This window comes from Epilithonimonas xixisoli (assembly GCF_004365655.1).
In the GTDB taxonomy this organism is placed as follows: Bacteria; Bacteroidota; Bacteroidia; order Flavobacteriales; family Weeksellaceae; genus Epilithonimonas; species Epilithonimonas xixisoli.
On sequence record NZ_SOEO01000001.1, the window covers coordinates 115,343 to 173,013 of the forward strand.

Below are 57,671 nucleotides of genomic sequence, written 5' to 3' on the forward strand. Positions count from 1 at the left end.
GAATTTTTGGCGACAGATGACAACTTGATGAATCCAAATATGGATGAAGAAAGAATCAACAATCCTGCAGTTTTTCCACATTATTGGCGTTACAGAATGCATTTGAAATTGGAAGATTTGAAAGAGCAAAAAGATTTCAATCAGAAAATTGCTGGCTGGATAGAAGCGAGCGGAAGATATTAATCCCACTTTGTCAAAGTTTTAATCTTTGACAAAGTTTATTAGGAGCTAAATCCCGCTTTCCGTTGCAATCTTTTTTGCTTTACCATTTGTCATAAGTATTCATTGGAGTGCAAGCAATAAAGGATTTCCACTGCAATCGGGGCTATGGGTTTTGTCATCCAAACATTTTTTTTCAAATCAAAGATTCGGCGAAAGCCAAAGTTTCAAATCTTTGACAAAGTTTATATACAAACCCCTTCAGAGTTTCAAACTCTGAAGGGGTTTTCTTTTTGCATTAAAAATAATGTCATTGATAATCAATCATTAATCTCAATTTCATCATTGATTTTAAAAATATTAATTCGGCAGACTTTAACTTTTATTCTTATCCAATATCCAAAAGGTAGAAAGTTTCATTAGAGAAAAATGAATTTTCTTAATTAAATAAAATTTAAAGAAATGAAAAAGATATTTTTTACCCTAGCTATAATTTTTGGAGGATTAATTTCTGCTCAAGATTACTACGATACTTATCCAAACGAATACAACGGATATGAATATTATGATAATTCTTACGATTATCCTGAGGATTATTATTACAACTATCCAACGGATTATTATCCAGACCAATATTATCAAGGTTATTACAATGACTACAGAAAAGCGGTTTACAATGTGAATTGGGATTGGTTTTTTATGCAACATCGTTTGAGTCCGTTTCAGATAGAGCAAATTATGATGCTAAACAATAGATTTGCTTCTTACAATGCTTGGAGTTCTTATTACAGATGGAATCCGGACAGATGGTATTATGACAGATTCTATGCTTTGCAAAATATTTTGGGGCCAAGGATTTTCGTAGTCTATCAAAATGTTTATTTCCGAGGCGCGAGTCCATTTGTATTTTACAGAAACCGAAATGTGAATTTCTATGGAAGAAGATATCAGGTGAGACCAGTTTATAGAAATGTGAATATCAATGTTTACAAAGTCAATAAAGGGAATTTCAAGGAAGGTTTCAGAACCATTGGCAGAAACCAAAATATGATAGAGACCAACAGAAATGATGGAATCCGTACGCAACCTATAAGAAGTGGTGCCAATGGAAAAAACATCGACGGAACAAGAAATTCTTCTCAAATTGGTGGAATGAGAACTGAAAATAATTCCGGAATCAGAAATCAAGGCGGAACCAGAAATGGTAATGAAAATATCAGAACGCAATCTGCTCCAATTAGAAATGAAGGAACGAGAAATCAGAATAATGGCATCAGACAAAATCAAAATTCTGAGAGAAAAATTGAAAACAGAAGCAATGGCGGACAAAGAAATGCGTCTCCAAAATCTGACAACGGAAGCAGAAGCTCTGGAATGAGATTCACTTCAAGATAAGTTGATTTGGAATTTAACAAAATTTTATAATTTGTCAAATTAACTTTATTATTTATCAAACATCAAACAAACAGATAGAATTTATTAATATTAAAAATCAATTTAAAATGAAAAAATTAATTTTAAGCGCCGCATTTCTTGGATTAGGAGTTTTCGGATTTGCACAGCAATCAAAATCGATAAGCGGAGATCACACTCAGAAAAAAGCTGAACGTCTTCAAAAAATGAAACAAGAATTGAATCTTACAGATGCTCAAGTTCTACAATTGAAAACATTGCACGAGAAAAAAGCAGTAGAAAGAAAAGCAGATTTCGATGCTAAAAAAGTTGACAGAATGCAGAAGATGAAGGAGAATGAAGCGGAAATGCAAAAAATCCTGACGCCAGATCAATTCAAAAAATATCAGGAAATAAAAGCTAAAAAAATGGCTGATAGAAAAGCCAAATTCCAAGATAGGAAGAAAGTTGATGGAGCGGTAGTTAAGTAATATTTTATTTTGTGGTTAGTTTTAGTGAGAGTCGTTAATTTAACGGCTCTTTTTTGCTATATTTGGGAAAAATTAACAAAAATGGTAAGCGAAAAAATCATAAACCTAGTAAATGAACAAATCACTAAAGAACAATACGCTGCACAGCTTTATCTATCGATGAGTGCGTGGTTTTACGCTCAAGATCTCGAAGGAATTGGAAATTATTTCCGTGTACAGTCTAAAGAAGAATTGATGCACGCAGACAAAATGTTCGATTATGTGAATGATGTAGGCGGAAAAATTATTTTAAATGAAGTTCCAAAACCACCGCACGAATTCGACAATGCGCAGGAGATTTTCGAAAAAGCATTGGATCACGAGAGATTGGTGACAAAAAGTATTTTCAATATTGTGAAAACCGCGAACGAAGAAGGCGATTTTTCTACCACCAGTTTCTTACAATGGTTCATCAATGAGCAAGTGGAGGAGGAATCTAGTGCATCTACTTTGGTTTCGAAAATTAAAATGGTGAAAGATAATCCTTCAGCATTGTACCTTTTCGATCAGGAATTGGCACAAAGGGTTTTTGTACCAGCAGCAGGAAATTAATTCCTCAAAAAAATGAAAAAACTAATAACCGTATTTGTGTTAATGTCCATCCAGACGTTTTCACAGAATTATGCCATCTCAGATTTGCCGGAAGAGCTTAAGAAAGACGCTAATGCCGTCGTTCGTGACAATTCTTCTTCGTACATCATTAAGTCCGAAAATCAAATAGATTCTAAGAAAAAAATTGCAGTTTCTATTCTCAATAAGGCTGGTGATAATGTGTCGTATGTTTACATCCCATATGATAAACACACAAAGATTTCTGATATTAAGATCAAAATTTTCGACGCTTTTGGAAGAGTTATAAAAACTTATTCCAAAAGTGATTTGAATGATATTGCGCAATCAGATGATTCCTTTTTGTATTCCGATGATCGTGCTCTGGCGATGAAAATCATCCAGCCGGTTTTTCCTTACACTATAGAAACTACTTTTACAGAAAGATCGTCGGATACGGTATTTTTACAAGTCTTGCAACCGTACATTGCTGAGAATATTTCGGTGGAAAACTGGGGCGTAGAATTCAAAAATGAATCTGGCATCAAACTCCGAAAGAAAGTGACCGAAACTATTTTCGGAAAAGCAGAAATCTCAGAATCTGATAATCTTGTAAAAGCGTCGTACAAAAATATCCCAGCTTACAAAGATGAAAATCACTCACCAGAATTGAGAACCGTGGTTTCCAAGGTAGAATTTGCATTGGATAGAGCTTGTCTGAAAGGGGTTTGCGGCGACTTTTCGAATTGGAATAGTTTTGCAACTTGGTATCAAGGTTTGCTGGAGCCAGTTTCCAAAATCACGCCCGAGATTCAGGCAGAGGTGGACGCTCTAAATCTTACGGGAACAGTTTCCGAAAAAGTTCAAAAAATTTATCAGTATATGCAGGGCAAAACCCGCTACGTTTTTGTGGCGATTGGAATTGGCGGTTGGCAACCGATGCCTGCGGATGACGTGCGAAAAAAAGGTTATGGTGACTGCAAAGCATTGACCAATTATATGAGAGTTCTACTGAAAGCAGCGGGAATTCCTTCTTATTATTCCGTCATTTACAGTGATAAGACCATCAAGGTTTTTGATAAAGATTTTCCAAAAATGGATGGCAATCACGTGATTCTTTGCGTTCCAACGGAAAACGGAAACATTTGGTTGGAAAATACATCTCAGAATATCGCTTTCAACCATTTGAGCTATGGGACAATGGATCGAAATGTAATTATGGTAAAAGATAATGTGGCAGAGATTACCGATACGCCCAAATCAACTTCCGAAAACAACCGGGAAGTTTTGAGAATCAAAGCCAACATTTCGGCGGATAACACGTTGGATGTTTCGTCTAATTTTTATTTCTCAGGAGGTTTGTATGATATGACTTTGCAGTTGGTTTCATTATCGCCGAAGGAGCAAAAAGACGCACTGAAAAGGCGTTACGACTATCTTCAGTTTTCTGACATCGATTTGAAAAATCTTAAAAATGACAGAGATGCTGCCAAGATTAATTTCGATTTGAATTTTAAAGCAAACAATTATTCCAAATCTTTGGGATCCGATATTTACTTCCGTGCGATTCCTTTCTTGGATTCTGATTTCCACCTGGAAAGCACAGATCGAAAATTACCGATAGAAGTTCCATTTGGTTTTACCGATGATTATGAAATTGAATATTCGATTCCGGAGAATTACAAATTTTCAGAAGCGATGGCTCCTGTGAAAATAGAATCAGAATTCGGGAGTTTTTCTATGGAGTTTATTCCTCAAGATAAAAAATTGTTGGTGAAGAGAAAATTTATGTTGAAGAAGGGAACTTTTTCCGCAGATAAGATTTCAGATTATATTAATTTCAGAAAAAAAACCAATAAAATAGACCACACCAAAATCCTAATAACCAAACTTTAAAAACACAAATAAACAATGAAAACCAAATTTTTACAATTATTATTAAGCTGTTTTGTTGTATCCATTTTTGGACAATACAAATTCTTGGATACACCAAAGCTGGATAAAAAAGATCTGGAAAGTACATCTTATGCAAAGAATCCGTCGGAACCGGCAGAAGTACTTTACAAAACGTATCATTATTGGATAGAGTATAACGGACAGATGCATCTTGAAGTTATAAGCCGGGTGAAAATCTATAAAAAAGATCAGGCAGAGAAATTCCTTAATCAGGAAATCTATACTTACATTGGGAAAAACAACAACTCAGAAAAAGTAACCTCACTAAAAGCCACAACTTACAATCTGGAAAACGACAAGATTGTCTCTACTGTTGTGGACAAAAGTTCCAAATACAAATCCAAAGAATCAAAAAACCATTCGGTGACCAAGTTCGCTTTCGAAAATGTAAAAGATGGATCTGTTTTGGAATATAAGTACGAAATCCTATCGCCATTTTATTGGAATGTAGATCGGGTAGCTGTAGAAGATGTTGTTCCAATTCGCAGGTTCGAATATGTTTTTGATTATCCAAGATTTCTTGGTTATAACATCGATTACAAAGGAGAACTTAGTCCGAAACAAAGAGATGTGGCAGAAAGAAATATGTACGGCGGAGAATATTTCACGTACAGATTCGGGTATGATGATATTGCGCCTTACAGAGACGAAAAATATGTTCACAATCTGGGGAATTACAGAACGTCTATAAGAGCAGAGCTCAACTCTTCTAATGTCACAAAAGCGCCGCAGGCATACGACACTTCAGACAGTGGCGGTTTCAAATCCTATGCGGTGACTTGGAAAGATATCCGAAAACAACTCTATGATTCCCAGTATTTTGGAGATGAGCTGAAAAGAAAATCATTGGTGAAAGATTTACTTCCTCAGGATATTAAAAATATTGCAGATTCAGAAGAAAAAGCAGCAGCTATCCTAAAATTTGTTCAGAAAAATTACACTTGGAACAAAAATTACGGTGAAGGTGTGGAGATAGAAGGCGGCATTAGAAACCTTATAAATACCAAAGTCGGAAACTCAGGAGAGATCAATCTTTTGTTAATTATGTTGATGAAATCTGCAGGATTGGAAGCCGAGCCTTTGGTTTTGGCAACCATCAGAAACGGACTATTGATGGATCATTCGCCATCTATTGCTCAGCTCAATTATGTTGTGGCATTTGTGGATATCAAAGGGAAACCATTCCTGTACGATGCGACTTCAAAATTGACCGTTCCTAATATGATTCGCCCATCAGCACTCAATTATGCAGGTTACATTATGACCGAAAAAGAGGCAAAAAAAGTGAATATCTTTCCTCCGGGAAAGAGTACAACTTATCTTACAATCAATGCCAACCTAAATCCAGATGGGACTTTCGAAGGTAATTTTTCCGACAGAGATACCAAATTATATGCATTGATGAACAGTGAGATGTATGAAGAAGACAAATCTACTTTCCAAAAAGAATCTTACAAAGACAGATATACGTTTCCGTTTACAAACATCAAATCTGAGCAGGTAAATGGCAGTGATTTCCAAACCAGTTTTGATTTTAACGCAGACAGTTTCGTGGACGGAATCGGAGGTAAATTAATTTTCAATCCGCTCTTATTTTTGTACAACAAATCCCACGAGTTCGACCAAACAGAAGCTAGACGCTCACCAATCGAACTTTACACTGGTTATGACAAAATCAAAAAAGTGACAATTACTTTACCGGACGGCTATGCTTTCGAAAATGTTCCAAAATCCAAAAAATTCAGAACCGAGGACAATGCAATCCAATACGTTTACAAAGTCACTCAAGAAGGAAATAAACTGACTGTAGAAACCACCACAACAGTTGAAGACCCAGTTTATCCGAAAGAATATTATCCTGCTTTCAAACAGATCTTTGATAATATTACAAAAATGGAAGGCCAAGTTGTAACGGCTGTTAAGAAATAAAAACAAAAATCCCGAGATGTATTTCTCGGGATTTTTTGTCTATCATCTATCAGTCTATTTTCTCTAAGTCTCAAATATAAATCACATCCGTCTTCAAAACCTTCTCTCCAAACTGTTCCAATTTTTCATGATAAAGCGCAACCTGTTTTTGGTCTTTTTCTTTCTCGCTTCCCGTTTTGAAATCCACGATGATGAAGCCATCTTTTGTTTTGATTAATCTATCCGGACGATACGTTTTCGACGTTCCATCTTCCACAGAAAGCATATCTCTTTCGTTGATGATGTTTAGATTTTCTTCAAAATATGATGCGTAATTTTTATCATTAATGATATTTTCAATACGTTCCAAAATCGATTTTTTCTCATCGTTGGTAATTGTGCCTTCCAAAACATAAGAATTCAGAACTTTCAAAACATCTTTTTTAGTTTTGATTTTTGATAGGATCTCGTGCGTGAAAATTCCCATTCGAACGTGTTCCACTCGGTTTTGATAACTTTTGGATGAGGTCGCAATTTCGATATTTGAAGCTTTCTCTGTTTTCTGGGAAATCGAATTGATGTTTTCAGATTGATATTCTTTTTTTTCTTTTCTTTTTTGTTTGATTAATGACTCTGCTGAGGTTTCATAAACATCAAATGAATCTACTAATTCACCATTTTCCACAGGCTGAAATTGCGATGCAAAATCAAACAATTCCAAATGATTCGCAGATTTATTCGGTTTTTCAAGATAGAAAAACAATTGTTCCACAGGTCGCGTTGTCGCCACATATTGAATACAAAAGCGGTCAATTTTATTTCGGTAAGAATTGATCAAATTAAAACCAGCCAATTCCTCATCATACCTTTCCAACTCCGGCGAAAATTGATTCAGAATTACAGTTTTCAGTTCATCTTCGCTTCCCAAATCAAACCATTCCGAGAATTTGCCGTCATTGTTTTTATTTTCCATTGGAATGAAGACGATGGGAAATTCCAAACCTTTCGCTTTGTGAATCGTCATAATCTGAATCGCATCCACATTTTCACTCGCCTGGATACTGATTTTTGAAGCTTCATCATCCCAGTATTTCAGGAATTCTTTCAGCGTTGCGCCCGTGTTTTGCGTGTAATTGTGAAGCATTTCAAGGAAATTCAAAAGGAAATCCGTTTCCTTATTTTCAACCGAAAATTCGTGAACGTAATATTCAATGAAATTATAAAGATTCAATTGCGGAATGTCTTTCTGAATGAGCGTTACATTATATTTTTCATTAATGAAATCCTCAATGTCTTTCTTGTTATCAAACTTTAAAATCTCTTTGATTTCCGAAGTGAAATCCGTCATTGTAATTCTTCCCGAAACATTCAGAAAGTACATCATTTTGACCAAGAACTGACGGTTTTTTGGAACCAGATTCCATTTGAGAAATTCAATTAAAGCTTTTATGGTAAAGGCTAAATCGAGCGTTAAACCTTTCTCGGAAATAGTTTTGATGTAAGTTTCTTTTCCTTTATAATTGACTTTCAGATTTCCCAACAATTGAGAATAATTAAAAATGTCAGAATTGCCTCTGCAAAGAATCGTGATATCGGAAAAATCAAAACCATTGTCCAAACTTTCCTGAATGTCATTCTGCATCTTCGCCACCGTTTCATCATAGAAAATATTCTTGGTCGAGTTTTCCAAAAGATGGATTTTCACGCGACCTTCCAACTTGGATTTTGACTCCTGCAAAGCATTTTCGCCAAAGATTTTCTGATGTTCATCATTCAAATCGCCTGACATAAAATCGTACAACTTGTTATTAAAATCGACAATGTTTTTCGCACTTCGCCAGTTGAAACCAAGGTTTTCAGCCGTTGCAAATTTCGGTGTGATTTCTTTTTTATTAATGATATTGAGCATCAGTTCACTTTCGCCACCACGGAATCTGTAGATACTTTGTTTCGGGTCGCCAACGATGGTAAAACTCGTGTCGTCAGACGTAATGCTGTTGTCCCGAAGCGGAAGGAAATTCTGCCATTGCATCGTAGAAGTATCCTGAAATTCATCAAAGAAATAATGCTGAAACTGAGTCCCAACTTTCTCATAAATGAACGCGGAAGGCTCATTTCGTAGATTTTCATTAATCAAAATATTGAACTTCGAAAGCAAAATCAAATCATTCTCTTCCTCAATTTCCAAAAGCTTTTTCTGAATATCGGCGTTCACTTTCAACGGCAAAATCGCCTGCAGAACTTTTTCTTTTTTCTGAGAATTAATGTACAAATCAATAATTTCTCGTCGCCAAGAAATCAATTGCGGTAAAATATCCTGAATCTCGGCTTGCTTGTGTTTTCCCCTTGTGGAAGCACCTTTTAGAAACGTTTCAATCTTCGAATCTTCGGAAGTTGTCGGGAACGGAAATTTTTTATCCTTGATTTTATGAAACTCGAGAATGTTGACAAAAAAACCACCGATTCCACTTTTTCCACTCGCAAAATCCTCAATCTCGATGTCTTTGTTTTTGATTAATTCCAAAGCTCGTTTTGCAATTTCAAGCGATTCGGATTTTAGATTTTTAATCGTTTCTCTAAGCTCGTTTTTCTTGTTTTCATAAGCTTCCCATTCAAAATCCTTGTTGTCCTGCAAAGGTTTGTAGTGTACATCGCTCACAAATTTCTTTGCCGAATTGTAAAGCGTCTGGTTGAGGTTTACGCGCTCATTATTATCCAAATTATAATTGACGTAATCCATAAACGCATCGGAAACCGTTTCGTCTTCGCCAATCTCGTCCAGCATCTTGTCAACTGCTTCAATCAAATAAGGTTCCGGCTGAATTTCCAAATTGAAGTTCTGGGCCAATCCCAATTCGTAAGAAAAACTCTTTACCAATCGGGAATTGAACTTGTCAATCGTTCCAATATTCAAAGTCGAGTAGTGGTGCAAAATATAATCGAGAACTTTCTTAGAACGGTGATGCAAATCGTCCAACGTCACCTTGTAACCTTGATTTGACAAAGCTCCCTGAATGTTCTTCAAATCCTGATTTTCAGTGTAATTATCTTTTACAAATTCGCCCAGATAGAAGAGGATTCTTTCCTTCATTTCTTTCGCCGCTTTGTTGGTAAAAGTCAATGCCAGAATGGTTCTTATGGAATCTGACTGATTGGGAAATCGAAGGCAAATCATCAGTAAACTCTGAACCAAACGGTAAGTTTTGCCAGAGCCGGCGGAAGCGTTGATTACGGTGTATGAGTTTTGCATCCTTGTATATAGTTAAGGAAGCAATTTACAAAATAGTTTTAAAAAAGTTTAATCAATCTCAACATCATAGTCCAATCGGAAAGATTTTCTGTGATGAATAGTGGGTCCAAATTTTTTCAAACCTTTCTGATGCGTTTTGGTACAATATCCGAAATTGGTATTCCAACCGTAATGTGGAAATTCGTCGTGAAGTTTTATCATCAGATTATCGCGGTAATTTTTTGCGATGATAGACGCGGCGGCGATTGAAAGAAATTTGCTGTCACCTTTGATAATGCAATGATGGGGAATAAAGTTGTATGGATGAAATTTGTTTCCGTCAACTAAAATTAATTCTGGCGGACTTTTCAGTTGATCCAGGGCCAAATGCATCGCGTGTATACTTGCGTTCAAAATATTATGTTGGTCAATAAATTCCGGAGAAAGCTCTGCGATGGCAAAATCGACTGCATTTTCTCTTATGTATAGGTCGAGGTTTTGTCTGGTTTTAAAATTTAACGTTTTAGAATCATTAACTAAATTTTGCTTAAAATTTTTGTCAACTATGACTGCAGCAGCGACTACGGGACCAGATAAGCAGCCTCTGCCGACTTCATCACATCCTGCTTCTATGAGGGAATTTGAGAAATTGTGTATTAACATAAATTAGACTGCGTATTGAGTATGCAATAATAAACTAAGTAATTATAATATTACAGTACTACTGTAGATTTAACTAAAAATTTAGGCAAAAAAAATGTTAAAAGTGTTGTTAATACAGACTTTAATTAAATTTTGATTTTTTTTTTTAAAATAAAATTAACATATTTGTCGTTTAGAATATTAAAAAATTGTTAAGATGAATGTTAAATTAAAAGTTATTGGCGCAGGAGCTATTTTCTTCCTCACCGCCGGTACATTAACGGCTCAACAAGACACTGCTTCTGTAGCGAATATAGAAGAGGTGGTGATTGTAGGCTTTGGGCAGAAGAAAACAGTTCAAGAATTGACTGGATCTACAAGTACTATGACTGCTAAATCTATTGAGGATGTTCCTGTTGCTTCTGTTGATAAAATGTTACAAGGGAGGGTAACAGGGGTTCAAGTTGGAGCAGCATCTGGTCAGCCAGGTGGTTTTGCCAATGTTCGCGTTAGAGGTGTTTCTTCAATCAACGGAGTAACTAGTCCAATTTATATTGTGGATGGAGTGAGAGTTGCTAGTGGTGATTTGACTACTGCAAATACTACTGCAAACATTTTAGCGAATATGAATCCCGATGATGTAGAAAGTATTACGGTTCTTAAAGATGCCGTATCAACTGCTGTTTATGGTGCGGATGCTGGAGCAGGGGTTATTGTAATTACAACAAAATCTGGAAAAAAAGGAAAGGCAAAATTCAATTTATCATATAATACTGGATTCAATCAGCAAGCTGTAAGTAACCACAAGGCTTTTACGGGGCAGGAGTATAAAGAGTATTTGAGAGATATGCTAAATAATGGTGCAACAAATCCTAATTACACTATTGAGCAAATTGCCGGTGGAGCTGCAGGAGCTACTTATGCCAGTATTTTTAGTTCGCCGTACAGTACGGATTGGCAAGATATTGTAAGAAAAGATGGTTATCAACAAAATGCTGATTTGAGTTTGTCGGGAGGTAATGATAAGTTTACTTATTATGCTTCTGTAAACATGTTTGATCAAAATAGTATTATTAGAAATTCATTCTTTAAAAGATTATCTTATACTACTAAATTAACTTATCAAGCAACTGATAAATTAAAGATAAGTTCAGATTTCCAGATTTCGCACGGAAAAACTAGAACTTTGCCAGAGGGTGGAGGATTTGCAAATCCAATCTTAGCCCAATATTTTAATAGACCAACGGATAGAGCAAAAAACCCAGACGGATCTTGGTATTGGAATCCTGCTACTGCAAGGTTAAGTAACAACCAATTTAATCCGGGTTATTTATTAGAGAAAAACTATGAACAGGCAGGAACTCTGAGAGCTTTTGCAAACTTAAATGCTGAGTATAAGATTCTCGATAATTTAACATATCGATTTGTATTTTCTCCAGAGTACGTTAGTGTAGAAGAAGATAGATATTGGAATCCAATTCACGGAGATGGATTTAACTATGGTGGATTTCAAAGAACTTCTGTTAACAGATATTTCAACTTTAACGTTCAAAATATATTAGATTATAGCAAAAAATTTGGTATGCATAATGTTGGAGCATCTTTAATCCAAGAGGCGTACAAGTCTGACAGAAAGTTCTTATCTGCAACAGGTATTACTGTTGGTAGCCCAGCATTAGAAACGTTGTCTAATTTCGTTGTGCCTTATGGCTATGCGGGTAGAAAATTTATCAATTCTAGAAATGGTTATGCCGTAACAGGACATTATGACTATGACAAATTGATTCTAGTGGATGGTTCATACAGAAGAGATATTTTATCTCAGTTTATGCCAGGTAAAAAAGCTGGTGACTTCTGGTCTGTTGGTGTAGGTGTAGATTTGGCAAGAGTTAATTTCCTAAAACAAATTGATGCTATATCTATGTTGAAATTTAGAGGGTCATATGGAAAGTTAGGTAATCAGATTACGGCAAATCCATACGCTTTATTTGCTTATAATCTAAATTACAATGATACTGCTGCTGCACAATATTATAATGTTGATAATCCAAACTTAACTTGGGAGACCGTTAACCCTTTTAATGTTGGGTTAGATATCGGTCTATGGAATGATCGAATTAAACTATCAGCAGAATATTACAGCAAGAAAACAAATGACCTAATTTATAATGTCCCTCTTTCTCCATCACAAGGAGGTGTTATCTACAATGAAAATGCTGGTACTTACACGTATGGAGCAATGGTAGATAATGTTGGAACATTAGTTAATAGAGGATTTGAATTTTCTGTGAATGCAGATATTTTCAGAGGAGACTTTAACTGGAGTATTGGTGGTAATTTGTCAACTTTGAAAAATGAAATTACTGAGTTGTATGGAGGTACTGTTAATACAGGAACTACAACTTTGAGAGTAGGTGAAGGTGTTCGTACTTTCTATCTTAGAAAATGGGCGGGTGTTGATGCCGCAAACGGTGATCCGCTATGGTATGTAAATGGTGTAGGTGGCGAAACAACTAATGATTACAATAAAGCTCAGCAAGCGACACAAGGATCATTCCTAAGTACACTTTTCGGTGGGGCTAACACAAGTTTATCTTATAAAGGATTCTCATTAGATCTACTATTTACTTACGGTTTTGGCGGAAAAATATATGATGATTGGTCTTCTTACACTTGGAGTGATGGACAATATACAGCAACATACCCAGGGTATGGAGATGTAATGGGAGATTATTGGACACCTACTAATACTAACGTGAACAACCCTAAGCCACTAGCTGGCGGTAATAAAAGATCAAATGCAGCTTCAACAAGATTCTTGTATGATTCTGATTTCATAAGATTAAGTAATGCTAGATTAGGATATACTTTTAACGGTTCTTTCCTTAATGGTAGTGGTCTTAATTCCGTACAAGTATATATTATGGCAAACAACGTTTGGACTCACAGGTTTGATGATAGACTTAAATTTGACCCTGAAGTTAATGTGTCCGGTTATACCAACCTTGCATTGCCAATCTTAAAATCTTACCTTTTTGGTGTTAACCTTAGTTTCTAAAATGATTAAATTGAATAAAATGAATAAAATAATAAAAACAGGAATTCTTGCAGCTGTTATTGGAACCGGATTGGTATCTTGTTCTGATGATTTTGTGGATAGAGAGTTTTATCAGGAAGTACAACAAGGTCCTTTGAAATCTACACAGGAGATGCAATCTTTTGTAAGAGGTGCATATGTATCGATGCGTAATACACAGTATTATGGAGCTGATTTTCTTGCTTATGCAGAAATTAGATCAGATGAGATGTACAGTACTTTGCAAGGAGGATATTATACAAATGTTTACAATTACACGCAGGTTTCCAATGATCCTTATGCAAGAGATACATATAACAGAATTTATGAGGTAGTTGGTAAAGCCAATATTGTTATTAATTCTGACATTAATGCATTACAAGGGACAGCTGCAGATAAGTCAACAGCAACATTTGCACAAGGACAAGCCTATGGTTTAAGAGCAATTGCTTTTTTTGACGCTTTCAGAATCTATGGACAAAAATACATTCCAAATGGAACTTTGGGAATTGTTTTACCGCTGAAATATGATCCTAAGGCTTTGATGCCAAGAGCAACTATAGCTGAAACAGAGGCGCAAATTGATGCAGATTTTACAAAAGCGCTTCAGCTAATGAGCACTGGTACAGCTTACTCAAATACTAAAGCAGATCTTTCCGTAAATGCACTTAAAGGAATGATGTCAAGATATTATTTGTACAAAGGTGATTATGCAAAAGTTAGGTCGCTAACCAATGATTTAATTGGAAAATATAGCGTTATTGATGCGGGCTTGCATCAAGTTTCTTTTAGGTTTTTAATGAACGGAGCGGCACCTAACTCTATTTTTGAATTGGCAGTAGGTATTAATGCATCACTTTCTACTGGATCTTACAGACAAAGACTAAATCCATTAGGATACGGTAATATTGTGGTTTCTACATCTGCTTATAACTCTTATGCAAGCAATGATATAAGAAGGAATTTAATAAGTACATCGGGCACAATAAGATATTTGTCTAGTAATAGTAATGATGGCACGGGTAAATATACTAATGCTGTAGGTGCTGATAATATCAAAATGCTTCGTTACGAAGAAATTTTACTAAACGGTATTGAAGCTGAATTAAATGGTGGAGATCCTGCAAAAGCACTGTCTTATTATAGACTTATTATAGCACAACGACTATCACCAATTCCGAGACTTGATTCAAACGGAAATCCAGTTATAGACAATGATGGAAATCCAGTAATGGATACGGGGCAAGATCAAGCTAATAAGATTACTTCTGTAACCTTGCCTATGCTTAAAGCCGAAAGAATGAAGGAACTTTTAGGAGAAGGTCTTCGTCAGTGGGATTTAAGAAGATGGGGAGATCCGATTGCAAGACCATCTGTAGCACCTACAGATCCAAACTTGAATGCATTCCCAATTCCAAGATCGGAAACTGATATTGCAGGAACTCCTGTATTACCAAATCCAGGATATGATAATTCATTGTAATTAATAATTCATAATAAATATAGAGCCACCAAATTTTTGGTGGCTCTATTTATTATATCAACATATTATATTTATATTTGTAAAAGACAAGTTTATATTTTTATGAGAAAGATAGTTGTAACAATATTTTTGTTTTCACAGACATTTATTTTAGCACAAGTTGGAAATGAGAATGTTTCATTTTCGACAGGTAATTTTTTCACGAGAGCTAACCGCCCTTCAACAAAAGAACATATTATAGATGGGATACCATATCCTAACGGAAAACAATTTGACAAAGTAGCCATCGATGGTTACGGTAAGAATGTGCAAAATCTCCGTTATAATGCGTATGATGATGAAATGGAATTTCAAGAAAAAGAACAGACTTACTATACAAATAAAGAAGAGGGAATTAAAATACTTTTTCCATCATTGAAAAAAACTTATGTTTCTTCAAATTATGTTGTTGAGGGAAAAAGTAAATTTGGTTATTTGGTATTATTAATAGAAAATTCTAAATATTCTTTGTATAAGAGGGAAAAAATAGAGTTGTTAAAAGGAGAGAAAAGTCCCAGTGCTTTTGGTAAAGATGCTAATGACTATTATGCAAAAGAAAAAGATCTCTATTTAATTAAAAAAGATAGTATTTTTATTAAATTTCCTAAAAACTCAAAAGATTTTATAGAGCAATTTGATTTAAACAAATCTGAGTTTGAAAGTTTTGCTAAAAGTAGTAAAGTCAATTTTTCAAAAGAAGAAAGTTTAATAAAACTGGTTGATTATCTTAATCAAGTCAAATAATAAAAAATTATCCGATTCCGGGTCATTTTTTATTTGGACTAATTCTTCTTTGACTAATCAATTAGATAAATTAATAAAAAACTATTTAACGCTTTTATGGTCTTGCATATTTAAAAACTTTTTTGTCTTGGTAATAAGGAATTTTTTATAAATAATAATAAATTATTGTGTAGAACACTTTGTTGTGCTTTTTATATAGACTTTATTTCATAAATCCTTTTTTTCTTAAATAATTGGATAAATAACCTATATGTATTATGCTTTGAATAGTTTTTATCTAAAATTTAACATATTGAAATTAACAATTATTAACAATTTATGTTGGTTATGTTAATAAAGTTTTGCAAATTTGTTTATTGAAAAATTTGATTTGATATGAAAAAATTAACAACAAGCGTGTTAGCGGTAGTTCTATCATCGTCTTTTGCAGTAGTTTCTGCACAAACGGTCCAAGACTCAGCGAAGACACAAGATATCGAGGGCGTTGTAGTAACGGCTTTGGGTATCAAGAGAGAAAAAAGAGCCTTAGGTTATTCCACTACTGAGGTGAAGGGAGATCAAGTCTCTGCTGTTCCTATCGCCAATGTTTCCGACGCATTAGCTGGACAAGTTGCAGGTCTTAACATTCAGCAGTCTGGAACAATGGGAGGTTCTACGAATATGATTATTAGGGGGACTAAGTCACTTCTTGGTAACAATCAAGCGTTGGTAGTAGTAGATGGAACTCCAATTAATAATGAAACCTATAATCAAGCCAGTATTGGATCTGGAGTAGGAGCTTACGATTATTCCAATGGGATGGCGGATATCAATCCTAATGATATCGAGAGTGTAAACGTATTAAAAGGCGCAGCAGCAAGTGCTTTGTATGGCTCAAGAGGTATGAATGGAGTGATTATGATCACAACAAAAAAAGGGAAAAGAAGCCAAAAAATTGGTGTTGAGTTTAACAGTTCAACAACATTAGGCTTTGTAGATAAGACTACTTTGCCTAAGTATCAAAACCAATATGGTGGTGGATATACTGGTGATTCTTTTTATCCTGGTAGCATAGATATTAATGGTGATGGTACTCCAGATAATGTTGTTTATACTTATGATGATGCATCATTTGGTTCCGCATTTGATCCTAATATGATGGTGTACAATTGGGATTCTCAATATCCTCAATTACCGGGTTATTTAAAGCCAACCCGTTTTGTTGCGGGTAGAGATCCTAATATGATATGGAATACAGCTGCGACATATCAAAATGCAGTCGCATTTTCTGGTGGAAATGATAAGGGTAAATTCAGAATGGGATATACTAATTTCCTACAGGATGGAGCACTTGTCAACAGTAATATTACCAAAAACTCGATAGACTTCTCGGCTGATTATAATTTCACAGAAAAATTAAATGTTTTCGGAAATATATCTTATGTTAATACACGAGGTAGAGGTAGAGTTTTAACAGGTTATGATTCTAGAAATCCAATGCAGACATTTAGACAATGGTGGAACACTTCTGTAGATATGGATAGACAAAGAGAGGCATACAATTTAACAGGACAAAATACAACTTGGAATATTAAAGATTATAGAACTCAAGCAATTGGCTATGCGGATAACTATTTCTTTAATCGTAATCAAAATTACCAAACAGATAGACGTAACCGTTACTTCGGAAATTTTGGTGTAAATTATAAATTTACAGATTGGTTAAGTGTTTTAGGAAGATATACTTTTGATACATTTGACGAACTGAGAGAAGAAAGAGTTGCAATCGGATCTTCAAGTGAGCAAGGACGTCTAGCGCATGGAGGTAAAGGTGAATACTATTTTATGAATCATAAAGTTGCGGAGACAAATTATGACTTTATAATTAATATAGACAAGGATTTTGGCGGAGATTTTAACCTTAATGCTAATTTAGGAGCTAATTTGAGAGTCAATAAAAGGTACGGTAATTCTGCTGTAACAAATGGAGGTCTTAAAATTCCAGGTCTTTATTCTATAACAAATACTGCACAACCATTAACTGAAACTAATGTCACAGATTTCGATATTAATAAAAAAGTAGATGGTATTTTTGCTCAAGCAAGTTTAGGATATAAGAATATGTTGTTCGTAGATGGATCGGTAAGAAGAGATAGATCTTCTGCACTTCCAGTAGGAAACAATAGCTATACCTATTATTCTGGATCTACTAGTTTTGTATTTTCAGAATTATTTGCAAACAAGGATATAGTCAACTTTGGTAAGTTGAGATTTAACTATGCAGAGGTTGGTAATGATACAGATCCTTACCAATTGTATAATACTTATACGCTTAATGCGGCTTTTAATGGTTCTTACAATGCTTCTGCTCCACAAGTAACTGCTAATAACAATCTTAAACCAGAAAGAATGTCAGAATTAGAAGCTGGTTTAGAGATGGCATTTTTTAGAAACAGATTAAGTTTTGATGTTTCTGTTTATAAATCTAAAACTAGAGATTTGATAACATCTACAGATATTTCTTCGGGATCTGGATTCACTAGTGCTTGGCTTAATTCTGGAGATATTGAAAATAAAGGTATTGAAGCAAGACTGACTGTTGTTCCAGTTAAAACTCCTAATTTTAAATGGGAGCTAACCGCCAACTGGGCAACTAATAAAAATACTGTAACACGTATCTACGGAGATACAGAATTTTTACCATTTGGGTCAATGTGGAACGTTGCTACGGGTGGAATGTTAGGCGAATCAACAGGAACAATTAGAGGGACAAATTTTGTTTATCTTAATGGACAAAAAGTTGTTGGAGAAGATGGTAAATATCTTGTAAGTGAAAGCTCTACGGATATTATTGGAGATGCTGTTCCAGATTGGAGAGGGGGTATCCAAAATACAATTAGTTACAAAAACTTTAGTTTAAGTTTCTTAATTGATATTAAGAAAGGTGGTGATATCTACTCTCAGGATATGGCGTTTGGATTGGCAACAGGTTTATACCAAGAAACTGCTGGGAACAATGAGTTAGGTAATCCAATTAGAAATTCAATTGCTAATGGTGGGGGTATACTATTACCAGGAGTAAAAGCTGATGGAACACCAAATGATATTCGAGCAGATTTCTCAGATTCAAATAATCCATACGGCTACTACGGAGGTAGTGGTGGAGAACAAGCAGCAGAAGCTACCCATGTGTATGATGGATCTTTTGTAAAACTAAGAAATGTAACTTTATCATATAGGCTTCCAAAAGAAACTTTTGGCAACTCTCGTATTCAAGGGATGACTTTATCTCTTATAGGTCGAAATCTATGGATTATTCATAAAAATACACCATATACAGATCCAGAAGCAGGTATGTCTGCGGGTAATGCAATAGGTTTTCAGAGTGGAGCGCACCCAGCATTTCGTGAAATTGGTGCTAGTATAAAAGTTGAATTTTAAATTAGAAAAAATGAAAAAATTAATTATAGCAATAGCAGCATTTTCTTTATTCGCTTGTTCGGATGATGATTATGCAAATTTAAATACTGATCCAAAAAATCCATCATTTGTTCCGGGTAATTTTCTTTACACCAATGGTGTTAAAAGACTTTTTGATCAAATGGGTAGTACAAGTGTAAACAATAATATATTTAGACTTGTTGCTCAACATTGGACAGAGACTCAATATGTTACTGAAACAAATTATAATATCCGCAACAGGGCTATTCCCGATACCTATTGGACTAGACTTTATACCGATGTTCTTTATGATTTGAAAAAAGCTAAAGAGGCTGTTAATCAAGATCCTTCTTTATTGGCTGGTCAAAAGAAAAATCAAGATGCTGCTATTACAATTGTAGAAGTAGTTGCTTGGCAGCAGTTGGTAGATACATTTGGGAACGTTCCTTATTCTCAAGCACATCTTGGGACTGAGAATACAGCTCCTGCTTATGACGACGCCTTAACAATTTACAAAGATCTTTTGTTAAAAGTAAATACAGCTTATAGTAATTTTGATACTGCTTCTAAGGCTTTTGATAATGATTTTATTTATTCAAATAATATTGCTAAATGGAAAAAGCTGGCCGCTTCTTTACAATTCAGGCTTGCAATGAGATTAGCAGATGCTGATCCTGCATTATCAAAACAACAAGCTGAAAATGCAATTTCTAAAGGGTTGTTTTCTTCTAATGCAGATAATTTTACGTTAAGTTATGAAAATAACAATGTTAATGCAAATCCTCTTTATGCTGATCTTGTACTTAGTGGACGTCAAGATTTTTTACCGTCAGATACATTTGTAGATTATTTAAATGATCTGGAAGATCCTAGAAGAACCGTTTATTTTGATAATAATAAAACGCCCTACATAGGTGGTGTTTATGGAGACTTTAACAACTACTCTGCATTTACGCATATTGGAAAGGTATTTTTCACACCAGATTTGAAAGGAGATCTTCTTGATTTTTCTGAGATTTCATTTTTAATGGCAGATGCAAAGGAAAGAGGATATAATGTTCCTTTGACTGCGGAGCAATATTACAATCAAGGAATTACAGCAAGTATGGAATATTGGGGATTATCTGCTGAAGATATTACTACTTATTTAGCTAGACCTAATGTAAATTATGCAACAGCTTCTGGTAATTGGAAAGAAAAAATTGGTAAACAATTTTGGATTGCGATGTATAATAGAGGAATAGAAGCTTGGACAGCGTGGAGAATGTATGATGCTCCAGGACTTAGACTTCCAGTTGCTACAGGTAACTCTGTTCCTAATAGATTTACATATCCTGTGAGAGAGTCTAGACTTAATGCTTCTAATCTTGAGCAAGCATCTCAAGCTATTGGAGGTGATAACCAGCAAACTAAACTATTTTGGGATAAAAACTAAACTTAGTTTTCATTCTAAATATCAAAACCCGCATCTTGCGGGTTTTTTTATGTCTGAAATTTTCATCAAAAAACACCTGAGAAAATCTTCTCAGGGGTTTGTATTATTATAATTAAGTACTTGAAAAATAAGTAAAAGTTTTTAAGCCAATCGCCAAAAGCTAATTGCTATGAGTGATTTTTACTTACCGAATAATCCACCACCCATTCCTGGCATATTCGGCATTTTGCTCATCATTTGCATCATTTGTTTACCTTGAGGGCCTTGCATCATTTTCATCATTTTCCCCATTTGGTCAAATTGTTTCATTAATGCATTTACGTCTTCTAATTTTCTTCCAGCACCTTTCGCAATTCTTTGTTTTCTTGAAACATTGATGATAGAAGGTCTTCTTCTCTCATCTGGCGTCATAGAATGGATGATAGCTTCAATGTGTTTGAAAGCATCGTCATTGATGTCCACATCTTTGATCGCTTTCCCAACACCTGGGATCATTCCCATTAGGTCCTTCATATTACCCATCTTTTTGATCTGATTGATCTGCTTCAAGAAATCATCAAAACCAAATTCATTCTTAGCAATTTTCTTATGAAGTTTCTTCGCTTCCTCTTCATCAAATTGTTCCTGAGCTCTTTCCACCAAAGACACAACATCTCCCATTCCAAGGATTCTGTCCGCCATCCTTTCCGGATAGAAAAGATCTAGGGCTTCCATTTTTTCTCCAGTTGAGATAAATTTGATTGGCTTCTCTACAACAGAACGAATCGTCAAAGCGGCTCCACCTCGCGTATCACCATCTAACTTAGTAAGAACAACACCGTCAAAGTTTAGCGTATCATTAAACGCTTTCGCCGTATTCACCGCATCCTGACCCGTCATAGAATCTACAACGAACAAAGTCTCATTCGGTTGGATTGTGCTATGAACTGACTTGATCTCGATCATCATCTGCTCATCAATCGCCAAACGTCCAGCCGTATCCACTATCACTGTATCAAAACCATTCGATTTTGCGTAGTTGATTGCGTTGGATGCGATAGAAGTTGGATTTTTATTTTCAAGTTCCGTATAAACTTCAACATTGATTTGTCCACCAAGAACTTTCAGCTGATCGATTGCCGCAGGTCTGTAAACATCACAAGCCACCAAAAGTGGTTTCTTGCTTCGTTTTTGTTTCAGGTAATTTGCCAATTTTCCGGAGAAAGTCGTTTTACCAGAACCTTGAAGTCCAGCAATCAAAATAACACTTGGTTTCCCAGAAAGGTTGATTCCTTCTTGGCTTCCACCCATCAATTCCACCAATTCGTCGTGAACGATTTTCGTCATCAATTGTCCTGGCGTAAGAGAAGTGAGAACATTTTGTCCCAGCGCTTTATCTTGCACGCGTTTCGTTAGGTCCTTTGCAACTTTGTAGTTCACATCGGCATCTACGAGTGCACGTCGGATTTCTTTTACAGTTTCTGCAACGTTGATCTCAGAGATCTTTCCGCGACCGGAAATATTATGAAGCGCCTTATCTAGCTTATCTTGTAAACTGTTGAACATAACTTTGTGTAATATATTAAGGTTGCAAAAATAAGAAAATTTAAGCAAAGGGAACAGAGTCAGTCATCACTTATCAATCAACATTTATCATTTATTTTATTTGACTCCGTCGAACCTGAAGGTTTGGGCAGCTATTTCCGTCTTCCGCTCCCAATCTTTTTTGCAGACGATTTCCTTTTCAATAGAACCCGAGTTCACGCAAAAAAGGATTTCCGCTCAAGCCGGGCTGCAGATTCAATATAAAACGAACTTTGTCTAAATGTATAATGTTTGTTTTTTAAACTCGGTTCGATTTAGGAATTTTAAATTAAAAAGAAAGCCTTGTAAAGGCGACCTGTTAATAGAAATAAATTGACCAATGATAATCTAAGCTCCAGAGGAGCGACCTATAAAGACATTCATTTTTAATTTAAATATAAAAATAGTATTTCTTCAGATTGCTTTAATTATTTTAAGATCAGTATTACACAGATGTATTCATTGAAATATATTTTGATTTCCCAAATGCTTTTAACAGGTCGCTCCTACGGAGCTTTGCGTGTCGTGATCATTGGTTTCTATTAACGGTTCACCGCTCTGCGGTTTTAAATTTACGATAATATTCTTAACAAGATTTAGATCAACTAATCTTCTTTTCAAAACATCGAATCATAATCTTCCATCTTCCAACCTCAGACTTCAAACTTAAAATGTTTACTTTTGCAAAAATCAAATTTTGGAAGACAAACAAAACAATCCTTCGAATGCATTGCGGAAATATGGGAAATATTCTTCCGTGGTTTTCCAGATGTTGTTCATCATTGGGATTTCATTTTGGGGTGGACATCAGTTGGACCTGTATTTCGAAACCGGCTCCAATGTTTTGGTTTTGGTCATTGGACTCAGCGGACTTTGTCTTTCATTATACACAACATTGAAGAGACTCGAAATTTTAAATAAAGAAGAAGAAAATGAAAAACAAAAGTAACATCGTCATCAGTGTCATATTTTTCTTAACATTCATTATTCATTTCGCGATTTGGAAGTTCGTTTTCCATTTGGAAGAAGTCACAATCATCAAGTTTTATCTCTTCCTGAGCGTTATTTTTATGATGATGATTACGTTGCTTTTGATTATCAATAGGACAGTTCCTCAGTTTCTGGGAATGTCTGTCTTGGGACTTATTTTGGTTAAATTCGGCTTGATGTATTTGATTAAAAATAAGCTTCATTTTGATGAGATTCCCAATTTCAAATTCCATTTTATCATTCCATATTTTGTTCTAACTGCGTTGCTAACGTACTATGCGATACAGTTAATTAATTATGACAAAAAACAGTAAAATTATTCTTCCAAAGCAAAAAAATAGTCTATTTTTGCAAAACGAAAAAAAAATCTATCGATGCTAAAGAAAACAGCAATTTTATTTTACAGTTTATTCACGTTTGCAACGGCTTTCGCTCAACACGAAACTGTTGAAAACCAACACGGTAAGCCTGTGACTGAAACGCCTGCACTTTCTGAAAAAGATGAGAGAGCGAAAGTAGTGAAGGAATTTGTAGATCATCATATTCTGGATGCTCACGACGTTGCATTGATGGTGAAAGATGGTCATCACATCGGTTTTCCATTACCAATTATTATCTACGATGAAGGTTTTCATACTTTTATGAGTAATACGAAAGGCGTAGATGGACACGAGTTCATCCACGGTTCTCCAGTAGAAAGTAACGGTAAATTCTACACACTTCACCACGAAAAAATCTACAGAACAGACTCAAAAGGAACTTTGACTTTAGATGAAGCTCATCACCCAACGGAGAAAAGAGTTTTGGATTTATCTATCACAAAAAGTGTTTTGACAATTATCATCGTTGCAATTGTAATGTTGCTTCTTTTCGGAGGAATGGCGAGATCTTACAAGAAATCTTTGGTGCCATCTGGTGCTGCGAAATTCCTTGAGCCATTGATCATTTTCATTAGAGACGATATTGCTATTCCAAACATCGGACATAAGTACAAGAGATTTATGGGTTATTTGTTAACTGTATTTTTCTTCATCTTATTCTTGAACGTTTTAGGTTTGATGCCTTTCGGAATCAACGTAACTGGTAACATTGCGATTACATTCTTCTTGGCAATCTTAACTTATTTGATCACAACATTCTCAGGGTCGAAAGATTACTGGAAACATATCTTCTGGATGCCGGGCGTTCCTGTACCAATGAAGTTTATTATGATGCCAATCGAATTGTTGGGAACTTTGACAAAACCATTTGCATTGATGATTCGTCTTTTTGCGAATATGACAGCAGGTCACATCGTTGTAATGACGTTAATCGGTTCGATTTATATTTTCGAGAACTGGATTGCAGGTGTTGCATTTCCGTTCCTGACATTGGTTATTTATTTATTAGAAGTCTTAGTAGCATTTTTGCAGGCTTATATTTTCACAATGCTTTCCGCTTTGTTTATCGGAATGGCAGTGGAGGAGCACGATCACGATCACGCTCATTAATTAAATTAGAATAAAACAATTTTTAAATTATATACATTATGGAAATTCCTAGAATTATTGGTGCAGGTCTTATTGTACTAGGTGTAGGTATCGGTCTTGGAAAAATTGGTGCTGCTGCTCTTGAAGCGATCGCTAGACAACCAGAGCAATCTGGAAAGATCCAAACTGCTATGCTTATTGCTGCTGCACTTGTAGAAGGTGTTGCTTTCGCTGCGTTGTTCGCATCATAAGCCAAAAAACAAACATTGTTACAGCGGTTGGCTGTAGCAATGTTTTATATTTAAAAATTTTCAAAAAAAATTAATCTAACGATATAATGGAATTACTTCATCAGTTTTCATCAGGATTGTTTATCATCCAGTCCATCATTTTTTTAGCTTTGCTTTTCTTACTAGGAAAGTTTGCCTGGAAACCAATTCTTAAATCAATAGACGAGAGAGAAACATCTATCATCGATGCTCTTAATCAAGCTAAATTGGCTAAACAAGAAATGGCCCAGTTGAAAGAGGATAACGAAAGAATCCTTCGTGAAGCCAGAGCTGAGAGAGATGGTATCTTGAAAGAAGCTAGAGATATGAAAGATAAAATCGTAAATCAAGCTAAAGACAGCGCTAAAGTTGAAGGCGAAAAAATGATCGAAGCAGCTAGACAATCTATCCAAACTGAGAAAAATGCTGCTATGGCAGACATCAAAACTCAGATCGGAACTTTGTCTGTAAGCATCGCTGAAAATATCCTTAAAGAGAAATTGGACAACGATGGCGCGCAAAACGCTTTGGTAGAAAATATTCTTAACAAATCTAACCTTAACTAATCAGGATGTTAACATCTAAAGTAGCTAAAAGATACGCTCAAGGTCTATTGGATTTCACGCAGGAGTCTGGTAACACAGATGCTGTTTTCGGTGAGATGAAGGATATTGTGAAAATAATGTCTTCTTCCAAAGAACTGAATCAGTTTGTGAATACACCAATCATTGATGCAAAAAAGAAAGAAGCGATCGCTTTGGAGATCTTCAAAGATTTCTCTCAGGTTTCTAAGAACATCATCCGTTTGGTCATCAAACAAGGCAGAGAATCTCAGCTTAGAAATATCGCTCAGGAATTCATCAATAAAGTAGAAGATATCAATGGAACTCAACGTATCTCTTTGGTAACAGCTTCTCCTTTATCACAAGAAAATATTCAAAAGATTATTACGGATTCCAAAATGGTAAATGTTTCTAACTATGATTTAGAAACTATTGTAAAACCAGAGATCTTGGGAGGTTATATCCTGAGAGTGGGAGATCAGCAGATCGATGCATCAGTAAGAACAAAACTTGGCAATATCAAAAAAGAATTTCAACTTAATTAAGAAAAAACAACCATATAATGGCAGAAATAAATCCGGCAGAAGTATCAGCGATACTGAAGCAGCAATTAGCAAATTTCGATACTCAATCTAACGTAGAAGAAGTTGGTACTGTTCTTACGATAGGGGATGGTATTGCTCGTGTTTACGGTTTAGAAAACGTACAGTACGGAGAATTGGTAAGATTCCAGGCTGGAGTTGAAGGTATCGTTCTTAACCTTGAAGAAGATAATGTTGGGGTTGCACTTCTTGGTGAATCCAAATTGGTAAAAGAAGGTGATACTGTAAAAAGAACAAACAGAATCTCTTCTATCAAAGTTGGGGAAGGAATGCTTGGTAGAGTTGTAGATACTCTTGGTAATCCTATCGACGGTAAAGGACCTATCCAAGGAGAACTTTACGAAATGCCATTGGAAAGAAAAGCGCCGGGAGTTATCTTCCGTCAGCCGGTAACAGAACCACTTCAAACTGGTATCGTTGCTATCGACTCTATGATTCCTGTAGGAAGAGGACAAAGAGAGTTGATCATTGGTGATAGACAAACTGGTAAAACAGTTGTGGCTATCGATACCATTATCAATCAGAAAGAATTCTATGATGCTGGGCAACCAGTATATTGTATATATGTTGCAATTGGGCAAAAAGCTTCAACTGTAGCGCAGATCGTTAAAACATTAGAGGACAAAGGTGCTTTGGCTTATACAGTAATTGTTGCAGCTAATGCTTCTGACCCAGTTCCAATGCAGGTTTATTCTGCAATGGCTGGTGCATCTATCGGTGAGTATTTCAGAGATACTGGTCGTGCAGCATTGATTGTTTATGATGATCTTTCAAAACAAGCGGTTGCTTACCGTGAGCTTTCTCTACTATTGAGAAGACCACCGGGACGTGAGGCTTATCCAGGAGACGTTTTCTACCTTCACTCAAGATTGTTGGAAAGAGCGGCTAAAATCATCAAAGATGATACGATTGCAGCTCAGATGAATGACTTGCCAGAATCTCTAAGGCCATTGGTAAAAGGTGGCGGATCTTTGACAGCGCTTCCAATTATCGAAACTCAAGCTGGTGACGTTTCTGCATATATCCCGACAAACGTAATTTCGATTACAGACGGTCAGATCTTCTTGGAGACAGACCTTTTCAACTCAGGAGTTCGTCCGGCGATCAACGTTGGGATCTCTGTATCCAGAGTTGGTGGTAATGCACAGATCAAATCAATGAAAAAAGTTTCTGGTACTCTTAAATTAGACCAGGCTCAATATAAAGAATTGGAAGCGTTTGCTAAATTCGGTTCTGACTTGGATGCTGCTACTATGGCGGTAATCTCAAAAGGAGAAAGAAACGTGGAACTTTTGAAGCAACCAGTGAACTCTCCACTTCCGGTAGAAAATCAAGTTGCGATGATCTACGCAGGAACTGAGAATCTATTGAGAAACATCCCTATCAAAAAGGTAAAAGAATTCCAGGTAGAATATGTGGATTTCTTGAAAAACAAACATCCAGAAGTAATGGCAGCTCTTAAGTCCGGGAAAATTGATGATCAATTGACTGGCGTTTTGAAGCAAGTAGCGACAGAACTTTCTGCGAAATACAACTAAAAAAGTTCAATGTTCAAGGATTCAAAATTAAAAGTTTTGAAACCTTGAACTTTTCAAACAATAATCTTTGAGCTAAAGAATGGCAAACTTAAAAGAAATACGAGGCAGGATTACATCTATATCTTCTACGATGCAGATTACAAGCGCTATGAAAATGGTTTCCGCAGCGAAACTGAAGAAAGCGCAAGATGCGATCGTAATGCTAAGACCTTATTCTGAAAAACTTCAGGAGATCATACAAAATGTAAGTGCGGCGTCTGATGCAGAGAACATCTCGGAATTTGCATTGGAAAGAGAAGTGAAAAAAGTACTTTTCATCACCGTGACTTCCAACAGAGGTTTGGCAGGAGCTTTCAACTCATCTGTGATCAAGGAACTTAATATCCAGTTTTCAGCTAATGAAAATGTAGAGATAGAAGTTTTGACAGTAGGTAAAAAGGCTTTTGATGCTGTGAGAAGAAACAAAACAGTTTACGAAAACCACAGTTCACTTTTCGACAATCTTTCTTTCGATCACGTTTCAAATATGACTGGGAAAGTAATGTCAGACTTCAAAGCAGGCAAATTTGATAAAGTCTATGTTGTTTACAACAGATTCATCAACGCAGCAACGCAGGAGGTAGTGACAGAGCAGGTTTTGCCAATTTCATCAGCTACAGAAGAGAAAACTGGCTCAGCAGATGTCAATGTAGATTATATCTTCGAACCGGGTAGAAAAGAGATTCTTGACGTGTTGATTCCAAAATCCATCAAAACTCAGATCTTCAAAGCAATTTTGGATTCCGTAGCATCAGAACACGGTGCAAGGATGACAGCAATGCACAAGGCGACCGACAATGCAGACGCACTTAGAAATGATTTAAAAATCTTCTACAACAAAGCAAGACAGGCAGCCATCACCAACGAAATATTAGAAATTGTTTCCGGAGCAGAAGCGCTCAAGAACAGTTAATAAAGATAAAGTTAAAGTTAGTAGTTAGTTATAAAAAGCATTGAGGGTCAAACTTCAGTGCTTTTTATTATTTACGGCGGTTTGTATTTTAATAATTTGGGCAGCTATTTCCGCCTTCCACTCCCGCTATTTTTCGCCTTTGCTTTTCCAGCCACAAAAAATGAGCTCCGTTCAAGTCGGGCTGCAGCTTCGCAAAGTTTAGACATTCAATATTCATCGACCTTTGTTGAAAGAAACGAAGCTTCGAAATATAGGTAGAAGAATAATTTATCAAGTTTATGTAAAGGTGCGAAGCTCCGAAATATTGTTTTTCTCCAACTTCTAAAATCTCACTTCTAACATCTAAATCGAAGTTAAAAAATTTATCTATCTTTGCAAAGATTGTATATAACAACATCTAAATGGATTCTGATAGTTTAGTCAAACTTCTCATAGCATTATTTCTCGTTCTTCTGAATGGCTTCTTTGTAGCCGCCGAATTTTCAATAGTAAAAGTACGTTACTCCCAAATCCAAATCAAAGCGGCAGAGGGAAATACAGTAGCGAAACAAGCGGAACACATCATCAAGAATCTTGATGCCTACCTCTCTGCAACACAGTTGGGGATTACACTTGCTTCCCTTGCCTTAGGTTGGGTAGGAGAGAGCGCATTGCACCATATCATAGAAGCCACATTCCATTCCCTGAATATTGAATTGGCCCAAGCTACAGTTACCACCATTTCTGTAGTTTGTAGTTTTCTATTGATCACCGTGATGCACATCGTATTCGGAGAATTGGTTCCAAAGTCTATTGCGATTAGGAAGTCAGAAGCAACAACGCTTTTCATTTCCTATCCGTTGCACATTTTTTACAATGTGTTCAGACCATTCATTTGGTTGATGAACTCATTGTCCAACGCATTCTTGAAATTAATAAAAATATTTCCAGCTTCGGAACACGATATCCACTCGACCGAGGAATTACAATTGTTGGTAAAACAATCGGCAGACAGTGGAGAAATTGAAGAAGAAAACTACGAGATCATCAAAAATGCATTCGATTTTACAGATCACAATGCGAAACAAATTATGATCACGAGACAGAATATCTCGTCCATTGATATCAATGATGATCCAGAAGATATCATCAACCAAATTATGGATAGTGGCTATTCCCGTATTCCTGTTTACGAAGGTTCTATTGATAATATTATCGGAATTTTCTACACAAAAGAAATCATTAGAGAATATATCAAAAGCAAAGGCCAAGTGACTCACGAGAGTTTGAGAGGCTTTATGAGAGAGCCATTCTTTGTGGTTGGAAGCAAGAAGATTTCTGATCTTTTGAAGGTTTTCCAATTGAAAAAGCAACATATTGCGATCGTTATCGATGAGTTTGGTGGAACCGAAGGAATCATTACGCTGGAAGATATTCTGGAAGAATTGGTTGGAGAAATCCAAGATGAGGAGGATGAAGAAGAAAAAATCGTAGATAAAGTGGGTGACAATGTTTATTGGGTGAAGGCGACTCAACCTTTGGACGAGATTAATGAGCAATTGCCTAAGAATATTCCGCCATCGGAAGAAGGAGAATATAACACGCTTGCAGGATTTATCTTGAATGAATTGCAAGATATTCCAGAAGAAAATCAAGAATTTGAATATGGTAATTATCATTTCAAAATCTTGAAAATGCAAAACAAAAGTGTAGAGTTGGTCGAACTTATTTACAATAAACCATTTCTAGAAGATATTACCGACGAAATCACTGAATAAAAAAACAACGTTATGAAAATCTACAACAACAGATCTTATGACGAACCAAAACGCCAGTACGAAGAGGAAGTATTGGTGATGGAGCTGGAAGATGAAGTTTATAAAATTGTCCTTCACAACGATGATGTCAACACCTTTGATTTTGTAATCGAATGTTTGATTGAAATCTGCGAACACACCTTGGAACAGGCAGAACAATGCACAATGCTGGTTCATTACAAAGGGAAATGCACCGTAAAAACAGGAGCGCTTGAAAAATTAAAACCAATGCATCAGGCATTGCTTGATAGAGGTCTTAGTTCCGAAATAGTATAAATTAAAACGATTGCTTTGGCGATCGTTTTTTTGTTTTAACTGAACTTCTGCCTCGGTAAATTAATCTCGTGAGCCTGTGGATAGGGCTTTCGGGAAGTCATACTCACATCTTCTCTGATTTGCTTGTGGATATCATATTGCTTTTCTTTGTCATAAGCATAACGTGGGTCAGGAATCATCGGCATCTTTGCCATCTTATGAATTGTAATGGTCGGGAAATGATAATCTACTTCCACCGTTCCCAGCAAAAGATAGCAACCGCCACCCTGAAATTGATATTTTTCCAAACTATCCGGAAAGTGTGCCGTGTCAAAATAATCGCCATTCAGATCAACCCAAGTTCCGAAAAACATTGCTCCCTTTTTGGTTGGAACGTGTTTTCTGGAAATCAAATAAGCCAGCATTTTGACCTGGTTTTTATGAAACTTCAGCAAATCTTTCACAAAAACATTGCCTCGGAATTTGGTTTGTAATAAGTCAAATGGACTGCACGAAACAGGAAATCCAATAATTTCAACTTCATCAAAAGCATCTTCAAACTGTTTTCGTTTCAATTCCGGAAGTTTAAAGTCATTGGCTGGTTCATCGAAAAGGGCAATATTTCTGTTTTCAATTTTATAATTAATTAATAGCAATCTTGCTTCTACCAACAATTCGTTTTTAGGCTTTCCCGTAAATCTGAACGCACCTATGAAGATCAATATTTGAATGGTTTCAATCCCAATCGGAATGCGTTTGATAAAGTTTTCTAATGATTTATAATCACCGTTTTTATCCCGTTCTTCAGAAATAAGTTGAGCCACTTTTGTTTCCAGCGATTGCAGAACCATAAAACCCAGATAGATTTCTTTTCCTTTGAGAATCGTTTGATAGTCGCTGTTATTCACGCAAGGATTCTGAACATCGGCACCAGACATTCTGGCTTCGTGGATGTAAACTTCCGTCCGATAAAAACCACCTTGATTATTGATGACCGAAACCATAAATTCCAGCGGATAATAAACCTTCAAATACAAACTCTGATAACTTTCCACTGCATAAGATGCCGAATGCGCCTTACAAAAAGAATAGCCCGCAAAAGATTGAATTTGCCGGAAAGCTTCCGCAGTCATCTGCTCCGAATGTCCTTGTTCTTTACACTTTGCAAAAAAATTGTCTTTAACTTTATTAAGTTGTTGAATCGACCTTTCCTTTCCACTCATCGCCCGTCTCAAAATGTCGCCATCTGCGTGAGAAAGTCCACCAAAATACTGAGCAATTTTTATCACATCTTCCTGATAGACCATAATGCCGTAAGTTTCCTTCAGATTTTCCTCAAACACCGGATGAAAATATTCGAACTGATTCGGATGATTGTGCCGGAAAATATATTCTCGCATCATTCCACTTTGCGCAACGCCTGGTCGAATGATGGAGGAAGCGGCAACCAAAATTCTATAATTATCACATTTCAATCGTCTCAATAAGCCACGCATTGCAGGACTTTCGATGTAAAAACAGCCAATTGTTTTGCCAATCGCTAAATATTCATTACAAACAGATTCGTCCTTCGAAATCGTAGTGTCCCGAATATCAATCTCAATTCCTCTGTTTTTTTTGATTAATTCTACGGTGTCGTTGATGGTTCCCAAACCTCTTTGCGAGAGAATATCGAGTTTTTCAAGTCTCATATCTTCTGCAACATCCATATCAAATTGAGCAATAGGAAATCCTTTCGGTGGCATTTCTAAAGCAGTAAAATTGGTGATAGGTTCTTCTGAAATTAAAATCCCACAAGCGTGCATACTTCTTTGATTTGGAAATTTTTCCATTAATTTCCCATAATCTTGAACGAGTTTTACAATAGAATTTCTGTCGTGTGTTTCCATAGGTTTCCCAGCCAAATCGTCTAATTCTTCTTTGGGCAAACCAAAAGCTTTTCCCACTTCCCTGAAAATCGATTTATATTTAAATTCTACATTCGTTCCGCAAAAAGCCACATAATCTTTTCCGTATCGTTTAAAAATATATTTCAATATGTCATCTCTGTTTTGCCAGCTCCAATCGATGTCAAAATCAGGTGGTGATTTTCTGTTAAGGTTAAGGAATCTTTCAAAGTAAAGGTCAAGTTCTAAGGGACAAATGTCTGTGATTCCAAGACAATAACTCACAATGGAGTTAGCACCGCTACCTCTTCCAACGTGCATAAATCCCATTTGATTACTGTAGCGAACAATGTCCCAAGTAATCAGGAAATAGGAGCAAAAATTAAGGTCATCAATTACTTTAAGTTCTTTCTCAACCCTTTTCTCCGCTTCTGCGTGATTCAAACCGTACCTTTTTTTTAATCCTAAATGTGCTAATCTACTGAGCATTTTTACATCTGTTATCTTTGATTTTGTGTAGGACTGTTTGTTTCTTACTTTTTTAAAATCAAATTCAAAACTACATTCAGCGAGAATTTTTTTAGTGTTATTAATGATTTGTGGATAATGTTCAAATGATTTTATTAAATCGATTTCCGCTTTGAAATATTCCGATTTTCTGCAAATGTCATCTTCAGAAAGTTTTGAAATCAAAGTATTGCCGTCAATCGCTCTTAGGATTCGGTGAAGATTATATTCCTTTTTTGTGCTGAAAGTGATAGGCTGAAGAACAACCATTTTGTTAATTCTATCTTTAAATTCCGGTCGAATCAAAATATTTAATTCCTCTTCACGGATTCCAATGAATTCATTTTCTTTTAGAGTTTCAGGAATATTTTGAATTGGATAAATGACAAATACTTGATTGTAATTTGGTGCTGTTTCAGAAAGTTCAATGCCGTCGCAATTATATTCAGTTAAAACTTTATTCACTTCTCCAATTCCGCTGAATTCCTTTGCAATTGCAATGTAAAGTAATCTGTTTTCTTTTCTCACTTCAATACCGGCAATCGGTTTTATTCCAGCTTTTTCACATACTTTTTTAAAATCATAAATAGCCGTCACGGTATTAATATCGGTCAAAACTAATTCTTTAATGCCAAGTTCGGAAGCTTGATAAATTAATTCATCAATTGATAAAGTGCCGTAACGAAGGCTGTGAAAAGAATGACAGTTGAGATACATTTAATTAAAATTTTAAAAAATTATTTACCGAAATCATAACCGGAAGCTCGCCCAAGCACGTCTTTTCCGAATCGGTTTTTAAGGTAATCCATCGTCTGGTAAAGGCTCATCTGTTCTTCGGTATCTTCAAAAAGATTCATCTGGTGATTGCCGTGAACCAAATCTGTGAAACGCAAACCAACGAGTCTGATTCGCATTCTCCTCGTATAAACTTTGTTGAAAAGTTCCAGCGCCACCCTTGACAAAGTGTGGTCGGCAGACGTGTAAGCAATTTTGTGTTGCTTGGTTTCCGTATCGAAATTGGAATACCGGATTTTGATGACGACCGTGGAAGTCAGCCATTTTTCCTGTCTCAATTGATAAGCTAACTTTTCTGCCATTCCAGAAATCAACCGTTTTATTTCCAGAACGTCAATGGAATCGGTTGCAAAAGTCCGTTCGGAAGAAATTGATTTTTTTTCAGAATAAGGAACGACTGGATTTTCATCAATGCCGTTCGCCTTTTTCCAAAGTTCTTTTCCGTTTGCGCCAATCATTTGTTGAAGGACCAAAACGGGCATTTCGGAAAGTGTGTGAATGGTTCGTACGCCAATTCTCGAAAGAAGTTGAAAGGTTTTATCGCCAACCATCGGGATTTTTTTGACGGAAAGTGGATTCAAAAATGGCTGGATTTCTGTTTCCCTGATTTGAAATTTCCCTTCAGGTTTCGATTCTCCCGTTCCGATTTTTGAAACGGTTTTGTTATTAGATAAAGCAAAACTTATCGGAAGTCCAGTTTCATTTTTCACCGCTGATGCAATTTCTTTGGTCCATTGATAACAGCCAAAAAATTTGTCCATTCCGGTCAGGTCAAGATAAAATTCATCAATGCTCGCTTTTTCCATCAATGGCACTTTGTCCTGAATCACTTCTGTGACCAAATGAGACATTTTAGAAAAATTCTCATAATCGCCTTTTACCACTTTTGCATCGGGACAAAGTCTGAGCGCCATTTTGATTGGCATCGCAGAACGAACACCAAATTTCCGTGCTTCATACGAGCAAGAAGCCACCACGCCACGGTCGCCACCACCTATTATGAGTGGAATTCCGTTGAGTTCTGAGTGGTTCAGTCTTTCGCAGGAAACAAAAAACGTGTCCAAATCCATATGTACAATTGCTCGATTCACGTGACAAAATTAGTTACATTTTAAAACAAAATGATTACATTTGTTGTTACAAATTATAACAATGTCAATTTTTTCAGATAACATCAGGTTTTTGAGAGCAAAGAAAATGACGACTCAACAAGAGTTGGCAGATACTTTAATTATTACAAGGTCGAGATACGTTTCGTATGAAGATGGACGTTCTGAACCGCCGTATGACGTTCTCATTACAATGTCGAAGTTCTTCCATATCAGCATCGATTTGTTGTTGACAGTGAATATTAGAAAGTATCCTTTGGAAGAAATGATGAATCTACCAGACAACAGAATCGTCCTACCAATCATAGTTGATAATTTGGGAAATAACAGCATCGAAATCATTCCTCAAAAAGCATCAATGGGTTATTTGTCAGGTTACAGCGACCCGGAATATATCGAAAGTCTTCAGAGAATATCATTGCCTTTTTTGACGAATGGAAAATACAGAGCTTTTCCTGCGCAAGGCGATTCTATGCCACCTTTCAAAGATGGCTCGTTCATCATCGGAAAATATGTGGAAGATATTGAGGATTTGAAAGTCAATAAAAGCTATGTTTTTGTGACTTTGAATGATGGGATTTCTTACAAACGATTCAAAGGTCAAAAGAAAAAAGCCATCGAGGTTTCGGCGGACAATTCTTTTTACAAGCCTTATGAGATTCCGCTCAGCGAGATTGTGGAAATCTGGCAATATGCGTCGGGGATTTTTCCTGAAGATTTTGAACCTGATAATTTTGATAATTATAATTTGAAAGATATGTTTTTGGAAATCAGAAAAGATATCAAAGAGTTGGACAACAAGGTTTCGAATTCCAAATAAATTTTAAAAATGTACAGTACAGAGATGCAACTCAGTTTGTTTGATGCAGGCGAATATTACCAATTTCCGACCGAGTTATTGGATTATACCGAACATTTTTTGTCTGAGGAAAGAGCAACGGAAATCGAAAAAATACTCATAGAAACAGTGCCTTGGAAACAAAGCACGCAAAAAATGTTTGATAGAGAAGTCCTGACGCCACGTCTGACAGCTTGGTACGGCGACGATGAAAAATCTTATCATTTGGGTGGTAATGAATTCAGTGTGAATGCTTGGACTCCGGAACTTTTAGGCTTGAAATATAAAATCCAGAAACTGACGGGTCATCAATTCAATTCTGTTTTGCTCAATTTTTACAGAGATGGAAATGATTCTGTGGCTTGGCATCGCGACAAGGAAAGCGAATTAGGAAACCGTCCTGTCATCGCATCAGTTAGTTTTGGGCAAGTGAGGAATTTTGATTTTCGGAAAAAGGATAATCATCAGAACAAATATACTTTGCCACTTCAACACGGTTCATTGTTGATTATGAAAGGAGATTTGCAGACGAATTGGGAACATCGGATTGCGAAATCTACCAGACCAATGAAACCTAGGATTAATTTGACTTTTCGGAATATCCGTGAGTTGTAAATAAATTATATAAAAAAACCGATTGAATTGTCAATCGGTTTTTTGTTTATTTAGAATTTCACATTGAAGATTTTCTCTTCGCCATTTCGTTTTACAGTCACTGGATGTTCTTCGCCAGCTTTTATTTTGGAGAGACAGTCCATATAAGAATAGACTTCTTTCACTTCGCAAGTTCCTATTTTTGTAAGAACATCACCTTGCAGGATTCCTGCATTGGCGGCCGGTCTGTTATCGATAACGCCATCAATGCCCATCCCGTCTTTACTGTCAGCATAATTTGGCATAATTCCCAAGCTTACTTTATATTTCGGAACTGCTTTGGTTGCTACAACTTTGGTTTTTACAAACGGAATTTCTTTTTCATTTCCTAAAGCATTCGCTAAATCAAAAACATAATTTGCAATTACTGTTCCTCCAGAATAATTAATCTTGTCCGAATCATCAGTCGGTTTGTGATAATCGTTGTGCGTTCCTGTGAAAAGGAAAAGAACAGGAATGTCTTTCAAATAAAAAGAAGTATGGTCGCTTGGTCCAACACCAGATTCGTCCAAAGCGATATTAAATCCTTCCGGCTTATATTTTTTTACCAAGTCGGGTAGGATAGGAGAGGTTCCAACACCACCAACGGTTAAATCTTTTTTATCATTAAGTCTTCCAACCATATCCATATTGATCATAAAAACAGTATTCGGATAGGTGGTTTTGATAGTTTCTGCTAATTTCTTGGAACCCATCAATCCATCTTCTTCGCCTGAGAATAATGCGAAAACGTAATTTGCATTTTCCTTTGTTTTATTTTGAGAGAACATTCTTGCCAACTCCAAAACTGCTGCAGTTCCGGAGGCGTTATCGTCTGCACCATTGTGGATTTGTCCAGCCGAATTTGCTAATGTAGAATTGTGATGTTCATTAAGTCCCAAATGGTCGTAATGCGCACCGATTACAATGGTTTTGTCAGCTTTGTTATCCAAAACTGCAATCACGTTTTTACCTTTTACAGGTGTAGATGTTTTATCGTCGTGTGGATTTAGTTTGACGCTGTATTCAAAATTCTGGATGAATTCTTTTCCTTCATAAGGTTTCAATCCTAATTTTTTGAACTCGGCGGAAAGATAGTTTGCGGCTTTTGTCTCGCCTTCGGAACCTGTCAATCGGCCTTGCAATTCGTCAGAAGCTAAGTAATAGATGTGCTTTTTTAAATTGTTTTCATTGGCTTGTTCTAAACGAGAAGTTTTTTCCTGAGAAAAATATAATGCAGAAACTCCTATTAGAGAAAGTGTTGATAGTTTTTTTAAATAGGTTTTTGATAAAAACATATAGTCTAATTTTTATTAAGAACAAATATAAACTTTTTCGTGCTATTTCATCTTCCAATATTTATCATAAAAAATCCTAAGAATTATCTTAGGATTTGTATTGTTAATATCGATATTAATTTATTCAATAATAATCTTTTTGGTTACTTTTTCATTGTCTATGATGATAGTTCCGAGATAAACGCCAGGCTTCAAATTAGAAATATCTATCTGATTGGTATTCTGTTTTGTTATGATAATCTGACTTCCACTCATATCGGTCAATTCAAATGTAAAATGTTTTGAGGCATTATCCATTTTCAAATTTAAAACACGCTTTGCTGGATTAGGATAAAACTGCACAGACTCCAACGTTTTTGAAGTCTCGTCCACAGCTAAAGTCGTTTTAGAAGCCACGGAAAAATGTTGGATTGCTCCAACTGCCGCTGTGCCTACGTTTTTCACATAAACGGGATCCATATTTATCAAAAGGTCATTTGCTGTGTGGACATAAGGATTGTTGTAGCCACCTTCATATTCAAAATAGCCCGTGATGATCTCTCCATTTTGCTGAAAAGGAACATAGTCTGTATTCTCTGCCGGATCAAAATCAACAGCTAATGTTGAGTACAGCGTGGTGCAATTTGCCAATTCCTGAACCGCAATTGCCGCCGCTGCATTATTGCTCGATGGGGAACTTTGGTCTTTGTCGTGATAAAGTTTGTTGTTGGTTCTGTTTTTCAGTCCACCAACTTGATCCAGATTCACAACTACCTTGATGTCCATCTTCGGAGAGGTTCCGTTCACGACCTGTGACACATATCTGGAGCTTCCCAAAAGTCCTTGTTCCTCACCAGAAAAATGGATGAACTTGATAGAATAATCTGTTGGAACATCTTTCAAAATTCTTGCGATTTCCAAAATGATAGACGTTCCGCTTCCGTTGTCATTAGTCCCAGGACCATTGATGGAATCGAAATGCCCACATACAATCACAAATTTATTAGGGTAAAGCGTTCCCGTTTTCGTTACGATCAGATTTTTGGAAGAAAGATTGTTTGCTGTCCAGGAGTGTTCCTGGAAATTTGCAGTGGTGTAACCAAGAGCTGTGTATTTGTTCTTAAGCCAATTGAAGGCATTTGTGTTTTGCGTTGTTCCAGTTCTCTTCACACCGAGGTTTTCAAACTCTTGCAAATACGTATTAATGTTGGTTTGAGAAACTTGATCGGCTCTATCTTTATAAGCCTGAATAAAATTCTGGGCATCTACAAATTGAAGAGACGTCAATAAAATTAGTGAACTAATATATTTTTTGAACATTATTTTGATTAATTTCAGCAAAAATAAAAAAATCCCGAGATATTTCTCAGGATTTTATATTGATAACAAAGATTTGTAATTATTTTACTTGATCTACAACAGCTTTGAAAGCTTCTGGATGATTCATTGCAAGATCTGCAAGAACTTTTCTATTTAGCTCGATGTTGTTTTTCTTAAGAGCTCCCATAAACTGAGAGTAAGATAATCCGTGCTCTCTAGCACCCGCGTTGATACGAGTTACCCAAAGGCTTCTGAAACTTCTTTTCTTTTCTTTTCTACCGCGGTAAGCATATTGCATTGCTTTTTCAACGGCATTTTTAGCTACAGTCCAAACATTTTTTCTTCTACCGAAAAAACCTTTAGCCTGTTTCATTACTTTTTTTCTACGCGCTCTAGACGCTACAGAATTTACTGATCTTGGCATAATTTAAATTGTTTTTTTGAAATGTGCGGAATCGAAAATAATTGATAAATGATAATTGATGAATGATATTTTTCCCCAATTCTCAAACTCTCAAATCCTCATTCTCTTAGTTGCTCCATTTCAGGGTTAATTGTTGAATTTTTTTGAATTCTTATAAACCGAAATGATTTATAAAAACTACTTTAACGCTAATTGACGTAGAACGCTTTTCTTGTCCACTTCTGCAACGTAAGAAGTTTGCGTCAGATTTCTCTTTTGCTTAGTTTCTTTCTTTGTCAAGATGTGGCTTTTGAAAGCACCTTTTCTTTTGATCTTTCCGGTTCCGGTAAGAGCAAAACGCTTTTTAGCACCTGATTTCGTTTTTAATTTTGGCATTGTTTTGCTTTTTATGTTTTGTTATCAATATCTATTTTAATATTCCTAAACGTAATTAAGAATAATAGTTTGCAAAACTACAAAAAAATTCTGAAACTGTGGCTGTAAAATCTGTGTTTGATTTGATTAATTCAAAATACAAAAAACCTCAAAAACGAATTTGAGGTTTTATATAGAAATCGAATTATATCAATATTATTTTGCAGGCTTCTTAGGGCTCATCATCATAATCATTCTTTTTCCTTCTAGCTTAGGAAGCTGATCTACTTTCCCAACATGCTCAAGATCTTGGGCAAGTTTCAAAAGAAGAATTTCTCCTTGGTCTTTGAAAATGATAGAACGTCCTTTGAAGAAAACGTAAGTTTTCAATTTAGAACCTTCTTCCAAGAATTTTTCAGCGTGCTTTTTCTTGAAGTCATAATCGTGATCATCTGTCTGAGGACCAAATCTGATCTCTTTTACAACTACTTTTACTTGCTTCGCTTTTAGCTCTTTGGTTTTCTTCTTTTGCTCGTACAAGAATTTTTTATAATCCAAAATACGAGAAATGTAAGGCTCTGCTTTATCAGAAATTACCACAAGATCAAGCTCTTGCTCTCTTGCAATTTCTAAAGCTTTAGACAATGGATAAACTCCAGGTTCTACATTTTCTCCAACCAAACGAATTTCCCTTGCGCGGATTTTATCGTTGATTTGATGAAGGTCTTCTTGGACTGGACGTCTCATCGGACCTCTGCTGTTGTTTCTTTTTAGTGCTATGGTTTTAAATTTTAAAATTAATAATTTGTTCTAAGGCTTATTGGTTTGCTCCCAATTCAAATGCTGGTTTTGCCTGCTCTTTGAAATAAGTAATGAAGTCTTCTACTTTCATTTCTCCCAAATCACCTTCGCCTCTTCTTCTTACAGAAATCGTACCGTTATTTTCCTCGTTCTCACCTACGATAAGCATAAATGGTAACTTTTTCAATTCGGCATCACGGATTTTCTTTCCCGTTTTCTCGTTTCTGTCGTCAATCAATCCGCAAATATCGTGAATTTCCAATGATTCTGAAACTTTTTTTGCATAATCTGAATATTTTTCACTGATCGGCAAAATAGTAAACTGCTCCGGACTCAACCAAAGTGGGAAATCTCCCGCTGTATTTTCTATCAAAATCGCAATGAAACGTTCCATAGAACCAAACGGCGCTCTGTGAATCATTACTGGTCTGTGCTTCTCGTTATCGCTTCCGTTGTACCAAAGGTCAAATCTTTCCGGCAAATTGTAATCTACCTGAATTGTTCCCAACTGCCAGCTTCTTCCCAACGCATCTTTTACCATAAAGTCAAGCTTCGGACCGTAGAAAGCGGCTTCACCATATTCAGTTACAGTTTTTAGACCTTTAGCTTTCGCCGCTGTTACAATGGCGTTTTCTGCTTTTTCCCAGTTCTCATCGGAACCGATATATTTGTCTCTGTTTTCTTTGTCTCTTAATGAAATTTGAGCCGTAAAATCAGCAAATCCAAGTGAACCGAAAACATAAAGTACAAGGTCAATCACTTTTTCAAATTCCTGCAATAACTGGTCTGGCGTACAGAAAAGGTGCGCATCATCTTGAGTAAATCCACGAACTCTCGTCAAGCCGTGCAATTCTCCAGACTGCTCATATCTGTAAACTGTACCAAATTCAGCATAACGCTTTGGCAAATCTTTATAAGACCATTGTTGAGCCTTATAAATTTCGCAGTGGTGCGGGCAGTTCATTGGTTTTAATAAAAACTCTTCACCTTCATTAGGTGTTTTGATGGGTTGGAAACTATCCTCGCCATATTTTTCCCAGTGTCCTGAAGTGATGTATAATTCTTTCGCTCCAATGTGCGGAGAAATCACGAATTCATAACCTTGTTTTTTCTGAGCTTTGGAAAGGAATTCTTCTAATTTTTTTCTAAGCGCAGCTCCTTTTGGCAACCAAAGTGGAAGTCCGGCACCAACTTTTTCTGAAAATGCAAAAATTCCTAATTCTTTACCCAATTTTCTGTGGTCACGTCTTTTAGCTTCTTCAAGTCTTTCAAGATATTCTGTCAGTTCTTTTTGTTTAGGAAAAGAAATACCATAAACTCTTGTCAGCTGAGGATTTTTCTCATCGCCTCTCCAATAAGCTCCGGCTGCATTCAATATTTTTACAGCTTTTACAATTCCTGTTGATGGGATGTGTCCACCTCTACAAAGGTCTGTGAAGTTATCGTGGGTCACAAAAGTAATTTCGCCATCGGGCAGATTTTCAATCAATTCTGTTTTGAAAGGATTGTCTGCGTATTCTTTTAGTGCGTCAGCTTTGGAAACTTCACGTAGGTTGAAAGTAGAATTTTTCTTAGCATTTTCTAAGATTTTCTTTTCCAGTTTTTCGAAGTCTTTTTCAGACAATGGTTCTCCTCCGAAATCTACATCATAATAGAATCCGTTAGCGATTGCAGGCCCAATTGTAAGCTTTGCATCAGGATAAAATTCCATAATTGCCTGAGCCAACAAGTGAGCAGAAGAATGCCAGAATGCTTTTTTACCCATATCGTCATTCCACGTCAAAAGTTGCACTGTAGAATCCTCCGTTATCGTGGTTTCTACTTCTGTCTGTTGTCCGTTTACGATGGCAGAAATGGTGTTTCTTGCCAAACCGTCACTGATACTTTGCGCAACTTGAAGTGGCGTAACTGCTCCTTCATATTCTCTGATGCTACCATCAGGAAGTGTAATTTTTAGCATAATGGTTTAAAAAATAATGTGTGCAAATTTACGAAATTTCACTCATATCACAATGTTGTATTTTTTGTGGAATCATTTCATTAAATCAAAAAAAATAAGAGCCGAAAATCAGCTCTTATCATATTGATGTAAAATTAAATTAGAATATTCTGGATTAATCTTTTTTACCAAGCGAATCCATCTTGTCCACCATTCCTTGTTCTGGCGTATTAGAAGGCGTTCTTTCATCTGTAAAGTAAAGATCATTTTTTGCCTTTGCAATGATTCTTGCTCTTTTACTTTCGGATATTGGATATTCGTTTGGCGTGTCGGGATATTTGTCTGCAAGGTAAGTTCTTGTTTTTTCTTCCACATCTATCGCACCGTTGTCATCCAATATTTCTTTAGCCGCGTTGGCATCCTCTTCGGTTTCTGTATAAACGGAAATCGTGCTGCTGTCGATACTTGCATATTCGTAGCGATCTCTTTCTACCGTGTCTCTGTCAAATAGCCAATCGAAAAAGCTGGCTTTTCTGTCTGTGTCGATTTTTTCGAGTGCTTCTACTTCGGATTTGGAAATGCTGTAATCATATAATCCAGCTTCTTCCAATTTTGTGATCACATTCCTGCTTTCTGCGTCGTTTGGGAAAATCCCAATAATAGTGTAAGACATAATAATATTTTTTGGTGGTTAAACTTATTTGTATCAACCAAACAAAAATTGTGGCAGAAAAGTAATTGGAAATGATTTTAACATATTTTATTATTCTAATAGATAAAAAAACCTTCCGAAAATATCGGAAGGTTCACGTTAACTCCTAAAAAAACATAATGGGTAATTATGACTAAAATTTTTAACTGATTTTAAAACCCAATCCATCGGGCTCATCAGCAATCCAATTTTCGTGGTGGTGATGTCTTCTGCTATTGGTAAAGAATAGATTGTTTTTCGCTTTCGCAATGATTTTTGCATTTCGGCTTTCGGAAATCACGTATTCCCGATGAGCATTAGCATAATTTTCAGTCATATAATCCTGAGTTGTTTCCTCTACATTCACAGCGCCATTGTTGTCCAGAATATCTCTCACGATGTGTGCGTCTTGCTCGGTTGGCAGATGTACGGTGATCGTGTTGTGGTCTATACTTGCATATTCGAATCGGGCTTTTTCCAAATGATTGTCATCAAACAACCAATTCCAAAACCCATTTTTCTTCTCAATATCTACATTTTTAGTCATTTCTTTTTCAGAATGAGAAACACTATAATCGTAGTAACCAGCATTTTCTAATTTTAAAAGGACCTTGTCTGCTTCCGCCTGATTGCGGAAAAGCCCTACAACAATATAAGACATAGCTGTAATGTTTTTGATGAAACGAAATTTAAAGAACACATTCGGAATCGAATTTTTATCTTCGAATTCCTAATGTTAAATATACATTAAATTTATTAAATAAATAAGCCTTTCAAAAAAAATGAAAGGCTTATTGAATTTTCTGCAAAAAAATCTACTTTTCTGTGTTGTCTGTTTTTCCATCTTTGTTCACGTTGGAACTTTTGTCGATGTCTTTTTTATCGATGTCAGGCGGATTTTTTTTATCCGAAGCTGCTGGAATGTTTTTGAAATCTTCGGTCTGTTTTTTCTGCTCTGCAGAATTGTTGTTTTCTTGTTTTTTATCTGGATTCATAACAACTGTATTTATAATTCATTTGAAGGAAAAGTGTTGGTCTTATCTTCAATAGAATAATGCAAGGCTTTTGCCAAAACGAAAATATCGTTGAGATTCTCTTTCAACTGTTTTTGGCTCTGCTGTTTCAAACTAGCCTGATTCACACTTTTTGTCATATTTTTCTTAGCAGATTCCATCACGCCGTTGATTTCTTTTTGGGAAAACCGATTGATGGCGTAATCGTCCATAAAGTGGATTTTCACATCTGGGAAAATTTTGATTTCAGGCTGAGGGATTTCTTGTAGAATCAATTTTTTATTAATTGTATCAACATCGATTTTCATCCGTTTCAAATCGTATGAAACTTGTGCTTTTGCAGTGGTGTAAAGAACCATTTCTCTCGGAAGAATGTCAAACCCTGCAACTGTAGCCGCAGAACTTTTGTGAGTCTGAAAGCTGGAGAAATCTTGTTCCAAAACCACCATTTTGTTCATCTTCTGGATTTGATTTGTAATCAGATAATAATCTTGATTTACCAAAGCGCCATCTTCTTTTTTGTTGCAACTTCTCCAAGACAAGAATATGAAAACCGTCAAAATGATTCCGAAAAAGAAAGAAAGTAAACCTGTGTATTTTATCATTGATTTTGAATTTGTCAGCAATGTTTAAACGTGGAATCTTATGCAGCCCCACTTGAGTGGAAATCCTTTTTTGTGGCTGGATAAGCCAAGGCAAAAAGATTGGGAACGGAAGGCGGAATAGCTGCCCAAATTATTATTTAAATAAACCTGAATTATTATCTTTTTTCAGAATGTTAAGCAAATCTCTTTCCAAATATCCAGTTTCTGGCATTTCTGTGATTCTTCCAATTTCTTTGCCATATTTTTTAACAATGATGGTCGGGACTCTGGTCACGTTATAGATGCCTTCTTCGCCAGCTGGAGATTCTTTTTTGCGGTTGACGCCGATGATTTGCATTTTGTCTGTGTTGTACTTCAAAGCGTCCAAAATCTTAATCAATCTTGGGAATTCTCTGTGGCTGTCTTCGCACCAGCTTCCCACGAAAACGACTAAACTGTAACTGTTGAGTTTTTCTTTTTTCAGTTCTGAGAGGCTTGTCTGGTCAATTTGATAACGATTGTACTCTTCATCAAACCAAGTTTTGAAAGGTTCTTTTTTGAACTGGTCAAGCGTTTGAGTTCCAAGCAACATTTTGCCATCGTTTTTAGACTCAACTTCACGGTTGACGATGACTCTTTCTGCGCAAGAATTAATGCTTGTCAATACAATGATTCCTAATAATATTGAAATTTTTTTCATCCTTAGTTTTTTATTTTAATAGAGAAGCGATGTCTGCCGCAGAGTAATATTTGTTCTTCAAAACCTTGTTGTCTGCAACGCGGTGAACATTGTATTTGTCGCCAGATTTTTCATAATAAGCATCGGTTCCTTTGGCTTTGTAGAATTCTACAGTTTCCTGAGCCTGAACTTCATTATCACAAGCTTTCGACATATTAGAACGCTGAACTTCATTGAACAATTCCACGAATTTCTCTCCCAAGCCAAACTCCAAAACAGCACCGCTCAAAACATATTGCAAATCGCAAAGTGCGTCTGCAACTTCCACAAGGTCATTGTCTTCGATGGCTTTTTTCAACTCGTCCAATTCTTCTTGCAAAAGGCTAACTCTCAAAGCGGTACGCTCTTTTGAAGGAATCTGAGGCGTGTCAAGAATTGGCGCGTTGAAGGTTTTGTGAAATTCGGCTACCTGATTCAGGCTATCTAATTTTTCCATTGTTTTTCTAAAATTTTAACAAATATAAAAAATGCCGTCCAAGGAGACAGCATTTATAAAATTAAAATGTTTTTTGAGTTAGATTTTAATTGATGATATGGAGTTTTGTAAACTGAATATTCTGCAATTCATTCATTTCTTTGCCTTCTAACAAGAATTGATTTAATACTTTAAATTCAGCACTTCTACCTGCGATTTTCATAATTAAATCTTTCTTAAAGTTTCTAATTACATAATTGTCAAGAGATGATTTTAAAACAATAAAGAAATTATTTTCACTAAAATTTCTAGAAATTTCCAGATTTCTATTCATTTCAATATATTCATCTGGAAAATTTATTTTATTGAAAATTTTGCGAGTTAAAATTATTGGTAAATAAATCAAGAGTAATTTTGCATATTTCTCAGGAATTCTTTTCTCAATAAATTTCGAAATTATATTTTCATCATTTTCATTGATGCCAATATTATCCCAAGTATTAATTGCTTGAACAAAATATAAATGGATTCTTTCGTTTTCAGTTGTCATATTTCAAAATTACTTCAATCGTTCCAATACTCCTTTCCGTTTCACAATATTTTTATAATCCCATTGGATATTTATTGATTTTTCCAGCCAACGTTCCAAATCATCTTTATTAATCTCATTCCAATCATTATAAAATATCGAAGCATCTTGGAATTTCTCACCTTCAACATTCAGTTGTGATTCATCGAAAGATTTTCCACTCCAAAACATCAATCGAATTCCCCGTTTTTGTTTGCTGTATCCAACAATCGGATTTCCATTCAAAAACCAAACGGGATGAGCGTGCCAAATCTTATTCTCAGCTTCAGGAAGATGCTTGTAAATTTCTTCTGAAAGAATATTTGCAATCTTTTCATCTTCTACTTCAAGATTTTGGTTGTATGAAATGATGTCAGAATTCATTTTGTTTATATTTAAAAACCCTTTCAAAGTTATAAATTCTGAAAGGGCTTAATTATTTTAATTGCTAATTATTTAAAATTCTAATCGCAAATATCTCTTCCAATCACCAATCTCTGGATTTCAGAAGTTCCTTCGCCAATCGTACATAATTTAGAATCTCTGTAGAATTTCTCAACAGGGAAATCTTTCGTATAACCATATCCACCGAAGATTTGAACTGCATTATTAGAAATTCTAACACAAGCTTCGGAAGCATACAATTTAGCCATTGCGCCTTCTCTTGTCATTTTTGCTTTAGCATTTTTAAGGTCAGAAGCTCTTCTGATTAGCAATTCTGAAGCATCAATTTCTGTCGCCATATCCGCCAACATAAAGTTAACCGCTTGAAAACTTGAAATCGATTTTCCGAATTGGTGTCTTTCTTGTGCATATTTCAAAGCCGCTTTATAAGCACCTCTTGCAATTCCCAAACTCAATGCTGCGATAGAAATACGACCGCCATCCAAAATTTTCATTGCTTGTTTGAAACCGCTTCCAACTTCTCCTAACCTGTGAGAATCCGGAACGCGAACGTTGTCGAAAATTAATTCTGCCGTTTCGGAAGCGCGCATTCCTAATTTATTTTCCTTTTTACCAGAAGTGAAACCAGCCATTCCTTTTTCCAGAACGAAAGCTGTGGAATTATTTTTTGCTCCTTTTTCTCCCGTTCTTGTCATTACCACTGCAATATCGCCAGAAATAGCGTGTGTGATGAAGTTTTTTGCACCGTTGATAATCCAATCGTCACCATCTTTAACAGCAGTAGTGGACATCCCTCCGGAATCTGAACCTGTGTTGTGCTCTGTCAATCCCCAAGCTCCAATCACTTTTCCGGAAGCTAAATCTGGCAACCATTTTCTTCTTTGTTCCTCATTTCCGAATTCATAAATGTGATTCGTGCAAAGGGAATTGTGCGCAGCAACGGATAATCCAATTGATGGGTCAACTTGAGAAATCTCGTCCAAAATGGTCACATATTCTTGATAACCAAGTCCCGAACCGCCATATTCCTCAGGGATTACAATTCCCATAAAACCGAGTTCTCCCAATTGGTGAAACAATTCTACAGGGAAAGTTTGGCTCTCGTCCCAGTCCATAATGTTTGGGCGGATGTTTTTCTCAGCAAAGTCTTTCGCTGTTTCGGCTATCATTTTTAAGTTGTCCATTTTTATATTTAAGTTTGGCTTCAAATATATAAAAATTAGGTTTAGGATAAATTATTTTTAAAAATTGATTTTTATGCTTTAAGAATCGAGGTTTTCATTATTTTAGCATAGAATTTTTTCACAATGAATCCGAAACTAAAAACCCTTTTATTCTTTCTCATCGGTGCTTTTGCAGGCATATCGATGATGTATCTGATTACGAATTACAAAATCGAGAAGAGAAATGAAATTTCGATGGAAGCAGAAAATCGGAAGTCGGAAGTTGCCAAATCTGAAAACAAAGAGAAAACTGAATTTGATACCGAAAAACCTTCTGAAGCTGGTTCAATAGAAGAATTGACAAATGATGAAAAAGTTATTTCTTACGTCAAATCCAATCATAAATTACCTGATTTTTACATCACAAAATCTGAAGCTAAAAGCAAAGGCTGGGTTCCGTCCAAAGGGAATCTCTGTGATGTTTTGGCAGGCGTTGCAATTGGTGGTGATAAGTTCAGCAATCGTGAAAAGCAATTGCCAAAAGGCGAACAATATTACGAAGCAGATGTAAACTACGATTGTGGAAACCGTGGTGCAGACAGAATTGTCTTTACCAAAAACGGAGATGTTTGGCTGACGAAAAATCATTACAAAAGTTTTGAAAAAAAATAACAACTTTCGATGAAAGTATTTTTATTAAACAGTTTTTTCGTAATTCTTTTTTTAATTTCGTGTAAAGAAAATCAAGAATCTAAGGTTGTTGAAACTTCTGAGAAAGTCGTTTTGCAACTTCAACCTTTTAAGGATATAAAAGCTGATGATGTTGAAAATATTGCTTCACAAATTCAGAAAATCTATCCGAATGTTGAAATTTTATTACCAATCGATTTTCCGGAAAATTCTTATTATCAACCTAGAAATAGATACAGAGCGGATTCAATCATTAAATTTTTGAGTTCTCAAACAAAGCCTAATTTTGTAAAAGTTGGTTTGACCACAAAAGATATTAGCACAACCAAAGGAAATGTGAAGGATTTTGGAATAATGGGCTTAGGTTATCGCCCAGGAAAAGCTTGCGTTGCATCTTCCTTCAGACTCGATGCATCAAAAAGAAAAGAACAATTTTACAAAATAATCATTCACGAAATTGGTCATACGCAAGGTTTGAAACATTGTCCCGAAAAAACTTGCTTTATGCGAGATGCAGAAGGTGGAAATCCTACAGATGATGAAACCGATTTTTGCGAAAAGTGCAAAGATTATTTAAAAACAAAACATTGGAAATTTAATTAAAATGAAAGAAATATTAATCGATTTTTTAAACATCGGAGATGACGAAGATTTTTATACTGAACTGAAATCAAAATTAGAATTGCCGGATTATTTTGGAGATAATCTAAATGCATTAAATGACTCTCTCAAAGGATATGTGGAACTGCCTCTACATCTTGAGTTTGTCAATATGAGCGTTGACCAATTGGAAACTTTTGAAGATTTATTAACAATGTTAGAGGAAATAGAAGAAGAGGAAGAAGATTTTACGTTCAGCTATTACCTTGAACAATATGAGGATGACGATGAAAATTTAGATGAAAATGAAGAATAATACAAGAAAAGCGACAATTGACGACCTTTCCCAACTTGCTCAATTGTTTGATGAATACAGAATGTTCTACCACAAAAGCTCCGATATTTCCGGAGCTGAACAATTCCTATCCGAAAGATTAGAAAAACAAGATTCCGAAATTTTTGTTGTGGAAGAAGATGGAAAATTAGGTGGATTTGTCCAACTTTATCCGCTGTTTTCGTCCACAAGAATGAAACGTTATTGGTTGTTGAATGACCTTTACGTCAATCCAGAATTTCGTGGAAAAGGCTATTCCAAAGACTTGATTGATAAAGCAAAAGAACTTTGTAGAACATCTAATTCTTGCGGAATGTATCTCGAAACCAGCAAAGAAAATATGATTGGAAATCAATTGTATCCAAGCGCAGGTTTCAAAAAATACGATGAAGTTAATTTTTATGAATGGGAAGTTTCTTAATAATTTATAATTAACAATTAATAATTAAAAATGACCGATTTCGAAAAATATATCCAGCGTTATCTCGACCTTGTTCCATCAGAAAATTGGATTGAGGAGATGAAAACTTCTTCGGCAGAAACATTAGAAATCTACGAATCACTTTCCGAAGAACAAGGCAACTTTGCTTACGCCGAAGGAAAATGGAGTTTGAAAACGCTTTTGCAACACCTCATCGATACCGAAAAAGTCTTTGCTTATCGCGCTTTGAGATTTTCCAGAAAAGACCAATCTTTGGTTTCCGGTTTTGATGAAGAAGCTTGGGCAGACAATTCTTACGCAGAAACCCGAACTTTGAAAAGCTTGATTAAGGAATTCAAAGTGACGAGGAAATCATCAATCAAATTCTTTAAAACACTTCCCGTTGAAGCTTTGCAATTAATAGGAATAGTAAATGGAAATGAAATAAAAGTGGAGACGATTGGGAAATTAACCGTTGGTCACAACATTCATCATTTGAATATTATTAAGGAAAGATATTTGCCGAATTTTTGAGTTGGAGAGTTTGAGAGTCGGAGTGTATGAGGGTTTTATATCACTCCCACACTCAAACTCTCAAACCCTCCAACTTATTTCTTCCTAGTCAAATACTTTCTCCCCGGAATAAACAACAACAAAGCCCCAATCACAAACAATGAAAGTCGGGAAAGAAAATCGCCACTTTTCGTGTAGAAAGTTTCGTGGTCTATAAGATTCACTTTCGCTATCAAAGCACCTTTTGCGCCGTAAGGCAAATCGTCCACAATATCACCTCGGGAATTGATGTGCGCACTGGTTCCGCTGTTTGCAGACCTTGCGATTTCTCTTCGGGTTTCTATGGCACGGAGTTTTGCGTAAGCCAACAATTGTTTATGACCTTGCGAAAATCCCCACCAAGAATCGTTGGTAACGATGGTTAGAAGGTTTGCGCCTTTTTTTACATAATCGGTCACATATTCTCCATAGACACTTTCGTAGCAAATGATGGGTGCAATCACGGATTTGTTGTAAGGATTGGCGAACACTTTTCTTTCTGTCGAAACTCCCAATGAACGTGTTGTTCCACCTAAATCAAGCATCACATTACCCAAAATTGGTTTGAAGAAATTGATGTAAGGGAAAATCTCAACGCCAGGAACCAACATCGCTTTGTGATAGACTTCCGGCTGTTGGTTCGGGATGATTTGTATTGCAGAATTATATTCATCCACCCAAATGCCTTGTCTTTCCAAGAAGCTTGCTGTGACAGGCTTTTCCTCATCATCTGCATAAACATAATGGCTGGAAATTCCACCTGAGAAAACCGATTTCGGATGTTGGGTGAGAAATGTTTTTATATTATTAATGAGCAAACTATTATTAAATCCTCTCTCGCTGATAGAACCTAGTCCAGGCAAAGAAGTTTCCGGCGCGAGATAAAGGTCGATGTTTTGAGTTTCTTTTCCTCTGAATTTTATAATTGAATTTTCTGAAGCTAATTTTAAAAGGTCACTTTGAATCGTCAAACTGTCTTTTTGATATTTCTCATTATATGGGTCTAAAGCCGGCTGAAGCATTGTAACATTCAACGTTCCGACAGATTTTGGCGAATAATTGTAATATTTAACTAAAGAAATCAACATCGGCAAAACAATGAAACCTGCCAACATCGATACATTTTTTATTAATGATTTTCTGATTCTTCCAGCTTCCCAAATTCTCAAAGTGTAAAATGCCAATACATTACAAATCAAAATCCAGAAACTTCCGCCCGTTGCACCCAAAGTGTCGTACCATTGAATCAATTGATGATAATCTGCAAAGACATTTCCGAGATTCAACCACGGCCAGGTGAATTCCCAAACCAAGTGCAACTTCTCAAAAGCCATCCAAATCACCACAAAAAATACCAACCCGAAATATGTTCCCTGACTTTTCTTATAAAAATGATAGGCTAAAAAAACTAAAGCCATAAAAAAAGAATTGGTCAAAACCGGAAACAAAACCGCCAAGAGAGAATTGCTCCCGTCCGGAAGTTTGGAATTGTAAAGCCAACCCGTCGTAACCGCATTCCAAATGACAAATGTGAGATAAGACAAACCAAATATTGCTAAGCTTTTCTTTTTTATATTGCTGAATTTCTGAATATTATGTTCCATCATTAATAAAGGAACAAACGCAAAAAATATAAAAAACGGAATCCCGTAAGTCGGCCAGGAAATGGCGAGTAAAACTCCGGATATTAAAGCTAATAGAAGGTTTTTCATTATTGTCAAAATAAGATTAGACAAAAATACTCATATTGGAATGAATAAAAGATGACAAGTATCGAAATATCAGTAGAAAAATTGAATTATAATTAAAAGGTGCGAAGCACTGATATGTAGGTAGAAAACAATAGCATTTCAATCATTGAGGTGCGAAGCTCCGAAATATTGGTAAAAACATTTCGGAGCTTCGCACCTTCTCTAATGATGAATTATTTTTTCTACCAATATGTCGCGACTTCGTCGCTTGTCAATTTCGAAATCTATTATGAAAACCTTTTCTTCCTAATAAAATAAAATCCAGCTCCTAAAATCCCCAAAATCCCCAATGGCAAAAGCAAATTAATCCATTGCCATTTCGAACGTTCTTCGTCCACGCGTTCTCTGTCCAGCAAACGGATTTCAATCGAGCGGTTTCTGAGTTCCATCAGATTGCTGTCATCCAAAAGATAATCTAGGGCATTTCTGAGGAATTGCGCATTGCCGTACTGCGCTTTTGTAAGCAAATCTTCGCCCAAAGGCAATGCTTTTCCTTTCCAGATTTGGTTTCTTGCAATGTCGCCATCGGCAATCACGAGCATTTTGTTTTCTGGACTTTGCGATTTGAAATCCGGATAAGCATTTTTCTCACTTCTTGCAGAATAAGCTGAGGTGAATTTCCCTTCCAAAGCCACTGCGAAAATCTTCGGTGGCGTAGGACGTTCCATCTCGCCGATGCTGTCTGCGCGAACGATTTCCGAAAGCGCAACATAATTCGGAACCGTTTTGCTGATGGTTCTTTCGCTCGATTCGAAAAGAACTCTGGTCTTGATATTCTTTCTTCCCAAAGTATCAATTGAAGTTGGAAACTCGAATTTTACAGGATTGATGTTTTTAGTAATCGGATGTATGTTGGAAACGGTCGCGTTGTCAGCAATTCCCAGCGGAAAATAAGGCCAAAGAAAACTGCTATATTGAGGATTGCCAGCCACTTCGCCGGAAACTATCCTAATCAAAGCCGACTTCTTCATATCCTTTGTCAAAGCCGGATTGATCCTCAATCCATAATTAAACATAAAGTCTGTCAAATTAAGGTCAAGCGGATAAGCCATTATTTTTTTTGCTTGGAAAAGCGTGTCCATTTCGGCATTCACAGCGTCCAGCATCCAAAGCATTTTCCCGCCGTTCATAATGTATTGGTCCAGAATCACTTTCTCATTATTTGTAAAAGCTTTTCTTGGTTTTGCGATCACGAGCGCATCCATTTGTTTTAGTTTCGGGACGTCGGCTAATGAAAGTTCGGTTTTGTTTTCCGGAATCACGGGTCCTACGTTGTAATTTTCCATCGCAACATCCAAAAATCCTTGGAATTCATCAGGACTCAACTCTTGCTGATTAACCAAAAATCCAACATTTTTCGCAGTTTCTTCGGATAAACCTTTAATAGTGGATGCAAAATTATATTCCAGACTTTCGATGGATTTGCTAAGTTGCGTGCTTGCATCGATTCCAGATTGCTGAATGATGAGCGGAACCGCTGTTCCATAACCATTGTATTTAATCGCCGCGTATGGAAACATCACAATTTCCGAGACTTTCCCTTTTTTCATATCAGGCAGGATGGAAGGCTGCATTCCCATTCCAGCCAGCGTGTCCTGAGGGATTTTCTCTGCAATCGGATCACGGAATTTGTAATCAATTTTTGGATTTATTTTTCGGAACTCGTCCAGCATAAATTTGGTTTCGTTCTGAAGTTGTTTGAAAGAAGCTGGGAAATCCCCATCCAGATAGACTTCTATCATCATCGGTTTGTTCACGTTTTCCAAAACTTTGATGGTGGAATCCGACAGTGTGTATCGTTTTTCCGCCGTCAAATCGAAACGTTTGTAAACCAATCCGCTCATCCCGATGATGAGAAGAACTGTGATAATGATAAGTGTGATTTTATTTTTTTTATTCATCTTTAATAATAGTTGACAGTTGTTAGTTGTCTGTTGATGGATTTTTTGTTTTTAATTGTCTTCATTCAAATTTACTTCCTCATCTTTGATTCCATTTGTATTCATCATTGAAAAAATTGTCTGTTCGTTCGTTTGACAAAGTTTTACCAAATTTTGAATATTTTCATCTTCCAAATTTTCAAAATGTTTCAAAGAAAATGAATAAACATCTCCTTCATCAAAAGCATCTTGTAAATGTTTAAGTTCATCAGACATTGCAAGATTTATGATTTGCTCAAATACGATTTGTCTTGCTTCTATCAGATTATTTATAGTTTCAATAATTTGTTCTCTGTAAGTTATCATATTTATTTACCTTTAAAAAATGCGAGTTCCAAAGCTCTATGTTCTGTAATTTGGTAACCAACTTTTTCAATCATTAATTTGTAGAAATCTTTAAAAATTTTTTCTGTTTTTAAATCTTCAATCAGTTTGAGATATTTAAGATAAGCTTCTGGTTTTTCTAATTTATATTTATGAGGCTCTTCATTATTTAAAAATCTAAAAACTCTGCTATCCCAAATTGCATAATGATTTGGATTGATAAAATGCAATAATTTAGAAGTTCCAACAAGCGAATTGTTAAAAGCGGTTTTTAAAATACTAAGTCCTTTTTCATTTATTTGTTTTCCGTTTTTTGCATCATTTAAAATTGAAATAATGTTTTCAGGATTTTCAAGTTTTATTGATTTCAAAATTGTTGGCATCCAAGAATATGTGAAGCTTATTCCTATAATTACATTTTCTAAATTGATTGATTCAATATTTTTAAAATAATTCAAAAAATGAGGATATGAAAGAAGGTAATTTTCTTTGGTAGCTTCAAAATTATTGGCAATGATAATTAATTGCTCAATAATTTCTTGTTTTGATTTTTCAAATAGCTTCATTTTTCTTGAATCTTTTTACTTTTTTCTTGTCTCTTCTCTTACTTCTTTTTCCAGACAAACCAACTCGCCAATCCTAATCCCAAAAAAATAACAAATAAGAAATAAGAAACGTCTCTTGTATCAATCTGTCCTCTCGTGAAAGCCAAGAAATGCTGATAGAATCCGATATTTTGCAAAATGTAATCTGCGCCTCCGAGCAATTTGTAACTTGCCAATTGCTCAATCCCGAAATACGCGATGAAACAAATGAAAACACCCAAAAGATAAGCCGTAATTTGGTTTGATGAAAGTGAGGAGGCCAAAATTCCAACTGCGGAAAAAGCGGCAATCAAAATAATCAATCCGATGTAACTTCCAAATGTCATACTTCCATCAATATTGCCTTCCGGAACTCCCAAAACGTAAACCGTGTAGTAATAAACCAAAGATGGCAACAAGCACAAAATCCCAACCAACCAAACGGAGAGGAATTTTCCACCAACGATTTCGGTGATTTTTACAGGTTGAGAAAACAGCCAAAACAAAGTTCCGGATTGTTGTTCCTCAGCCAAAGTTCGCATACTGATAGCCGGAATGATGAACATAAAAAGCCAAGGCGAAAGCACGAAGAAACTCTGTATGGAAGCGCTTCCAATTTCGAAAATGTTAAAATTGTTCTCGAAAAAGAAAAGAAAAAGGGCGGAAATAATACTGAATGCGCCGATGATGATCCACGCGCTCCAGTTTCCGAAAAAATTCCAAAGTTCTTTTTTGAATATTGCAATCATAGATGATGAATGATAGTTGATAAATGATAATTGATTATTTCGTTTTTTTTGTCCTTCGAGAGCCTCAGGATGACAATCTCCTGTCAGGCTGAGGTGAAGTTTATCCTGAGCTTGACGAAGGGAAGCCTTTTTTATTTTCTTGATTCTTTTTTCTTATTAACAAGTTTGACGATTGAACTTATCAAAATGATGATTCCGATAAATCCGAGAAGCAATTGCCACCAATATTCTATAACGGAATATTTGAGGATTACTGTAAACACGACGGCAAATAAAATGAAAGTGGCAATCTCATTAAACTGTCGAAGTTTGATGTTGGTGGTTGATAAAATATCACCATTCAGTTTTTTGAGTTCTTTCACTTTTTTCCAACACCAGAAATGGTAGATTCCAAGTCCGACTAAAAATGTCAATTTCAAATGGAACCAAGGTGTTTTCATTAATCCTGAATTTTGATAAATCATTGTCAGTCCAGAAAGTAACATCAAAAATCCTGCTGGAACAGTGATGATATTCCAAAGTCTGCTTGCCATAAAGATGTATTGATTTCTGAGAATTTTCTGTTTTACTTCATCAAACTCGTCTGTGTCTTTATAATAAACAAAAAGTCTTACCAAATAGAAAATCCCGGCAAAGTAACTTACCATAAAAATAATGTGAATCGCTTTTATCACGGAATACAGCATTGGGAATTTTTTTGCAAAGATACTTTTTATTGATAGAAGATAAAATATGAATACGATATGAAAAAAGAACGTGATAAATATATTTGAGAAGATAATATTTTCATTAATAAAAAATACAGAAAAGATGTTTATTGAGAAATATTTTTATTTTAAAAGGTCTTTTAAAGCAATATTGCGGAATTTTTTAAATTAAGATTAAATAGTTAAAATTTCATTTTTGAAAGGGAATGTGGAAAATAATCGCTTTTTTTGTATCATTAATCTTAATAAAAAGTATTATATGAAGAAAATTTTACAACTGTTTTTGACAGTTTTGGTATTTTCATTTTTCTCTGCACAGTCATTGCGACACGTTGCTAGAGAGGTGAAAGATTATCACTCCAAAAGAGTGAGTTTTAAAAAAGTAAGTCTTTTCTCGGTAGATGAGGCTAGTTCTAAAAAAGCAGTGTACAGACAAGCTGCAAGAGATGCACAAGTTTTGAAGCTTGATAAATCGGAGTTGACGACTCTTGTACAAAACAGACCAGATGCAGTGGAATTTACTTTTCCCTTTGAAGACAGAGAATTGACCGTGGAAATGGTAAAGGTGGATATCTACTCCAATGATTTCAAAGCTAAGACTAACCTAAAGGATAATGTTGCATACAAAAAAGGTGTTTTCTACAGAGGAATCGTAAAAGGTGATGAGACTTCTGTTGTTGCCTTCAGTTTTTTTGATAATGATGTAATAGGAGTTGCATCTGCCAACAAAATTGGTAATGTCACTTTAGGAAAAGCAGTCCAGTCCGAAGATTTTGTGGTTTATAATGATCAAAAGTTGACAGGAACCAACCCGTTCATCTGCGCAGTAGATGAAGTGATGGATAAAGAAACTCAAAAAATCAGTTTTGATCCTAAGGCTTCCAAGGCTCCTCAGATGACGAATGCTTGTGTAAGAGTTTATTATGAGATTGCCTACAAACCTTTTGAGCAAAATGGCTCGGATGTTCAGACTACAATCAACTGGATTTCTGCGGTTCA

55 protein-coding genes (2 of these 55 running past the window's edge) are annotated in these 57,671 nt (G+C 35.8%); 29 read left to right on the top strand and 26 right to left on the bottom strand.

Annotated elements, in window-relative coordinates; genetic code table 11:
* The 6 genes from B0I22_RS00530 to B0I22_RS00555 form a co-directional block, all read left to right on the top strand.
* On the top strand, positions 1-183 hold the 3' portion of the coding sequence (locus B0I22_RS00530; RefSeq protein WP_133942663.1) for a 4-alpha-glucanotransferase. It extends 2,472 nt beyond the left edge of the window; the window shows 183 of its 2,655 coding nt (coding positions 2,473-2,655); its start codon lies beyond the left edge, outside the window; the stop codon is at positions 181-183.
* 438 nt (positions 184-621) lie between these two features.
* On the top strand, positions 622-1,554 hold the full coding sequence (locus tag B0I22_RS00535) for a hypothetical protein (RefSeq protein WP_185145330.1): 933 nt from the start codon (positions 622-624) through the stop codon (positions 1,552-1,554).
* A gap of 107 nt (positions 1,555-1,661) precedes the next feature.
* On the top strand, positions 1,662-2,042 hold the full coding sequence (locus tag B0I22_RS00540; protein ID WP_133942664.1) for a hypothetical protein: 381 nt from the start codon (positions 1,662-1,664) through the stop codon (positions 2,040-2,042).
* An 81-nt stretch (positions 2,043-2,123) separates the two neighbouring features.
* Complete coding sequence (locus tag B0I22_RS00545; protein ID WP_133942665.1) at positions 2,124-2,633, top strand: ferritin; 510 nt, start codon at positions 2,124-2,126, stop codon at positions 2,631-2,633.
* A gap of 12 nt (positions 2,634-2,645) precedes the next feature.
* Positions 2,646-4,526, top strand: a complete 1,881-nt coding sequence (locus tag B0I22_RS00550; RefSeq protein ID WP_133942666.1) for a DUF3857 domain-containing protein — start codon at positions 2,646-2,648, stop codon at positions 4,524-4,526.
* 15 nt (positions 4,527-4,541) lie between these two features.
* Entirely contained in the window at positions 4,542-6,515 is a 1,974-nt protein-coding gene (locus B0I22_RS00555; RefSeq protein ID WP_133942667.1) for a transglutaminase family protein, read from the top strand.
* 70 nt (positions 6,516-6,585) lie between these two features.
* Here B0I22_RS00555 and B0I22_RS00560 read toward each other — a convergent pair whose 3' ends face one another.
* A complete protein-coding gene (locus tag B0I22_RS00560) occupies positions 6,586-9,744 on the bottom strand; it encodes a UvrD-helicase domain-containing protein (protein WP_133942668.1) in 3,159 nt (1,052 codons plus the stop codon).
* Between the two features lie 48 nt (positions 9,745-9,792).
* On the bottom strand, positions 9,793-10,386 hold the full coding sequence (locus tag B0I22_RS00565) for a ribonuclease HII (RefSeq protein ID WP_133942669.1): 594 nt from the start codon (positions 10,384-10,386) through the stop codon (positions 9,793-9,795).
* A 196-nt stretch (positions 10,387-10,582) separates the two neighbouring features.
* Between B0I22_RS00565 and B0I22_RS00570 the strand changes: the two genes are divergently transcribed.
* The 5 genes from B0I22_RS00570 to B0I22_RS00590 all read left to right on the top strand — a co-directional run bounded on the left by B0I22_RS00570 (position 10,583) and on the right by B0I22_RS00590 (position 20,562).
* On the top strand, positions 10,583-13,423 hold the full coding sequence (locus B0I22_RS00570) for a SusC/RagA family TonB-linked outer membrane protein (RefSeq protein WP_133942670.1): 2,841 nt from the start codon (positions 10,583-10,585) through the stop codon (positions 13,421-13,423).
* A gap of 19 nt (positions 13,424-13,442) precedes the next feature.
* Positions 13,443-14,924: a RagB/SusD family nutrient uptake outer membrane protein gene (locus tag B0I22_RS00575; RefSeq protein WP_166668147.1), complete on the top strand. Its 1,482-nt coding sequence runs from the start codon at positions 13,443-13,445 to the stop codon at positions 14,922-14,924.
* Positions 14,925-15,026: 102 nt separating this feature from the next.
* Complete coding sequence (locus B0I22_RS00580) at positions 15,027-15,707, top strand: hypothetical protein (RefSeq protein WP_246022119.1); 681 nt, start codon at positions 15,027-15,029, stop codon at positions 15,705-15,707.
* Positions 15,708-16,082: 375 nt separating this feature from the next.
* Positions 16,083-19,127 (top strand): SusC/RagA family TonB-linked outer membrane protein, encoded by a 3,045-nt coding sequence (locus B0I22_RS00585; RefSeq protein ID WP_133942672.1) that lies wholly within the window; start codon positions 16,083-16,085, stop codon positions 19,125-19,127.
* Between the two features lie 10 nt (positions 19,128-19,137).
* A complete protein-coding gene (locus B0I22_RS00590; protein ID WP_133942673.1) occupies positions 19,138-20,562 on the top strand; it encodes a SusD/RagB family nutrient-binding outer membrane lipoprotein in 1,425 nt (474 codons plus the stop codon).
* Between the two features lie 180 nt (positions 20,563-20,742).
* On the opposite strand, the gene ffh is transcribed toward B0I22_RS00590, so the two are convergent.
* The gene (gene ffh / locus B0I22_RS00595) at positions 20,743-22,107 is read right to left on the bottom strand and encodes a signal recognition particle protein (RefSeq protein WP_133942674.1); all 1,365 of its coding nucleotides are present in this window, start codon (positions 22,105-22,107) and stop codon (positions 20,743-20,745) included.
* Between the two features lie 715 nt (positions 22,108-22,822).
* Between ffh and B0I22_RS00600 the strand changes: the two genes are divergently transcribed.
* The 10 genes from B0I22_RS00600 to B0I22_RS00645 all read left to right on the top strand — a co-directional run bounded on the left by B0I22_RS00600 (position 22,823) and on the right by B0I22_RS00645 (position 30,580).
* Complete coding sequence (locus tag B0I22_RS00600) at positions 22,823-23,074, top strand: AtpZ/AtpI family protein (RefSeq protein WP_133942675.1); 252 nt, start codon at positions 22,823-22,825, stop codon at positions 23,072-23,074.
* The gene (locus B0I22_RS00605) at positions 23,058-23,429 is read left to right on the top strand and encodes a hypothetical protein (protein ID WP_133942676.1); all 372 of its coding nucleotides are present in this window, start codon (positions 23,058-23,060) and stop codon (positions 23,427-23,429) included. Before B0I22_RS00600 ends, B0I22_RS00605 begins: the two co-directional genes overlap by 17 nt.
* Positions 23,430-23,489: 60 nt before the next feature.
* Entirely contained in the window at positions 23,490-24,605 is a 1,116-nt protein-coding gene (atpB, locus tag B0I22_RS00610) for a F0F1 ATP synthase subunit A (RefSeq protein WP_133942677.1), read from the top strand.
* Between the two features lie 38 nt (positions 24,606-24,643).
* Entirely contained in the window at positions 24,644-24,835 is a 192-nt protein-coding gene (atpE, locus tag B0I22_RS00615) for an ATP synthase F0 subunit C (protein WP_027384648.1), read from the top strand.
* Between the two features lie 83 nt (positions 24,836-24,918).
* Positions 24,919-25,419: a F0F1 ATP synthase subunit B gene (locus B0I22_RS00620; RefSeq protein WP_185094383.1), complete on the top strand. Its 501-nt coding sequence runs from the start codon at positions 24,919-24,921 to the stop codon at positions 25,417-25,419.
* Between the two features lie 5 nt (positions 25,420-25,424).
* Entirely contained in the window at positions 25,425-25,961 is a 537-nt protein-coding gene (gene atpH / locus B0I22_RS00625; RefSeq protein WP_133942678.1) for an ATP synthase F1 subunit delta, read from the top strand.
* 17 nt (positions 25,962-25,978) lie between these two features.
* Positions 25,979-27,556 (top strand): F0F1 ATP synthase subunit alpha, encoded by a 1,578-nt coding sequence (gene atpA, locus B0I22_RS00630; RefSeq protein ID WP_133942679.1) that lies wholly within the window; start codon positions 25,979-25,981, stop codon positions 27,554-27,556.
* A 79-nt stretch (positions 27,557-27,635) separates the two neighbouring features.
* Positions 27,636-28,508 carry an ATP synthase F1 subunit gamma gene (gene atpG, locus B0I22_RS00635; RefSeq protein WP_133942680.1) on the top strand — a complete coding sequence of 291 codons (873 nt, stop codon included), beginning with the start codon at positions 27,636-27,638 and terminating at the stop codon, positions 28,506-28,508.
* 401 nt (positions 28,509-28,909) lie between these two features.
* Entirely contained in the window at positions 28,910-30,265 is a 1,356-nt protein-coding gene (locus tag B0I22_RS00640; RefSeq protein ID WP_133942681.1) for a hemolysin family protein, read from the top strand.
* Between the two features lie 12 nt (positions 30,266-30,277).
* Positions 30,278-30,580, top strand: a complete 303-nt coding sequence (locus tag B0I22_RS00645; protein WP_133942682.1) for an ATP-dependent Clp protease adaptor ClpS — start codon at positions 30,278-30,280, stop codon at positions 30,578-30,580.
* Between the two features lie 35 nt (positions 30,581-30,615).
* Here B0I22_RS00645 and B0I22_RS00650 read toward each other — a convergent pair whose 3' ends face one another.
* Positions 30,616-33,669 (bottom strand): DNA polymerase III subunit alpha, encoded by a 3,054-nt coding sequence (locus B0I22_RS00650; protein WP_133942683.1) that lies wholly within the window; start codon positions 33,667-33,669, stop codon positions 30,616-30,618.
* 20 nt (positions 33,670-33,689) lie between these two features.
* Positions 33,690-34,838 carry a DNA polymerase IV gene (dinB, locus tag B0I22_RS00655; protein ID WP_133942684.1) on the bottom strand — a complete coding sequence of 383 codons (1,149 nt, stop codon included), beginning with the start codon at positions 34,836-34,838 and terminating at the stop codon, positions 33,690-33,692.
* A gap of 61 nt (positions 34,839-34,899) precedes the next feature.
* Here dinB and B0I22_RS00660 point away from each other — a divergent pair, with 61 nt between their 5' ends.
* Positions 34,900-35,676: an XRE family transcriptional regulator gene (locus B0I22_RS00660; protein ID WP_133942685.1), complete on the top strand. Its 777-nt coding sequence runs from the start codon at positions 34,900-34,902 to the stop codon at positions 35,674-35,676.
* Between the two features lie 9 nt (positions 35,677-35,685).
* Positions 35,686-36,309, top strand: coding sequence for an alpha-ketoglutarate-dependent dioxygenase AlkB family protein (locus tag B0I22_RS00665; RefSeq protein WP_246022120.1), 624 nt, complete (start codon positions 35,686-35,688; stop codon positions 36,307-36,309).
* 50 nt (positions 36,310-36,359) lie between these two features.
* On the opposite strand, the gene B0I22_RS00670 is transcribed toward B0I22_RS00665, so the two are convergent.
* The 15 genes from B0I22_RS00670 to B0I22_RS00740 all read right to left on the bottom strand — a co-directional run bounded on the left by B0I22_RS00670 (position 36,360) and on the right by B0I22_RS00740 (position 48,041).
* Entirely contained in the window at positions 36,360-37,625 is a 1,266-nt protein-coding gene (locus B0I22_RS00670; protein ID WP_133942686.1) for a M20/M25/M40 family metallo-hydrolase, read from the bottom strand.
* Positions 37,626-37,745: 120 nt separating this feature from the next.
* Entirely contained in the window at positions 37,746-38,924 is a 1,179-nt protein-coding gene (locus tag B0I22_RS00675; protein ID WP_133942687.1) for a M28 family peptidase, read from the bottom strand.
* A gap of 79 nt (positions 38,925-39,003) precedes the next feature.
* On the bottom strand, positions 39,004-39,348 hold the full coding sequence (gene rplT / locus B0I22_RS00680) for a 50S ribosomal protein L20 (RefSeq protein ID WP_133942688.1): 345 nt from the start codon (positions 39,346-39,348) through the stop codon (positions 39,004-39,006).
* Between the two features lie 177 nt (positions 39,349-39,525).
* Entirely contained in the window at positions 39,526-39,723 is a 198-nt protein-coding gene (gene rpmI, locus B0I22_RS00685) for a 50S ribosomal protein L35 (protein ID WP_034965196.1), read from the bottom strand.
* Positions 39,724-39,918: 195 nt separating this feature from the next.
* Positions 39,919-40,449: a translation initiation factor IF-3 gene (infC, locus tag B0I22_RS00690; RefSeq protein WP_133942689.1), complete on the bottom strand. Its 531-nt coding sequence runs from the start codon at positions 40,447-40,449 to the stop codon at positions 39,919-39,921.
* A 70-nt stretch (positions 40,450-40,519) separates the two neighbouring features.
* Positions 40,520-42,463, bottom strand: coding sequence for a threonine--tRNA ligase (gene thrS / locus B0I22_RS00695; protein WP_133942690.1), 1,944 nt, complete (start codon positions 42,461-42,463; stop codon positions 40,520-40,522).
* A gap of 154 nt (positions 42,464-42,617) precedes the next feature.
* On the bottom strand, positions 42,618-43,115 hold the full coding sequence (locus B0I22_RS00700; protein ID WP_133942691.1) for a hypothetical protein: 498 nt from the start codon (positions 43,113-43,115) through the stop codon (positions 42,618-42,620).
* A gap of 181 nt (positions 43,116-43,296) precedes the next feature.
* Entirely contained in the window at positions 43,297-43,794 is a 498-nt protein-coding gene (locus B0I22_RS00705) for a hypothetical protein (protein ID WP_133942692.1), read from the bottom strand.
* Between the two features lie 154 nt (positions 43,795-43,948).
* Positions 43,949-44,128 carry a hypothetical protein gene (locus tag B0I22_RS00710; protein ID WP_133942693.1) on the bottom strand — a complete coding sequence of 60 codons (180 nt, stop codon included), beginning with the start codon at positions 44,126-44,128 and terminating at the stop codon, positions 43,949-43,951.
* 11 nt (positions 44,129-44,139) lie between these two features.
* Entirely contained in the window at positions 44,140-44,751 is a 612-nt protein-coding gene (locus B0I22_RS00715) for a DUF4230 domain-containing protein (RefSeq protein WP_133942694.1), read from the bottom strand.
* Positions 44,752-44,884: 133 nt separating this feature from the next.
* The gene (locus tag B0I22_RS00720; RefSeq protein ID WP_133942695.1) at positions 44,885-45,430 is read right to left on the bottom strand and encodes a TlpA family protein disulfide reductase; all 546 of its coding nucleotides are present in this window, start codon (positions 45,428-45,430) and stop codon (positions 44,885-44,887) included.
* Positions 45,431-45,440: 10 nt separating this feature from the next.
* Positions 45,441-45,905, bottom strand: coding sequence for a pyrophosphohydrolase domain-containing protein (locus B0I22_RS00725; RefSeq protein WP_133942696.1), 465 nt, complete (start codon positions 45,903-45,905; stop codon positions 45,441-45,443).
* A gap of 85 nt (positions 45,906-45,990) precedes the next feature.
* On the bottom strand, positions 45,991-46,434 hold the full coding sequence (locus B0I22_RS00730) for a hypothetical protein (protein ID WP_133942697.1): 444 nt from the start codon (positions 46,432-46,434) through the stop codon (positions 45,991-45,993).
* Positions 46,435-46,443: 9 nt separating this feature from the next.
* Positions 46,444-46,836 (bottom strand): DUF1801 domain-containing protein, encoded by a 393-nt coding sequence (locus B0I22_RS00735; RefSeq protein ID WP_133942698.1) that lies wholly within the window; start codon positions 46,834-46,836, stop codon positions 46,444-46,446.
* 80 nt (positions 46,837-46,916) lie between these two features.
* Positions 46,917-48,041 carry an acyl-CoA dehydrogenase family protein gene (locus B0I22_RS00740; RefSeq protein ID WP_133942699.1) on the bottom strand — a complete coding sequence of 375 codons (1,125 nt, stop codon included), beginning with the start codon at positions 48,039-48,041 and terminating at the stop codon, positions 46,917-46,919.
* Between the two features lie 123 nt (positions 48,042-48,164).
* Here B0I22_RS00740 and B0I22_RS00745 point away from each other — a divergent pair, with 123 nt between their 5' ends.
* The 5 genes from B0I22_RS00745 to B0I22_RS00765 are packed head-to-tail and all read left to right on the top strand — an operon-like array spanning position 48,165 to position 50,599.
* Positions 48,165-48,692, top strand: coding sequence for a ribonuclease domain-containing protein (locus B0I22_RS00745; RefSeq protein ID WP_133942700.1), 528 nt, complete (start codon positions 48,165-48,167; stop codon positions 48,690-48,692).
* 9 nt (positions 48,693-48,701) lie between these two features.
* Positions 48,702-49,313 (top strand): Zn-dependent protease, encoded by a 612-nt coding sequence (locus tag B0I22_RS00750; RefSeq protein ID WP_133942701.1) that lies wholly within the window; start codon positions 48,702-48,704, stop codon positions 49,311-49,313.
* Position 49,314: 1 nt separating this feature from the next.
* Positions 49,315-49,626: a barstar family protein gene (locus B0I22_RS00755; RefSeq protein ID WP_133942702.1), complete on the top strand. Its 312-nt coding sequence runs from the start codon at positions 49,315-49,317 to the stop codon at positions 49,624-49,626.
* A complete protein-coding gene (locus B0I22_RS00760; protein ID WP_133942703.1) occupies positions 49,616-50,065 on the top strand; it encodes a GNAT family N-acetyltransferase in 450 nt (149 codons plus the stop codon). Before B0I22_RS00755 ends, B0I22_RS00760 begins: the two co-directional genes overlap by 11 nt.
* A 30-nt stretch (positions 50,066-50,095) precedes the next feature.
* On the top strand, positions 50,096-50,599 hold the full coding sequence (locus tag B0I22_RS00765; RefSeq protein WP_133942704.1) for a DinB family protein: 504 nt from the start codon (positions 50,096-50,098) through the stop codon (positions 50,597-50,599).
* Positions 50,600-50,673: 74 nt separating this feature from the next.
* On the opposite strand, the gene lnt is transcribed toward B0I22_RS00765, so the two are convergent.
* The 6 genes from lnt to B0I22_RS00795 all read right to left on the bottom strand — a co-directional run bounded on the left by lnt (position 50,674) and on the right by B0I22_RS00795 (position 56,651).
* Positions 50,674-52,329 carry an apolipoprotein N-acyltransferase gene (gene lnt, locus B0I22_RS00770; RefSeq protein ID WP_133942705.1) on the bottom strand — a complete coding sequence of 552 codons (1,656 nt, stop codon included), beginning with the start codon at positions 52,327-52,329 and terminating at the stop codon, positions 50,674-50,676.
* A gap of 266 nt (positions 52,330-52,595) precedes the next feature.
* Positions 52,596-54,269: a gliding motility-associated ABC transporter substrate-binding protein GldG gene (gene gldG / locus B0I22_RS00775; protein WP_133942706.1), complete on the bottom strand. Its 1,674-nt coding sequence runs from the start codon at positions 54,267-54,269 to the stop codon at positions 52,596-52,598.
* A 51-nt stretch (positions 54,270-54,320) separates the two neighbouring features.
* Positions 54,321-54,614 (bottom strand): hypothetical protein, encoded by a 294-nt coding sequence (locus B0I22_RS00780; protein WP_133942707.1) that lies wholly within the window; start codon positions 54,612-54,614, stop codon positions 54,321-54,323.
* Between the two features lie 2 nt (positions 54,615-54,616).
* Positions 54,617-55,198, bottom strand: a complete 582-nt coding sequence (locus B0I22_RS00785) for a hypothetical protein (protein WP_133942708.1) — start codon at positions 55,196-55,198, stop codon at positions 54,617-54,619.
* Between the two features lie 38 nt (positions 55,199-55,236).
* Positions 55,237-55,965, bottom strand: a complete 729-nt coding sequence (locus B0I22_RS00790) for an ABC transporter permease (RefSeq protein WP_133942709.1) — start codon at positions 55,963-55,965, stop codon at positions 55,237-55,239.
* A 131-nt stretch (positions 55,966-56,096) separates the two neighbouring features.
* Complete coding sequence (locus B0I22_RS00795) at positions 56,097-56,651, bottom strand: CopD family protein (protein ID WP_133942710.1); 555 nt, start codon at positions 56,649-56,651, stop codon at positions 56,097-56,099.
* 280 nt (positions 56,652-56,931) lie between these two features.
* On the opposite strand from B0I22_RS00795, the gene B0I22_RS00800 reads away from it, so the two are divergent.
* Positions 56,932-57,671, top strand: partial view of a M12 family metallo-peptidase gene (locus B0I22_RS00800; RefSeq protein ID WP_133942711.1) — the 5' end (the start) only. Its footprint extends 1,435 nt past the window's final position; only the first 740 of its 2,175 coding nucleotides appear in the window; the start codon lies at positions 56,932-56,934; its stop codon lies beyond the right edge, outside the window.

What these genes read in the sequence shown, in the direction of transcription:
- B0I22_RS00555 (WP_133942667.1), top strand. Translation starts at nt 4,542, where the DNA reads ATGAAAACCAAATTTTTACAATTATTATTAAGCTGTTTTGTTGTATCC.
- B0I22_RS00710 (WP_133942693.1), bottom strand. Translation starts at nt 44,128, where the DNA reads ATGAATCCAGATAAAAAACAAGAAAACAACAATTCTGCAGAGCAGAAA.
- ffh (WP_133942674.1), bottom strand. Translation starts at nt 22,107, where the DNA reads ATGTTCAACAGTTTACAAGATAAGCTAGATAAGGCGCTTCATAATATT.
- B0I22_RS00645 (WP_133942682.1), top strand. Translation starts at nt 30,278, where the DNA reads ATGAAAATCTACAACAACAGATCTTATGACGAACCAAAACGCCAGTAC.
- atpH (WP_133942678.1), top strand. Translation starts at nt 25,425, where the DNA reads ATGTTAACATCTAAAGTAGCTAAAAGATACGCTCAAGGTCTATTGGAT.
- B0I22_RS00750 (WP_133942701.1), top strand. Translation starts at nt 48,702, where the DNA reads ATGAAAGTATTTTTATTAAACAGTTTTTTCGTAATTCTTTTTTTAATT.
- rplT (WP_133942688.1), bottom strand. Translation starts at nt 39,348, where the DNA reads ATGCCAAGATCAGTAAATTCTGTAGCGTCTAGAGCGCGTAGAAAAAAA.
- B0I22_RS00540 (WP_133942664.1), top strand. Translation starts at nt 1,662, where the DNA reads ATGAAAAAATTAATTTTAAGCGCCGCATTTCTTGGATTAGGAGTTTTC.
- atpG (WP_133942680.1), top strand. Translation starts at nt 27,636, where the DNA reads ATGGCAAACTTAAAAGAAATACGAGGCAGGATTACATCTATATCTTCT.
- B0I22_RS00700 (WP_133942691.1), bottom strand. Translation starts at nt 43,115, where the DNA reads ATGTCTTACACTATTATTGGGATTTTCCCAAACGACGCAGAAAGCAGG.
- B0I22_RS00660 (WP_133942685.1), top strand. Translation starts at nt 34,900, where the DNA reads ATGTCAATTTTTTCAGATAACATCAGGTTTTTGAGAGCAAAGAAAATG.
- B0I22_RS00740 (WP_133942699.1), bottom strand. Translation starts at nt 48,041, where the DNA reads ATGGACAACTTAAAAATGATAGCCGAAACAGCGAAAGACTTTGCTGAG.
- B0I22_RS00545 (WP_133942665.1), top strand. Translation starts at nt 2,124, where the DNA reads ATGGTAAGCGAAAAAATCATAAACCTAGTAAATGAACAAATCACTAAA.
- B0I22_RS00785 (WP_133942708.1), bottom strand. Translation starts at nt 55,198, where the DNA reads ATGAAGCTATTTGAAAAATCAAAACAAGAAATTATTGAGCAATTAATT.
- B0I22_RS00735 (WP_133942698.1), bottom strand. Translation starts at nt 46,836, where the DNA reads ATGAATTCTGACATCATTTCATACAACCAAAATCTTGAAGTAGAAGAT.
- B0I22_RS00570 (WP_133942670.1), top strand. Translation starts at nt 10,583, where the DNA reads ATGAATGTTAAATTAAAAGTTATTGGCGCAGGAGCTATTTTCTTCCTC.
- B0I22_RS00725 (WP_133942696.1), bottom strand. Translation starts at nt 45,905, where the DNA reads ATGGAAAAATTAGATAGCCTGAATCAGGTAGCCGAATTTCACAAAACC.
- B0I22_RS00580 (WP_246022119.1), top strand. Translation starts at nt 15,027, where the DNA reads ATGAGAAAGATAGTTGTAACAATATTTTTGTTTTCACAGACATTTATT.
- B0I22_RS00585 (WP_133942672.1), top strand. Translation starts at nt 16,083, where the DNA reads ATGAAAAAATTAACAACAAGCGTGTTAGCGGTAGTTCTATCATCGTCT.
- thrS (WP_133942690.1), bottom strand. Translation starts at nt 42,463, where the DNA reads ATGCTAAAAATTACACTTCCTGATGGTAGCATCAGAGAATATGAAGGA.
- B0I22_RS00640 (WP_133942681.1), top strand. Translation starts at nt 28,910, where the DNA reads ATGGATTCTGATAGTTTAGTCAAACTTCTCATAGCATTATTTCTCGTT.
- B0I22_RS00715 (WP_133942694.1), bottom strand. Translation starts at nt 44,751, where the DNA reads ATGATAAAATACACAGGTTTACTTTCTTTCTTTTTCGGAATCATTTTG.
- B0I22_RS00765 (WP_133942704.1), top strand. Translation starts at nt 50,096, where the DNA reads ATGACCGATTTCGAAAAATATATCCAGCGTTATCTCGACCTTGTTCCA.
- B0I22_RS00720 (WP_133942695.1), bottom strand. Translation starts at nt 45,430, where the DNA reads ATGAAAAAAATTTCAATATTATTAGGAATCATTGTATTGACAAGCATT.
- B0I22_RS00760 (WP_133942703.1), top strand. Translation starts at nt 49,616, where the DNA reads ATGAAGAATAATACAAGAAAAGCGACAATTGACGACCTTTCCCAACTT.
- B0I22_RS00670 (WP_133942686.1), bottom strand. Translation starts at nt 37,625, where the DNA reads ATGTTTTTATCAAAAACCTATTTAAAAAAACTATCAACACTTTCTCTA.
- atpE (WP_027384648.1), top strand. Translation starts at nt 24,644, where the DNA reads ATGGAAATTCCTAGAATTATTGGTGCAGGTCTTATTGTACTAGGTGTA.
- B0I22_RS00780 (WP_133942707.1), bottom strand. Translation starts at nt 54,614, where the DNA reads ATGATAACTTACAGAGAACAAATTATTGAAACTATAAATAATCTGATA.
- B0I22_RS00560 (WP_133942668.1), bottom strand. Translation starts at nt 9,744, where the DNA reads ATGCAAAACTCATACACCGTAATCAACGCTTCCGCCGGCTCTGGCAAA.
- B0I22_RS00575 (WP_166668147.1), top strand. Translation starts at nt 13,443, where the DNA reads ATGAATAAAATAATAAAAACAGGAATTCTTGCAGCTGTTATTGGAACC.
- B0I22_RS00730 (WP_133942697.1), bottom strand. Translation starts at nt 46,434, where the DNA reads ATGACAACTGAAAACGAAAGAATCCATTTATATTTTGTTCAAGCAATT.
- B0I22_RS00605 (WP_133942676.1), top strand. Translation starts at nt 23,058, where the DNA reads ATGAAAAACAAAAGTAACATCGTCATCAGTGTCATATTTTTCTTAACA.
- B0I22_RS00535 (WP_185145330.1), top strand. Translation starts at nt 622, where the DNA reads ATGAAAAAGATATTTTTTACCCTAGCTATAATTTTTGGAGGATTAATT.
- B0I22_RS00755 (WP_133942702.1), top strand. Translation starts at nt 49,315, where the DNA reads ATGAAAGAAATATTAATCGATTTTTTAAACATCGGAGATGACGAAGAT.
- B0I22_RS00745 (WP_133942700.1), top strand. Translation starts at nt 48,165, where the DNA reads ATGAATCCGAAACTAAAAACCCTTTTATTCTTTCTCATCGGTGCTTTT.
- B0I22_RS00795 (WP_133942710.1), bottom strand. Translation starts at nt 56,651, where the DNA reads ATGCTGTATTCCGTGATAAAAGCGATTCACATTATTTTTATGGTAAGT.
- B0I22_RS00705 (WP_133942692.1), bottom strand. Translation starts at nt 43,794, where the DNA reads ATGTCTTATATTGTTGTAGGGCTTTTCCGCAATCAGGCGGAAGCAGAC.
- B0I22_RS00565 (WP_133942669.1), bottom strand. Translation starts at nt 10,386, where the DNA reads ATGTTAATACACAATTTCTCAAATTCCCTCATAGAAGCAGGATGTGAT.
- B0I22_RS00550 (WP_133942666.1), top strand. Translation starts at nt 2,646, where the DNA reads ATGAAAAAACTAATAACCGTATTTGTGTTAATGTCCATCCAGACGTTT.
- rpmI (WP_034965196.1), bottom strand. Translation starts at nt 39,723, where the DNA reads ATGCCAAAATTAAAAACGAAATCAGGTGCTAAAAAGCGTTTTGCTCTT.
- atpA (WP_133942679.1), top strand. Translation starts at nt 25,979, where the DNA reads ATGGCAGAAATAAATCCGGCAGAAGTATCAGCGATACTGAAGCAGCAA.
- infC (WP_133942689.1), bottom strand. Translation starts at nt 40,449, where the DNA reads ATGAGACGTCCAGTCCAAGAAGACCTTCATCAAATCAACGATAAAATC.
- atpB (WP_133942677.1), top strand. Translation starts at nt 23,490, where the DNA reads ATGCTAAAGAAAACAGCAATTTTATTTTACAGTTTATTCACGTTTGCA.
- B0I22_RS00790 (WP_133942709.1), bottom strand. Translation starts at nt 55,965, where the DNA reads ATGATTGCAATATTCAAAAAAGAACTTTGGAATTTTTTCGGAAACTGG.
- lnt (WP_133942705.1), bottom strand. Translation starts at nt 52,329, where the DNA reads ATGAAAAACCTTCTATTAGCTTTAATATCCGGAGTTTTACTCGCCATT.
- gldG (WP_133942706.1), bottom strand. Translation starts at nt 54,269, where the DNA reads ATGAATAAAAAAAATAAAATCACACTTATCATTATCACAGTTCTTCTC.
- B0I22_RS00590 (WP_133942673.1), top strand. Translation starts at nt 19,138, where the DNA reads ATGAAAAAATTAATTATAGCAATAGCAGCATTTTCTTTATTCGCTTGT.
- B0I22_RS00675 (WP_133942687.1), bottom strand. Translation starts at nt 38,924, where the DNA reads ATGTTCAAAAAATATATTAGTTCACTAATTTTATTGACGTCTCTTCAA.
- B0I22_RS00665 (WP_246022120.1), top strand. Translation starts at nt 35,686, where the DNA reads ATGTACAGTACAGAGATGCAACTCAGTTTGTTTGATGCAGGCGAATAT.
- B0I22_RS00650 (WP_133942683.1), bottom strand. Translation starts at nt 33,669, where the DNA reads ATGTATCTCAACTGTCATTCTTTTCACAGCCTTCGTTACGGCACTTTA.